Below are 55,911 nucleotides of genomic sequence, written 5' to 3'. Positions count from 1 at the left end.
GCCGAGCGCCGGCGGCTGGCGTACGTCTACGTCGACGAGCTGGCCGACACCGACCCGGCCCAGCAGGACCTGCTCGCGACGGTGGCCGGCGGCGGCAAGCCCCTGGTCGCGTTCGCCGACCCGGATTCGTCCACGTACGCCTTCCGGGGCGCCGACCCGGCGGGGGTGGCGACGTTCCCGCACCGCTTCCGCACCGCCTCGGGGGCGCCCGCGGCACAGGTGGTGCTCACCACGTCCTACCGGGCCGGTGCCCGGCTGCTCGCCGCGTCCGGCCGGCTGGCGCGGCGGCTGCGCGGCCCGGCTGCGCACCGCCGGCTGCACCCGCTGCCCGACGCGCCCCCCGGCGCGGTCGAGGTACGCACCTTCCGCTCGGCCACCAGCGAGGCCGCCTGGCTGGCGCACGCGCTGCGCGAGGCCCACCTGCTCGGCGGCGTGCCCTGGTCGGAGATGGCCGTGCTGGTGCGCTCCACCGGGCGGCAGCTGCCCTCGCTGCAACGTGCCCTGCACGCCGCCGGGGTGCCCACCGTCGTGCACGGCGAGGACCTGCCGCTGCACCTGCAACCGGCGGTCGCGCCGCTGCTGCTCCTGCTGCGCTGCGCCCTGGAGCCCGAGCGGCTCGACGAGGAGGCCGCCGTGGCGCTGCTGCACTCGCCGCTCGGCGGCGCCGATCCGCTGGCCGAGCGGCGGCTGCGGCAGGGGCTGCGCGCCCTGGCGCTGGCCGGCGGCGACCGCCGGCCCTCGGGCGAGCTGATCGTGGAGGCGCTGCGCGACCCGGCCGGGCTGGCCGGGATCGAGCGGCACTGGGCGGAGCCGGCGCAGACGGTGGCCGGTCTGCTGGCCGTGGCCCGGGAGTCCGCCGCGCGGCCCGGCGCCACGGCGGAGGACGTGCTCTGGGCGGTGTGGCGGGCCAGCGGGCTCGCCGAGCTGTGGTCCGCGGCGACCGGCCGCGGCCAGACGGTGACCGGCGAGGGCGATGTCGCGCGGCGCCGCCGCGCCGAGACGGCCGACCGCGACCTCGACGCCGTGATGGTCCTCTTCGACGCGGCGGCCCGGTTCACCGACCGGCTGCCCGGCGCGCGTACGGAGGTCTTCCTCGACCACGTCCTCGGCCAGGACCTGCCGGCCGACACCCTCGCCCCGACCGCCGACCGGGGGGAGGCGGTACGGCTGCTCACCGCGCACGCCGCGAAGGGGCTGGAGTGGGATCTCGTGGCGGTCGCCGGGGTGCAGGAGGGCGTCTGGCCCGACCTGCGCCTGCGCGGCAGCCTGCTCGGCTCGGAGCGCCTGGTCGACGTGCTCGCCGGCCGGACGGCCGGCGCGGGCGTGGTGGCGGCCCTGGTCGGGCAGACCTCGGCGCTGCTCGACGAGGAGCGCCGGCTGTTCCACGTCGCGGTCACCCGGGCCCGGCGACGGCTGCTGGTCAGCGCGGTGGCCTCCGCCGCGGTGGGCGGCGACGACCACGAGGAGCAGCCGAGCCGCTTCCTCTACGAGCTGGGCCCCACCGACCCGACGGATCCGATCGACCCGGCCGGCCCGCCGGATCCCACTGACCCGACAGACTCCACTGACCCGACGGATCCCAGCGACCCGGAGGAGCCGGATCGGCCGGGGGCGTTGCCGGTGAGCAGGCCGCCCCGGGCGCTGACCCTGCCGGCGCTGGTGGCGGAGCTGCGTACCGCCGTCAGCGACCCGGCCGTGTCCTACGCCCGGCGGCAGGCGGCGGCTGCCGAGCTGGCCCGGCTCGCCGCCGCCGGGGTGGCCGGCGCGCACCCGGACGACTGGTGGGGGCTGCGGCAGCTCTCCGACGACCGCCCGCTGGTCGACGAGGGGGCACCGGTCAGGGTCACCCCGTCGGCGATGGAGAGCGCGCTGCGGTGCAGCCTGCGCTGGCTGCTGGAGCGGCACGGCGGCAGCCCACCGGCCAGCGCCGCCCAGGGCGTCGGCAACCTGGTGCACGCCGCCGCGATGCTCGCCGAGGACGCCAGCGCCGACCGGGGGGCCCTGCTGGACTACGTCGCCGCCCGGTTCGACGTCATCGAGCTGGCCGCCCGCTGGATGGTCGGTCCGGAGCACAGCCGCGCCGAGGCGATGGTGGACAAGCTGCTCCGCTGGCTGGCCGCGAATCCGCGCCGGCTGCTCGCCATCGAGCACGAGTTCGCGGTGCGCCTCGACGATCCGCACCGGCCAATCGAGCTGGTCGGCCGGGTGGACCGGCTGGAGGTCGACGAGGACGGCCGGCTGGTCGTCATCGACCTGAAGACCGGCAAGTCCACCGCCGTCACGGCCAACGACCTCGCCGAGCACCCGCAGCTCGGCGCCTACCAGGCGGCGGTGGAGGCGGGGGCCTTCGCCGACTTCGGCGAGGAGTCCGGCGGCGCGGCCCTGGTGCAGCTCGGCACCGGCGCGAAGGACGCGAAGGAGCAGAGCCAGGCGCCCGCGGGGGAGGGCCCGGAGGCCGGCTGGGCGACCGCGCTGGTGCGACGCACCGCGGATACGATGGCCGCCGCCACCTTCGCCGCGGTCGCCAACTCCAAGTGCCGGGTCTGCCCGGTGCGTACGAGCTGCCCGGTGTCCGGGCAGGGCCGCCAGGTGGTCGAGCCGCCGACCACCCGTCGTCCGGAGACGTCTTGACGCAGCCCGCCCTGTTCAGCAGCGCGACCCCGACGCCCCGGGTCGCCGACGCCGGCCCCCGCTACACGCCGGTGGAGTTGGCGAAGCTGCTGCGGCTGCCCGCGCCGACCCGGGAACAGGCCGCGATCATCGCCGCGCCCGTCGAGCCGCTGCTGGTGGTCGCGGGCGCCGGGTCGGGCAAGACGGAGACGATGGCCGCCCGGGTGGTCTGGCTGGTCGCCAACTCGCACGTGCGGCCGGAGCAGGTGCTCGGGCTCACCTTCACCCGCAAGGCCGCCGGGGAGCTGGCGCACCGGGTGCGTACGCGGCTCGACCAGTTGGTGCGCCGGCTCGGGCGGCGGGGGCGCGACCCGCTCGACGACCCGCTGGCCGGGGAGCCGACCGTCTCCACCTACCACTCGTACGCCGGCCGGATCGTCACCGAGCACGGGCTGCGGGCGGGCTACGAGCCGTCCACCCGGCTGCTCACCGAGGCGTCCCGCTGGCAGCTGGTCGACCTGCTGGTGCGCAACTACGACGGCGACATGTCCGGGGTGGACCGGATGCCGAGCACGATCACCGACGCGGTGCTGGCGCTGGCCGGCGAGCTGGACGAGCACCTGGTCGACCCGGACGCGCTGGCCGCGTGGACGGGCCGGTTCTTCGCCGAGGTGCAGGTGCGCCCCGGCCGGGTCTACGCCGACGTGCGCAAGGCGCTGCAACTCCAGCAGATCCGGCTGAAGCTGCTCCCGCTGGTGCGCGCGTACGCCCGGCGCAAGGAGGACTTCGAGGCGATGGACTTCGCCGACCAGCTCGCGCGGGCGGCCCGGGTCGCCCGCGACCACCCGGGCGTCGGCGAGATCGAGCGGGACCGGTTCCGGGTGGTGCTGCTCGACGAGTACCAGGACACCAGCCACGCCCAGGTGGTGCTGCTCAACGCGCTCTTCGGCGGCGGGCACCCGGTGACGGCGGTCGGCGACCCCTGCCAGTCGATCTACGGCTGGCGCGGGGCGAGCGCCGGCACCCTGGACCGGTTCCCCACCGACTTCGCGCGGGCGGACGGGACGCCGGCCGAGGTGCTCAGCCTCACCACGAGCTGGCGTAACCGGCCGGAGATCCTCGGAGTCGCCAACGCCCTCGCCACCCCGCTGCGGGCCGCCGGCGCCCGGGTGCCCGAGCTGCACGCGGCGATGAGCGTCAAGGACCCGATTCCGCACCGTAGCGCCCGCGGCACCGCCGGCGGCACCGTCCACTGCGCCCTGCTGCGGACGTACGCCGACGAGGCCGACTGGATCGCCGACAGCGTGCTGCACGCGTGGCGCGGCGCGGCCGGGATGCCCGGCGTGCTGCCCGAGCACATCCCGGTGCCGCTGCGGCCCACGACCGCCGTGCTCGTGCGGCTGCGCAGCCAGATTCCGGCGATCGAGTCGGCGCTGCGCGAGCGCGGCCTGCCGGTCGAGGTGGTGGGCCTGGGCGGCCTGCTGGACACCCCCGAGGTGCGGGACGTGGTGTGCACGCTGCGGGTGCTGGCCGACCCGACGGACGGGGCCGCGCTGCTGCGGCTGCTGACCGGCGCGCGCTGGCGGATCGGGCCCCGTGACCTGGTGGCCCTGCACCGCCGGGCGAAGTCCATCGCGGCGGCCCGGCGCAGGCTCGCCGACGACGGCACCCCGGAGATCAGCCCGGACCTGCTCGACGAGGCGACCCTGGTGGAGGCGCTGGCCGATCTGGGCCCGGCGCAGGCGTACTCGGCGGAGGGCTACGCGCGGCTGCGGGCGTACGCCCGGGAGCTGGGCCTGCTGCGCTACCGGCTGGACCAGTCCCTGCCGGAGCTGATCGCGGACATCGAGCGGACGATCGGCCTGGACGTGGAGGTGGCGGTGCGGGCCGGCCGGGACGGGGCCGGGGACGCCGGCCTGGCCCGGGGCCACCTGGACGCGCTCGGCGACGTCGCCGCCCGGTTCAGCGGCGAGACGCCGGGCGCCACCCTGTCGGGGTTCCTGGCCTATCTGGCCGCCGCCGAGGACGAGGAGCGCGGCCTCACGCCGGGCGAGGTGGAGGTGGTCGAGGGCGCGGTGCAGATCCTCACCGCGCACGCCGCGAAGGGCCTGGAGTGGGACGTGGTCGCGGTGGCCGGGCTGAGCCGGGGCGTCTGGCCGGGGCCGGTGCGCAACTCCGACCACTGGCTCGGCGGGCTGGGCGTGCTGCCGTTCCCGTTGCGCGGCGACGCCGACGGGCTGCCGGAGCTGGGCCTCGACGAGGCCGAGGACCAGCGGGGGGTGGCCCGGGCGCTGGAGGACTTCACCGACGCCTGGCGGGCGCACGACGAGCGTGAGGAACGCCGGCTGGCGTACGTGGCGGTGACCCGCCCCCGGCGGCTGCTGCTCTGCTCCGGCTACTGGTGGGGGGAGGGCACCAAACGGCCGCGTGGCCCGTCGGTGCTGCTGCGGGAGGTGCACGACGCCTGCCTGGACGCCCGCGCCGGGCACCTGGTGGACGAGTGGGCGCCGGAGCCGCCGGGCGACGCGGTCAACCCGACGACCGAGGTGGTGCTGCGCGCCGAGTGGCCGGCCGACCCGCTGGGCGCCCGCCGGCCGGCGCTGGCCGAGGCGGCGGCCCTGGTCCGCCGCTTCCTCGCCGACGGCGACACGGCCGCCCGCCCACCGTCCGACGGGGACGCAGCCGCCCGCCCGCTTTCCGGCGGCGAGACCGCCGAACGGGTGGCGTCCGGCGGCGACGACACCGCCGGGGCGGGCGCGGAGCCGTCGGCCGACGACGCGGACGTGGCGCGGTGGCGGCGGGAGGCCGACCTGCTGCTCGCCGAGCGGGCCGAGCTGACCCGGCAGTCCGGCGCCGTCGAGGTGGCCCTGCCCGGCCAGCTGTCGGTGACCCAGTTGGTGGCGCTGCGCCGGGATCCGGCGGCGTTGGCCCGCGCGCTGCGCCGCCCGGTGCCCACCGAACCCAATCCGTACGCCCGCCGGGGCACCGCCTTCCACACCTGGCTGGAGCAGCGGTTCGGCGCCGACCGGCTGCTCGACCTGGACGAGCTGCCGGGTGCGGCGGACGCGGACGCGGCGCCTGACGAGGCGTTGGCCGAGCTCCAGGAGCGCTTCCTGGCCAGCGAGTGGGCCGAGCGGGTGCCGGTCGAGGTGGAGGTGCCCTTCGCCACAGTGATCGCCGGAGTGGTGGTCCGGGGGCGGATGGACGCCGTCTTCGCCCGGCCGGGCGGGCGGTTCGACGTGGTCGACTGGAAGACCGGCCGGCAGCCCGCAGGCGCAGCCGCCGAGGTGGCCGCCGTGCAGCTCGCGGTCTACCGGCTGGCCTGGGCGGAGCTGGCCGGCGTGCCGGTGGAGCGGGTCGGCGCGGCGTTCCACTACGTGCGGGACGGGGTAACGGTCCGCCCGGCGGACCTGCTCGACGCGGACGGGCTGACCGCGCTGATCGCCTCCGTACCGGAAATCCCGGCAGACGGTGGTGCCGGGACGAATCCGTGATAGGTTGGTCGCGTTGCAGTTATGGTTCCCAGAGACTCTGTGTGCGCCTGGAGGATTGTGGCCCAGGCGCTCTTTGTTGTGTCCGGAGTTCTCCGGGCGGGGCGACCAGAAGCGACAAGCGAGCCAGGCAGTTCCGCGTGGCGCGCTCCTCTTCGAGCCCGCAACAAGTGCGGGTTCGACGTTCCGTCAAGGAGACGAAACAAAAATGGCTATTGGCACCGTCAAGTGGTTCAACGCTGACAAGGGCTTCGGCTTCATCACCCCGGACGGCGGCGGCGCCGACGTCTTCGCCCACTTCTCGGCGATCCAGTCCTCCGGCTACCGGAGCCTGGACGAGAACCAGCGGGTCGAGTTCGAGGTGACCCAGGGCCAGAAGGGCCCGCAGGCGGAGAACATCCGCCCGCTCTGATCTTCGGATCGTCCAGTAACACCCATCGCGCCCTCCGGGCGCGGTGACGGGACCGGCCCGCCGCACCGTCGACCTGCGTGAGCAGGCGGCGAACGGCGGCGGGCCGGGGCCCGTACCCCTTTCGGTTCGTGCTTGTGAGTCACCCGCGGCCTGGTCCGCCGGTGACAGCGCCGCATCCGGCGCCCTCCCTCGACACGTGCCGCGTCGAGGAAGGCTTCCGCATGACCACTGTCGTACCCTCTTTCGCCCTCACCGGGCTGGCTCCGGCGCTGCTCGCCGAGTTGACCGCCCAGGGCATCACCGAGCCGTTCCCGATCCAGTCGGCGACCCTGCCGGACTCGCTCGCCGGCCGGGACGTCCTCGGCCGGGGCCGCACGGGCTCCGGCAAGACGCTCGCCTTCGGGCTTCCCCTGCTGTCCCGCACCGCCGGCCGCCGGGCCCGCCCGGGCCGACCGCTGGCCCTGGTGCTGGTGCCCACCCGCGAGCTGGCCCAGCAGGTCACCACCGCGCTCGACCCGTACGCCCGCGCCGTCGGGCTGCGCTGCGCCACAGTCGTCGGCGGGCTCTCCCTGCAACGCCAGGCGGACGCCCTGCGCGCCGGCGCCGAACTGGTCGTGGCCACCCCGGGCCGGCTGCACGACCTGATCAACCGCGGCGACGCCCGGCTGGACCAGGTCGGCATCACCGTGCTCGACGAGGCCGACCAGATGGCCGACATGGGCTTCCTGCCGCAGGTCACCAAGCTGCTGGAGCAGGTCGCCCCGAACGGGCAGCGGATGCTCTTCTCGGCCACCCTCGACGGCGGCGTGGACAAGCTGGTGCGCCGCTTCCTCAGCAACCCGGTCTCGCACTCGGTCGACCCGGGCACCGCCACGGTGACCGCGATGACCCACCACGTGCTGCACGTCGACGCGGTGGACAAGCCCACCGCGCTGACCTGGATCGCCGCCCGCGAGGGCCGCACCATCCTGTTCATGGGCACCAAGCACCGCGCCGACCGGCTCGCCCGCCAGTTGCTGGCCAAGGGGGTACGCGCGGCCGCGCTGCACGGCGGCAAGTCGCAGCCGCAGCGCACCCGGATCCTGGAGCAGTTCCGCACCGGGCAGGTGACGGCGTTGGTCGCCACCGACGTGGCGGCCCGGGGCATCCACGTCGACGGGCTCGACATGGTGGTCAACGTGGACCCGCCCACCGAGGCGAAGGACTACCTGCACCGTGGTGGGCGTACCGCCCGGGCGGGGGAGTCCGGCACGGTCGTCACCCTGGTCCTGCCGGAGCAGCGCCGGGACGTGTCCCGGCTGATGTCGACCGCCGGCATCCGTCCCGAGTCCGTCCAGGTGCGCCCCGGCGACGAGGCCCTGGCCCGGGTGACCGGCGCCCGGGAGCCGTCCGGCGTGCCGGTGACGATCGCGCCGCCCGCGCCGCAGGCCGCCTCCGCCGGGTCTGCCGGCGGCCGGTCGGCCGGCCGTGCCGGTGAGGGCGGCCGGGCTCCGCACCGCGCCTCGGGGCGGCCCCGCCGCTCGCGCCGCCCCCGCACCCCGCACGCCTCCTGACCAACCCTCCGCGTTCCGCTCTCCCATCGGCTCCGGGCACCCGTGCCCGGAGCCGATGGCTGAGTCTGGAATCAGCGAACGTTACGTCCGATCGGCGACTGTTTCCGCCGCCGGGGGTGGTGAAAGCTGGGGGCGGGGGAAGATCCGGGCGGGACCGCCCGGCATGGGAGGGGTGACCATGGCGGGCGACGCCGGCTCGGGCGCGGCGCGGGAACTGTTGCTGGTGCTCGCGGTGGCGCTGGCCGGGCTGCTGCTCGCCGTGGTCGCGGTGTTCACGCCGTGGCACGCCACCCCGGACGGGGCCGCGCCGGCCGCCCCAGTCGAGCTTCGCAGCCCGACGGAGCGGCCGGTGCCCACCGTCGGCTGACCGTCGCTTGGCCTGCCTGCCCGTCGCCGGACGAGGCGGTGCGCGGTCAGCGGGCGTGGGTCTCCCCGGCGCCGGCCGGGAGGTGTTCCGCCCCCAGCAGGTCGGCGAGGGTGGTGCGGTCGACCACCAGGGCGATCGCGCCGTGCACGGCCAGCCAGACGTCCCGCAGGCCGGTCGCCACACCCGCGTAGCCGGCCCGCTCGGCCGGCAGGCCGCGGACGGTCGTCAGGGAGCCGCCGATCGCGCGGAGCACGTCGCCGACGCTGATCTCCACCGCGGGGCGGGCCAGGGCGTACCCGCCCTCGGTGCCCCGGTGGCTCACCAGCAGGCCGGCCCGGCGCAGGTCGACCAGGATGCCCTGGAGAAAGCTCAGCGGGATGCCCTGGCTGTCGGCCAGCGTCCCCGCCTTGACCAGCCCGCCGCCGCCGACCGGAGCCGCGGCGGCGACGGCGAGCATGGCCCGGAGCGCGTAGTCACTGCGCGCGGAGACGTACACGTCACTGACCCGCCTGGTCCAACACGCCCCAGCGACGCCGGATCGCCTTGTCCGCCGCCCCGAACGCGGCGTCCACCGCCAGGCCCAGCACCAGGATCACGATCATCGTGGAGATCAGCCAGGGCGAGTCGGAGAGTTCCCGCGAGTAGGTCAGCTGCGCGCCCAGCGAGGTCTGCGAGATGCCGACCACGATCAGCTCGCCGGCCATCAGGCTGCGCCAGGAGAACGCCCAACCCTGCTTGAGACCGGCCACGATGGCCGGCAGCGCGGCGGGCGCGATGACGTACCGGTACAGGTTGAGCCCCCGGGCGCCGAGGTTGCGGCCGGCGCGTAGCAGCAGCGGCGGCACGTAGTCCACACCGGCGATCACGCCGTTGGCGATGGACGGTGCGGCGCCGAGCACCACCACGAAGAAGATGGCCTTCTCGCTCAGCTCGAACAGCAGGATCGCCAGCGGGAACCAGGCGATCGACGGCATCGTCTGCAACGCGGTGATCATCGAGCCGATCGCGGCCCGCAGGATCCGCGACCGGGCCACCGCGAGGCCGAGCAGCAGGCCGACGGCGACCGAGAAGACATAGCCGAGGGCCGCCCGGCGCAGGGTGGTGACCAGCCCCTCCCAGAGCTGGACGCCGCTGACCTGCCGGAGCAGCTCCTGACCCACGGCCACCGGGCCCGGCAACGAGTACTCGGGCTTCCAGCCGGTCCAGACGACGACCTGCCAGGCGCCGACGGCGAGGACGAGCGCGGCCAGCTTCGGCCAGGTCGCCGCCCAGAGCCGGCTGGCCCTCGTGCGGCTCTTCTCCCGACCGGCCAGCTCCAGGGCGTCCAGCCCGGAGATCTCCGAGTCGGTACGCGGGACGGCGGCGAGGGTGTCACCGGCCATGACGGCCCACCTCCGTACGCAGGCGGCCGGTGACCTCGGCGGCGATCGCGGCGACCTCGGGGGAGTCGATGCGGCGCGGCCGGGGCACGTCGACCGGGGTGGACCAGATGATCCGGCCGGGCCGGCTGGAGAGCAGGATGATCCGGTCGGCGAGCCGGGCCGCCTCGCGGACGTTGTGCGTCACGAAGAGCACGGTGAGCCGCCGCTCGGTCCAGATCCGTTCCAGCTCGTCGTGCAGGATGTCCCGGGTCATCGCGTCCAGCGCGCCGAACGGCTCGTCCATCAGCAGCACCGGCGTGTCCAGGGCGAGGGTGCGGGCCAACGCCACCCGCTGGCGCATGCCGCCGGACAGTTCGTGCGGGCGCTTGCGGCCGAAGTCGGCCAGGTGGACCGTGCCGAGCAGTTCGGCGACCCGGTCCCGCCGCGCCGCCCGGGGCAGCCCGCGCAGTTTCAGCGGCACCTCGACGTTGCCCTCGACGGTGAGCCAGGGGAAGAGGGCGGGCTCCTGGAACATCAGTCCCGGGTCGACGCCCTCGTCGAGGGTGATCCGCCCACCGCTGGGCCGGTCGAGGCCGGCGACCAGGTTGAGCAGGGTGCTCTTGCCGCAACCGGAGGCCCCGACCAGGCAGACGAACTCGCCGGGCGCGACGTCGAGGGAGACCCCGTCCAGGGCGACGACGGCGTTCGCCCCGCGCCCGTACACCTTGGTGACGCCGTGCAGCGCGACCGAGCCGGTCGCGCTGCGTGGCGTCGTCGTGGTCGACGTCATGGTTGGACGACCTCGGGCTTGCCCTGGCCCTTGAGTACCTCGTTGAGGTGGGTGAGGTCGTAGAGACCGTCGAGGCTGACCGGCTGGGTCAGGCCGACGGCGACGGCGTGGTCGAGCCCGGTCTTCAGCGACGTGGCGATCGGGTCGTTGGTGAACTCCAGCGTCGGCCAGGCCTGCTTGATCAGCTTGAGGTCGAGGGGCTTGCCGCTGATCTTTCCGATGTGGTCGGAGATGGCCTGGTGCGTCTCGTCGGGCTTGGTGTTGACGAACTCGTTGGCCGCCACCTGGCCCTCGACCAGCTTCTTGACCACGTCCGGGTGTTCCTTGAGGAACTTGGTGCTGACGATCAGGTTGGTGATCACGAACTTCCGGTCCGGCCAGAGGTCGCGCTCGTCGACGAGCACCTTGCCGCCCGCGTTGACCAGCCGGGACACGAACGGCTCGGGCACCCAGGCGCCATCGATGGCCCCGCTGTTGAAGGTCTCCACCGTCTGGGCGTTCTCCTGCGGGACGATCTTGACGTCGCCGCCGCCCTCCTTGGTCGTCGCGAGGCCCTTCTCCTTGAGCCAGTAGCGGATGGCCACGTCCTGGGTGTTGCCCAGCTGCGGGGTCGCGATCTTCTTGCCCCGGAGCTGCTCCACCGAGGTGATATCGGGCTTGACCACGAGCGCGACGCCGCCGGAGGCCGCGCCGGAGATGACCCGGACGGCCTCGCCCTTCGACTTCGAGAAGGCGTTCACGGTGGGGTTCGGGCCGATGTACGTGGCGTCGAGCGCGCCGGAGAAGATCGCCTCGATGGCGGCGGGGCCGGCGTTGAAGGTCTTCGTCTCCAGTTTGACGTCGCTGCCGAGCTTCTCGGCGAAGATGCCCTTCTCCACGCCGACCACCGCCGGGGCGTGGGTGATGTTGGGGAAGTAGCCGAGCCGCAGCGTCGTCGGGCCGGAGCCGCCGCCCGTGCCCTCGCTGTCGTCGCCGCAGGCGGCGGCGGTGCCCAGGGTCGCCACGCCGACGACGGCGAGGGTGGCCAGGGAGACCCACCGACGCATGGGGAGCCGTCTCATCGTCCATCCAATCCGCAGTATTCCTACTTAGTTGGTAGGAAGACTGGGGCAGGCGGTGAACTGGCGTCAAGGGCCAACCACATGCCGGGATCTGCGTCCCAGAAAAAGCGGCAATCTCTACTGATTGGGTGTGCTTTGCAGCCGGTGTTCGCGCCGTCGCCGCCGGCCGCCGGGGCGGCTGCGTACGACGCCCCGGGCGCCGGCCGGGGCGGCAGGCGAGAGGTCGCCGGTGGCGGGAGTGCCGACGCGCTAGGGTCGATCCCGTGGCGGCGCGGAGATCGAGAATTCCAGCGACGAAGTACCCGGTGGAGCGGTTCACGCTCGACAACGGCCTGCGGGTGGTCCTGACCCCCGACCGCAGCGCCCCGGTGATCGGGGTGGCGGTCGTCTACGACGTCGGCATCCGCTCCGAACCCGAGGGGCGCACCGGCTTCGCCCACCTCTTCGAGCACCTCATGTTCCAGGGCTCCGAGAACCTGGAGAAGCTGGCGCACTTCCGGCACGTGCAGGGGGCGGGCGGCACCTTCAACGGCTCCACCCACCTGGACTACACCGACTACTACGAGACCCTGCCGAGCAACGCCCTGGAGCGGGCGCTGTTCCTGGAGGCCGACCGGATGCGCGGCCCCCGGCTGACCGAGGAGAACCTGCGCAACCAGGTCGACGTGGTCAAGGAGGAGATCCGGGTCAACGTCCTCAACCGCCCGTACGGCGGCTTCCCCTGGTTGACCCTGCCACCGGTCATGTTCGACACCTTCCCGAACGCGCACGACGGCTACGGCTCCTTCGTCGACCTGGAGTCGGCCACCGTTCCCGACGCCGCCGACTTCTTCCGCCGCTACTACGCGAGCGGCAACGCGGTGCTGGCGGTCAGCGGCGACATCGACGTCGCCGAGGCGACCACGCTGATCGAGCGGCACTTCGGCGACGTGCCGGCGCGTCCCGCCCCGAAACGGCCCGACTTCGCCGAGCCCGACCTGACCGAGGAGCGGCGCACCTCGTACACCGACGAGTTGGCCCCGCTGCCGGCGGTGGCCGGCGCCTGGCGGGTGCCCGACCCGATCACCGACTTCGCCGCCTACCTGCCGTACGTCGTGCTGGCCGAGGTGCTCACCGACGGCGACGCGTCCCGGCTGGTCGAGCGGCTGGTCCAGCGGGACCGGGCGGTGACCAGCCTCGGCGGCTACGTCGGCTTCATGGGCGACCCGTTCGACGTGCGGGACCCGACGGCGCTGCTGCTCCAGGCGCACCTGCCACCCGGCGGGGACGTGGACAAGGTGCTGCGCACCATCGACGAGGAGCTGGACCGGCTGGCCACCGACGGCGTGGCCGAGGGGGAACTGGCCCGCACCCAGGCCCGGATGGCGACCCACCTGCTGCGCGACACCGACGCGGTGCTCGGCCGGGCGTTGCAGATGGCCGTGCTGGAGCAGCAGCGCGGCGAGCCCGGGCTGCTCAACGACCTGCCCCGGCTCGTCGGCGAGGTCACCGACGAGCAGGTCCGCGCCGCCGCGGCCGCCCTGCGGCCCGAGCGCCGCGCGTCCATCGAGGTCATCCCAGGAGGGGCCCGGTGAGCGCGAGGAGTGAGCCGGTCCTGCGAGCCCCGCAGTCGCGAACGAAGGTGGGTTCGGTGAGCGCGAGGAGTGAGCCGGTCCTGCGAGCCCCGCAGTCGCGAACGGAGATGACACAGTGAGTGTGACCGCACCGGCCGCGTCCCGGGCGCTGCCGCCGCTCGGCCCGAACCGCAGGCTCAAGCTGCCGAAGCAGGCCGAGCGCACGCTGGCCAACGGGCTGACCGTGATCGCCGTACGCCGGCCGGCGGTGCCGCTGGTGGAGGTGCGGCTGTGGATGCCGTTCGGCCGCACCCACCTCGCCCGGGGCGCCATGCTGGCGCAGACCCTGCTCTCCGGCACGGCGACGATGTCCAGCGTGCAGATCGCGGCCGAGTTGCAGAAGGTCGGCGGCGGGCTTTCCGCCGGGATCGACCCGGACCGGCTGATGCTCTCCGGCGCCGGGCTGGTCACCGGGCTGGACCGGATGCTGGAGATCCTCGCCGAGGTGCTGACCGACGCGGCCTACCCGAACGACGACGTCGCCACGGAGCGGGACCGGCTGGTGGACCGGATCCACGTGGCGCGCAGCCAGCCGGCGCACCTGGCCCGCACCGCCCTGCTCCGGCGGGTCTACGGCACCCACCCGTACGCGGTGCAGACCCCCGAACCGGAGGCGGTCCGGGCGGTCCGGCCGGGGGTGCTGCGGACCCTGCACGCCCAGCGGGTGCACCCCGCCGACGCCGTGCTGGTGCTGGTCGGCGACGTGCAGCCGGACCGGGCGCTGGACGCCGCCGAGAAGGCGCTGTCCGGGTGGACCGGCGCCGGGCACACCGCCGACCTGCCGCCCGCCCCGCCGCTGGAGCCCGGGCCGCTGCTGCTGGTCGACCGCCCGGGGGCGGTGCAGTCCTCGCTGCGGATCGCGCTGCCGGCGGTGCCCCGCACCCACCCGGACCACGCCGCGCTGCAACTCGCCAACCTGATCTTCGGCGGCTACTTCTCCTCCCGCTGGGTGGAGAACATCCGCGAGGACAAGGGCTACACGTACGGGGGGCACTCCCTCGTCGAGCACTCGGTGGCCGGGTCGGTGCTGGTCGCCGCCGTCGACGTGGCCACCGAGGTCACCGGGCCGGCGCTGCTGGAGACGACGTACGAACTCGGCCGGCTGGCCTCCCTCCCGCCCCGCGAGGACGAGCTGGAGCAGGCCCGCCAGTACGCCCTCGGCACCCTCCAGCTCGGCATGTCCACCCAGGCCGGGCTCGCCTCGCTGACCAGCGCGTACGCCGGCAGCGGGCTGCGCCTGGAGTTCCTGGCCGAACACGCCGCCCGGTTGGCGAAGGCGACCGTGGCCGACGTGGCCGAGGCGGCGGCCCGCTACCTCGCCCCGGCGCGGGCGGTCACCGTGGTGCTGGGCGACGCCGAACGGATCGGGCGGCAGGTGGCGGCGCTGGCCCCGGTCACCACCGAGCCGGCACGACCGTGAGCGGGGAGCCCGCGCCGCCGCTGGCCCGGTCCACCCTGGACCGGGCGGCCCACCGGCGCACCGACCCCGGGTGGCTGGCGCAGGCGTGGAGCCGGGCCCGGGTGCTGGTGCTCGACTCCGCCGACGGCGGCCGGGCGCTGGTGCGTACCGACACGTCGCCGCCGAAGCTGGTGCTTGTCGATCCGGCCGGGCTGCCCGGGCCGACGTCGCCGATGTTCCTCGGCGTGGAGCCGGACGGGGTGCCGGTCTTCGCCGTGGACGCCCCGCTGCCGGCGGTGTCCGGGGCCCGGGCGGCGCACCTGCGCGAGGTCGGGCACCTGCTCGGCGACCGCGACGCCGGGCTGTTCACCACCGCGCTGGCACTGGTCAACTGGCACCTGCGGCACCGCTACTCGTCGGCCACCGGGCACCCGACGGAGGTCGACGAGGCCGGCTGGTCCCGGGTCGACCCGGCCGGGGAGCGGATCTGGCCGCGTACCGATCCCGCCATGATCGTGCTGGTGCACGACGGCGTCCCGGGCCTCGACGGGCGGTGCCTGCTCGGCAACAACGCCACCTGGCCGCACACCGCCGGCGAACGCCGGTTCTCCTGCCTCGCCGGCTACGTCGAGCCGGGGGAGTCGGCCGAGGCCGCGGTGCTGCGCGAGGTCCGCGAGGAGGTCGGCGTCCCGGTCGACGACATCGCGTACGCGGGCAGCCAGGCGTGGCCGTTTCCCGGCTCCCTGATGCTCGGCTTCCTCGCCACGGCGGATCCGGAGCATCCGGTGCAGGTGGATCCGACGGAGATCGCGTTCGCCCGGTGGTTCTCCCGCAGGGAGATCGGCGCGGCCCTGGCGGGACGGCCGGTGGAGGTCGGCGGGGCCCGCCTGGTGCTGCCGCCGCCGTCGTCGATCGCGCTCTTCCTGATCCACCGCTGGCTAGACGGGCACTGCTGAGCCGGTCTCCGCCGCGCGCGAGCGCGCCGGTGGCCGGGGTCGTGCGGTCCCGGCCCGTGGCCGCCGTTGCCGCGACGGTCACGGACCGGGAACACGGGCCGCCGTGGTCGGCTGGGGCAAAGGAGCACGGCGGGGGAGCCGGTCCGACCACGACGGACGTCTGGGGTGCGGGTCAGCTGCCTCGGTCGTCGGGTGCGACCCGCCGTCCGCGGCCCGGCTCGTCGAGCGGGAGCACCTTGACCCGCTGCTTCCCGGAGCGGACCGCGCCGACCGTGGCGAGGGCACGGGCCAGCAGCAGCGCGGCGTCGCGCTCCTCGGCGTGCACGATCTGGCGGCGCGGCTCGGGCGCGGTGGTCTCGTCGCGGAGTCGGTCACCGCACGCCCAGGCGGCGGCGATGTCCACGTCGGCGGCGGCGCGGATGTCGGTGCGAACGATCAGGAACCGCATGCGGGTCTCCGGATGAATCGCGAGGGTGGGGAACGGGTGGAAGTTCCACGTCACTCTGCCGTCATGTTACGCCGCGCGGTCGTCTCATCAAGTGAAACGCGACGATTGGTCCGGAGGCTCATCCGATCAGCGGATGCCTGGTCGGCGGGGTGGTGCGGCGCAGACGCGACGGGGCCGCCGGCACGCTGCCGGCGGCCCCGCGACGGTCGACGGATCAGTTCAGATCGAACTGTCCGTTCTTCGCGCCGGCGATGAAGCCCAGCCAGCCCGCCCGGTTGAACAGCAGCACCGGACCGCCCTGGTCCTTGCTGTCCCGCAGGGCCACCGCGACCGGCCCGGTCCTCAGTGGTGCGACCTCGACGCAGTTCGAGGTCTGGCTGCGCGTGCTCTTACGCCACGGGGCGTCCGCGAGTTGGGCGAGTACGGACGGCGTGTTGCGGATCTCGTTCATCGTGCCACTCCTGAGGTGAACTGCTCCGATGGAACGAGTGGCGCCGCACGACCCGACGGTGGGCCCCCGTGATCACCGATCCGTCAGGCGCCCGGAATACCGGCGGCGTTGGGTCGGCGCCGTTGCCGGCCCGTACGCCACCGTGGACGCGGTCGCCGTGCCGGGCAGCCGCCCCGTCGCCTCGATCAGCCAGGAGAGGGTGTCCGATTCGGAGAGCGCCGCCGTGCATAGCCACTCGAACACCACTTTATAGCGATTTAGGGCGTTTACCTCGGTCGACATGACGTCGGTGAACCCCCCTTCGATGGCCAGCGTCTCCGGATCGAGCGGATCCGCGAACCGGTAGACCGAGAACGCGGTCGGCGGGAGGTACCAGTCGCCGATCTGGGTGTCGCGCGGCAGCACGTGCAGCGTGACGTTCGGCAGCATCGCCAGTTCGCAGAGCTGCACCAGCTGCGCGCGCAGCACCTCCGGCGGCCCGGTCCGGCCGCCGAGCGCCGCCTCCTCCAGCACCGCCGTGTAGCGGGGCGCGTCGGTCGAGCGGGTGAGCAGCGACTGCCGGGCCAGCCGGGCGCGCACCTCGGTGTCGATGTCCTCACCGGCCTCCGGGTCGCCGGCCTCCTCGTCGACCTGCCGGGCCGAGGCGATCCGCACCGACGCGTAGTCCGGCGTCTGGAGCAGGCCCGGCACCAGGACCGGGTTGTATTCCGAGATCTCCGCGCAGCCCGCCTCCAGCTCGGCGAAGCTGCGCTGCTGCTGGGTCATCACCGGGTAGTTGCGCAGCCAGCCGCAGATGTCGCCGGCCTCCTCGGTGATGCCGAGGAGTTCCCGGCGCAGCGCCTCGTCGGCGCCGTAGAGATCCAGCAGCACGCGGACGTCGTCCGGGTCTGGGCGGCTGCGGCCGTTCTCCAGCCGGGACAACTTGGACGCGGACGCCCAGCCGATGCGCTCGATGACCTGGTCTCCCGTGAGACCCGCGGCCTCGCGCAGCCGGCGCAGCTCGGTGCCCAACCTGCGGCGGCGCAGGATCGGGCTGGGTGAGGCAGGAGGCACGACGTCCTCTTTTCCCGTGGACCGCCGCAGACGCGACGGTAACTGTATGAAATTCGCCCCCCACGGTCAGTATGGACGGCGCGCCTCCCGCCGGAGGTCCCGGCGGGGGCGTGTCTCGCAGAAAAGAGGACCGTGGAAGGGCGCGGCGTCCGGTACGACGCCGTCGGCCCGACCGCGCCACCCCAGACCGCGCCACGCCGCGCACCACCCCTGCCGGAGGGACCCCATGCGCACCGTCCTGCGCCGCCCGGATTTCCGCCTGCTCTTCGGCGGCCTGCTCGCCAGCATGGCCGCCGAGTCGATCCTGTTGCTGGCCCTCGCCATCTGGGTGAAGGACCTGACCGGGTCGGACGGGCTGGCCGGCGCCACCATCTTCGCGGTCATCGCCCCGATGACCCTGGCCCCGCTGGTGGGGTGGATCGTCGACCGCTACCCCCGCCGCCCGTTCTTCGTGGCGGCGAACCTGGTGACGGCCGTGCTGCTCACCCCGCTCCTCGTGGTGCGGGACCGGACCGACGTGTGGATCATCTACGTGGTGGCGGCCCTCTACGGCCTGTCGTACATCACCCTCAGCGCGGTGCTCAGCGGCCTGATCCGCCAGCTCGTGCCGGTGGAACTGCTGGCCGAGGCCAACGGCGTGCTCCAGACCGTACGCCAGGGGCTGCGGCTGATCGGCCCGCTGGCCGGCGCCGGCCTCTACGCGGCCGTCGGCGGCTGGATGCTGGCCGTGATCGGGATGGTCGGCTTCCTCTCGGCGGCTGTCGTGGTGGGCCTGCTCCGCACGACTGAGACGCCGCCCACCGGGCCCGGGCTGCGCTGGCCGGCCGAGGTGAGCGCCGGGCTGCGCCACCTGGCCGGGGAGCCGGCGCTGCGCCGGGCGCTGCTCGGCTACGGGCTGGGATCGCTGGCGATGGGCTTCAGCGAGTCGTTGATCTTCGCGTACGTCGACCAGGGGTTGCGCCGGGACGCCGCGTTCGTCGGCGTGCTGGTCACCGTGCAGGGCATCGGCGGGCTGGTCGGCGGGCTGCTCTCCCCGGCCGTGGTGCGCCGCGCCGGCGAGGTGGGCACGCTCGCCGCCGGGGTGGCGTTCTTCGGGCCGGCCTCGCTGGCGCTGGTGTACCCGAACCTCTGGCTCGGCTTCGTCGCCGTACTGCTGGCCGGGGTGTCGCTGCCGCTGACGATGGTCGGGCTGCACACGCTGATCCAGCGGCGTACCCCGCAGGCGCTGCTCGGCCGGGTCGCCGCGGCCTCGGAGGCCGTGGTCAGCGGCCCGCAGGCGCTCTCGATCGGCGCGGGGGCGCTGCTCGTCGGGGTGCTGGACTACCGCGTCCTGTTCGCCCTGATCGGGGTGGCCACCCTGCTCGCCGGCGGCTACCTCTGGCACGGCCGCACGCTCAGCCCGCCGCCACCCGTCCGGATCCCCGCCCCCCGCCGGCCCGCCGAGGGGTCCACCGCCGGCGGCCCGGCCGCCACCGCGAGCCAGGAGGTGGTCGGCACGACCCCGCCGGGCCCGGCGCGCTGAGCCGCCGCGTCGTCAGGACCTCCCGTGGTACGCGACGAGCGGCCGCCCGGAGGGGCGGCCGCTCGTGGGTGGTGCTGCGTCCGGTCAGGCGTCGATCGTGGCCAGGTGCTGCTTGACCTGGGTGATCGAGGGGTTGGTCAGGGCGCTGCCGTCGGCGAAACGCAGCGTCGGGACGGTCTGGTTGCCGCCGTTGACGCTCATCACGAACTCCGCGGCCTTCGCGTCCTGCTCGATGTCGACCACCTCGTAGCCGATGCCCTCCCGGTCGAGCTGCGACTTCAGCCGGTGGCAGTAGCCGCACCAGGGGGTCGAGTACATCGTCAGCATGGTCAGATCCTCCAACGGTCCGCGTGGCGGCTTGCCGATCAAGCCCAGGCTAACCGCTGCAACGTCGGGCGGAGCTGAGACAATTCCTCGCTGTGGTGGTTCACTCAGCATCCGAACGCGTGCTCGCCGGGCTCGACCCCGAGCAGCGCTCGGCGGTGACCGCCCCCGCCGGCCCGGTCTGCATCCTGGCCGGCGCCGGCACCGGCAAGACCCGCGCGGTCACCTCCCGGATCGCCCACCGGGCGCTCTCCGGGGAGATCTCCGCCCGGCACGTGCTCGCGGTGACCTTCACGGCCCGCGCCGCCGCCGAGATGCGCGCCCGGCTCACCGCGCTCGGGGTGGGCGGCGTCCAGGCCCGCACCTTCCACGCGGCGGCGCTGCGCCAGGTGCGCTACTTCGCGCCCCGGCTGCTCCAGGGGCGGGCCATGCCCGAGCTGCTGGACAGCAAGGTCCGGCTGGTCACCCTCGCCGCGGCCAAGGCCGGCCTGCGCACCGACCGGGCGGCCGCCCGGGACCTCGCCGGCGAGATCGAGTGGGCGAAGTCGTCGCTGGTGGAACCGGGGGAGTACGTCGTCGCGGCGGCGAAGGCGATGCGGGACACCCCGCACGAGCCGGCCCGCGTCGCCGAGGTCTTCGCGGCGTACGAGCGGCTCAAGCGGTCCAACGGGGTGATCGACTTCGAGGACATGCTGCGCGCCGCGGTCTGGGGCATCGAGGAGCACCGGGACGTCGCCGAGCAGGTCCGCGCCCAGTACCGGCACTTCGTCGTCGACGAGTACCAGGACGTCAACCCCCTCCAGCAACGGCTGCTCCAGGCGTGGCTGGGCGGGCGGGACGACCTGACCGTGGTCGGCGACGCCAGCCAGACGATCTACTCGTTCACCGGGGCCACCTCGGCCTACCTCGTCGACTTCCCGCGCCGGTACCGGGGCGCGACGGTGGTCCGGCTGGTCCGCGACTACCGCTCCACCCCGCAGGTCGTCGGGCTGGCCAACGCGGTGATCTCCCAGGCGCGGGGCGCCGAGGCCCGGCTGCGCCTGGAGCTGGTCGGCCAGCGCCCGCCCGGCCCCGAACCGGAGCTGCGGATCTTCACCGACGAGCCGGCCGAGGCCAACGCGGTGGCCGCCCGCTGCCGCGCCCTGGTCGACGCCGGCACCCCGGCGAAGGAGATCGCCGTGCTGTTCCGAACCAACGCGCAGTCCGAGGCGTACGAGAAGGCGCTGACCGAGGCGCAGGTGCCGTACGTGGTGCAGGGGGCCGAGCGGTTCTTCGAGCGCGCCGAGGTGCGGCAGGCGATGGTCGCCCTGCGGGCCGCCACCCGGTCGATCCCCGGGGAGACCCCGCTGCCCGCCGCCGTGGTGGAGGCGCTCACCGCGGTCGGCTGGGCCCCCGACGCCGCCCCGGCCGGTGGCGCCGCCCGCGAGCGGTGGGAGGCGCTCGCCGCGCTGGTGCAACTCGCCGAGGAGTACGCGGCCACTCCGGAGGTGGTTCCGATCGGGCCCGCCGCCTCGGTCGAGCGCCCCGTCACCCTGGCCGACTTCAACGACGAGCTGGCCCGCCGGGCCGCCGCACAGCACGTGCCGACGGTCGACGGGGTGACCCTGGCCTCGCTGCACTCCGCCAAGGGCCTGGAGTGGGACGCGGTCTTCCTGGTCGGCCTCTCCGAGGGCACCCTGCCCACCACGTACGCCAAGACCGTCGAACAGGTCGAGGAGGAGCGCCGGCTGCTCTACGTCGGCGTCACCCGGGCGAGGGAGTGGCTCTGGCTGTCGTACGCCTCGGCCCGCTCCCCGGGCGGGCGGGCCCGGCGGCCCTCGCGGTTCCTGCCGCAGCTCGACCGCTCCGGCGGGGCGGAGCGGGCCGGGGCCGCTCCCGCGGCGCGGCGGCCGGAGCGCCGCCGGACCCAGATCGTCTCCTGCCGGATCTGCGGCGCCACCCTGCTCGCCGGGCCGGACCGCAAGCTCGGCCGCTGCCCCACCTGCCCCTCGGACATCGACGAGGAGCTGCACGAACGGCTGCACGAGTGGCGCCAGCGGGTGGCCGGCGGGCAGCGGGTACCGGCCTATGTGGTCTTCACCGACGCCACTCTGGTCGCGCTCGCGGAACGGCGCCCCGGCCGGGCGGAGGAACTGATCGCCATCGCCGGCATCGGGCCCCGGAAACTCGGCCTCTACGGGGAGGCGGTGCTGGCGCTGGTGGCGGGCGCGGCGGTCGACGACGTCTGCCCGGAGAAAACTTTCGAAATCTCGCCGTAAATTCGTTTGCCCTCGCCCCGTGGCGAGGAATAGCCTCATGACACACCTCGCGAGCGGCGCCATTCGGGCTGCTCACGAGGGGTAGAGACCGTATCGGCACGAGTGAACGTCAGAGGAGGTGGCCCCGATGGAGATCGTCTACATCAACGAGCGTTCGGCGGCGCTGCCCGCTGTCGTCGCTCCGCTGTCGGCTGTCCGGGTGGCCCTCGCCGCTGCGCGACCGTCGGTTTCCCAGGTGCACCGTGTCGAGGCTCAGGCCGAGCTGATCCTCGCCACCGCGCCAAACGGAAACCAGGGGACCAGTGGCTTCACGGGCAAGGGCGTCGATGCTGTCAAGCGTCACATGGGCGCCCGCGGAGTTCCACCTCGAGGTAGACCGGTCTGATCTTCAGACACCGGCTCACCTCGAGGCCGCGGAACCCGCTACCGGGATCCGCGGCCTCAGTTTTTTGCCCGCCAAGTACGTCGGAAATGCGATCCACGAGATCGAAGTGAGAGAGAGGTGACCGGGCGATGAGTCTGGCGTTGGCCCCACTCGACGTGAGCGTCGAGGTGGAGGCGAACCTGCCCTGCCGGAAGTTCGACCCCGACCTGTGGTTCTCCGACTCGCCCGCCGAGCTCGAGCTGGCCAAGTCGCTCTGCGGGGACTGCCCGCTGCGCGTCGAGTGCCTGGCCGGGGCGGTGGAGCGGGCCGAGCCCTGGGGCGTCTGGGGCGGCGAGATCTTCGAGCGTGGCGCGGTCGTCCCGCGCAAGCGGCCCCGTGGCCGTCCGCGCAAGGAGGACCTCGCCCGCGACGCGGCGCTCCGGGTCGAGGCCGAGGCACGACTGGCGGCCAGTGGGCTGTCCGAGTCGCGCACCACGGTCCGGCTGGCGGCCTGACATGCACCCGATCCAACCCACCCACGCCGGTGTCACGCCGGCGACGAGAGAGCTGACCACCATGCTGAACGTTCTTGACGGAGTCGCCGAGATGCAACTACTTCACGAAGCGTTGTCCCGGGCTCGAATGCGCCGGCCTCAGGCCGGTCGTACCACCACGAGCACTGAGGCAACCCTTTCCGCCCGTACCGTCGCCATGAACAGCCGCAACCGAGCGGCGCGCGACCTGGGCGTTCTCTAGTACCCCACCGAGAGTCGAGGGGCGGTGGCCGGATTCCGGCCACCGCCCCTCGTCGCGTTCCCCCGTCCCGTGCCGCCGCGCGCCGTGCCGTCTGCTGCGCGCCGTCTGCTTCGTGCCGCGCGTCACGTCCGGTCGCGCGGCCGTCGCTCAGCCGCCCGCCGAGGGCCGCCCGGCCGACGGGGCGAAGCCGGGCAGCCAGCGCTCCAGGATGCCCCGGTAGGGCGCCTTCGCCTCAAGCTGGCAGAGCACGCCGATCGAGCCGAGCGTCACCCGGTGGATGAGCAGGTACGACGGCGGCAGGTTGAGCTGCCGGCTCAACTGGTACGCGGGGGAGCGGGGGCTGGCCAGCCGGGTCGCCTCCGTGCGTAGCCAGGCCCGGGTGAACCGGAACTCGTCGGCGGCGATGGGCTCCAGCATCGGACGGAGGAAGTCGAGCACGGCCTCGGCGTCGATCGCCTCGGTGGAACCGATGAAGCCCTCCGAGCGCAGGCCCGCGACCACCTCGTCGGCATCGCCCCGCAGCGCCAGCGCGGCGATGCGGCCGATCGGCTCGGGCGTGCCCTCCGGCATCCGGGCCACCGCGCCGAAGTCGATCACGCCGAGCCGGCCGTCCGCCAGCAGCCGGAAGTTGCCCGGGTGCGGATCGGCGTGCAACAGCCCGGCCCGCTGCGGCGCGGACAGGTGCAGGATGGCCATCAGCCGGCCGGCCTCGTCGCGCTGCTCCTCCGTGCCCTCGCGGATGATCGCCGCCAGCGGGGTGCCCTCGACCCACTCGGTGACCAGGACCCGGGGCGACGCCGAGACCACCGCCGGGATGTGGATCTCCGGATCGTCCGCGTACGCGGCGGCGAAGGCGCGCTGCGACTCGGCCTCCAGCTCGTAGTCGAGTTCCTCGGTGATCCGTTCCCGCAGCTCCGCCAGGAGCGGCTTGACGTCCAGCCCGGGCTGGATCGCCCGGAACATCCCGCCGAGGCGGGAGAGCTGCTTGAGGTCGGCGAGCAGGGCGTCGCCGGCGCCCGGGTACTGGATCTTGACAGCCACGTCGCGGGTCTGCGGCGCGCCGGACGGCCCGTAGCCCGGCTCCCGCCACACCGCCCGGTGCACCTGGCCGATGCTGGCCGCGGCGGCGGGGGTGTCGTCGAACTCCACGAACCGGTCCCGCCAGTCCGGGCCGAGCTGCTCGGCGAGCACCTTGTGCACGCTGGCCGCCGGCAGCGGCGGCGCCGCCTCCTGGAGCTTGGTCAGCGCCTGCCGGTAGGGGGCGGCGATCTCCTCGGGCAGGGCGGCCTCGAAGACCGACAGCGCCTGCCCGAACTTCATCGCACCGCCCTTGAGCTGCCCCAAGACGCTGAAGAGCTGCTCGGCGGTGCGTTGCTGGATCTCCGCGGAGATCACGTCGGAGGCGAGCCCCGTGACGCGCTTACCCATGCCGAGGACGGTCCGACCGGCGAAGCCGAGCGGCAGAGCGGCGAGCTTGGCGGTCCGGGACACGGCCCGGCGCGGGATGTCGGTCACCCGGCCATTGTTACCGACTCCGGGGGCCCGCGGCTGCTCTGCCGCCGGGCTGGGTGCCCCTCCCCACCTACGCAGGCGTCACCGGCGCCGTCGCGAACATCCGCAGGAGGGGTGCGGCGGCCACATCCGGCGGCGGAACCGCCCCGCCCCGGTGATCTCCACCGCGCAGCCCAGGGTCTCCGGGGTGCCCCCGTCGAGCTGCGCCAGCGCCTCGGCCGCCGCGTACGCCCCGGCCGCCAGGAGGGTCGCGGTGGCACACGCCTGCTCACCCGCGCCCGTGGCGAGCTGGGCGGCCAGCGCCGGCCAGTCCGGGTCCCGGTCCGCCCGGTGCAGGTCGAGGCAGTTCAGGCAGGGGCCAGCGGGTGGGCGGACGAGCGGGCCGACCACGGGCACGCCCTCCCGGAGGGCGAGCAGCAGGTGCGGCTGGCGGCGCTGGGCGTGACCGGCGGCGAGCAGGGCGGCCGGCCGGTCCGTACCGAGCTGGACGACCAGGTCGACCCGGCCCCGCCGGAGCGGGCCCGTGCCCGTGCCGGGGGCGCCCCGCTCGACGGCGTCGCGTACCGCCCGGGCGAGCGGACGGCCGAGCGCGGCGGCCGGGATGCCCGTGCCGACCAGGTCCGCCGGCCGCACCGGGCCGGCCAGGTCCGGGTGCACGTGCCCCACCCCGGCCTGGGCCAGCGCCAGGGCGACCGGGGCGCCGAGGCGGCCGGTGCCGCTGACCACCACCCGGGCGGCCAGCCGCCGGCGCAGCACCTGGGCGGGCGTGCCGGGCAACCGCGCCGAGGCCAGGGCGAGCGCCTCCGCCTCGGCGGTGAGCCGGGCCCGCGGCGGGCCGGCCAGGTCCTTCGGCAGCAGGGTGTGCGCGGGTACGACCAGGCCCGCGGCCCGGAGCGCGTCGAGCAGGGCGCGGGCCTCGTCGGGGGCCACCTCGGCCGCGACGGCGTGCGCCAGGACCAGCCGTTCGCTACGGGTGCCGTCGAGCAGGTCGAGCAGGCGGGCGGCCCGGGGGTCGGCGATCTCCAGCAGCACGGCGCGGCCCGGCTCGACGCCGAGTTGGAGGGTGTGGCGGTCCCGCCAGAGTCGGGTGAGGCCCGGCAGCAGGACGGGACGGGGCAGCGTGGTGGCACGGCGCATGACACCGATCGTGACCGTGTCCGTGCTCACCGTCGATCGTTGTCCACAGGTGCGCGGTGCCCTGTCCAGGGCTGTCCACAGGAAGTCCCGGGATATCCACAACCCGCCGGTAACCATGTCGGCGAGCCGACAGAGCGCGATCGGGTGCGCCGGCGGACGAGGTGCGGTCATGCCGGAGGGGGCGGCCGACGGCCGCCCCCTCCGGTGCATCCGTACGGGTCAGACCTTCGCCTTGCCCAGGATGCGGTTCACTGTTGTGCCGCAGACCGGACACTTGCCCTTGGCCATGTTCATCCCGGTCTTCGAGACCTCGACGCGGCCCTCGAAATCCCGCTTCTCCTTGCACTTGACGCAGTAACCGTTGTAGGTCTGGGCCTGGTCGGCCACGGTGCCCTCCTCGTCTCGTCCGCCGGCCGATGCCGTCCCGGCGGGGGTTCCCGGCGGCGGGCCACTCGGGCACCGGCGCTGGGTCGTTCTCCCGCGGCCACGCTCGTGACCGCTGGTCCGCGGACCCTACCCAGGTGTGGGCGGTTCCATGTCAGCTGTGCTTCGTCACTGTGAGCAAGTCGACGTCGAGAGTGTGCATGGCGAATTACGTCGGATAAGTCAGTTTGGCGGGGACACGCCGACCGAACCCGCCCAGATGCCCCGTGCGGGGCACCCCGAGCTGCGCCCGCCACGGAGATCACCTAACGTGGGGGTGCGCCCCGCCGCACCCGGCGGAGGCCAGCGGCGCGACGCCTCCGCACCCGCGGACGGCCGCCACGAAGGGTGACGGCGACGAATCACCGTGGCCCGGCAAAAGATTTTTTGGGACTCCTGCCGACCAATCACCATTTTCCGGGCGGGTGTCGGGGTGTTGACCCTTGCGGACCCCTGGTCAGTACGCATTAGCTTTCCTTCGTGACAGGAATCCGAGGCTGCGCGGCCCGCTGATGGCAGGGGCGCGGAAGCCGGTCGTCGAAGTGCGGCGCAGCCAGCGTCGGCGACGCACGGTGTCCGCGTACCGCGACGGTGAACGGGTCGTCGTCCTCATCCCGGACCAGTTCTCCCGGGCCGAGGAGAGCGAGTGGGTCGACCGGATGCTCGCCCGGCTCGCCGCCCGGGAGGGGCGCCTCGCCCGGTCCGACGCCGAGCTGCTCGCCCGGGCCACCCGCCTGATCAAGCTCTACCTCGCCGAACACGGCGCGCAGGCCGTACCGACGAGCGTCCGCTGGGTCACCAACCAGAACGGCCGGTGGGGGTCCTGCACCCCGGACGACGGCACGATCCGCATCTCGCACCGCGTCCAGGGGCTGCCCGACTGGGTGATCGACTACGTGCTCCTGCACGAGCTCGCGCACCTCATCGTGCCCAGCCACAACGCGCGGTTCTGGGCGCTCGTCGCGCGCTACCCGAAGTCCGAGCGGGCACGCGGCTACCTGGAGGGCGTCGCGGCGGCCTCAGGCACCCCGCTGACCGACTGACGCCCTCAGCGCCGCCGCCGGCCACCCGCCGTCCCGACCTCCGCCAACGCCTGCTGCCCGCGCCGTCCGCGCCTGCTGCCCGCGCCTGCTGCCCGCGCCGTCCGCGCCGGCGCTGCCTGCGCTGTCCGCGCCGGCTTCGTCCGCGCTGCCGGACGGAGCCCGGCGAGATCTTGGTACGCGACGGCCCCTCCAGGGGCACGTTCCTGCCAAGATCTCGACGCGGCTCCGGCAGCCGGCTGCTCATGTCGGGGCTCGCCGAGCGGGCGGGCGCCGCCTCCGCTCGCCCGAGGGTCGTGGCTCCTGGCGCGTCCGGCTAGGGTCGTGGGGTGGCCCGACGTGTGGTGGTGGCGTTGCTCGGACCGGTGACCTGGGCGCCGCCCGGCACCGACCCGGTGGACTGGCGGGCCGCGCTCGCCGAGGACGTGGTCGACCTGCTCGCCACGCTCAACGAGGTGGAGACGGCCGTTGCCGTCACCCCGGCCGACCGGGAGTTGGCCGACGCGGTGGTCTGGCCGGACACGGCCGTGTACGAGGTCCCCGAGGCGACCCCGAACGCCGTCTTCGCCGCCCTCGCCGACACCGGTTACGACCAGGTGGCCGTGATCGCCGGCGACGCGCCCGACGTGCCGGGCCTGACCATCGGCAAGCTGCTGCGCCCACTCACCACCCGGCCGGTCGCGGTCGCCCCGGTCGAGGGCGGTGGGCCGGGGCTGCTCGGCGTGGCCACCCGGCTGCCCGTACCGGCGTGGTTGCCGGCGCTGGACCTGGACACCGCGCGGCCCGCGGCCGTGCGCGCGGCGGCGCCGCGACCCGGCGACCTGGCGGTGACCCCGGCCTGGCGGCGCCTGCGTGGGCCGGGCGACCTGGCGTCCCTCGATCCGGCCGTGGAGGGCTGGGAGACCACCCGCGCCCTGCTCTCCGGCACCGCGCAGCCCCGCTGAGCCGACCACGGGCCGGAAGCGACCCGCACCAACCCCTCCGGACCACGGCCGGGCCCCCGACCCCGCGACGCGACCCGACCGTGCGACGCGACCCGACCGTGCGACGCGACCCGACCGTGCGACGCGACCCGACCCGCGACGTGGCCCGACCGTGCGGCGCGGGCTGCCCAACCTCGCGACGTGGGCCGACCCCGCGACGTGGCCCGACCGTGCGGTGAGGGCCGCCCGAACCCCGGTGGGGCGGGCGGCCCTCGTCGTCGACGCGATCAGGGGCGGCTGGCGTCGCCGCCCTCGGGGTCGTCGTCCGGGCGCCGCTGGTCCGGCTCGCCCGGGGCCTTCTCCTCCGGGCCGCCCGGCGCGCTGAAGTCGAAGCTCTCCAACTCACCGAGGTCCCACTCGGACATCGCGAAGGCCACCGGGTCGGCGAAGTCGTCGTCGGAGGGGAGCAGGTCGGGGTGGCCCCACAGGGCGTCCCGGCCGGCGATGCCCCGGTGCTCGGTCAGTGCCGCCCAGAGCGCCGCCGCCTCGCGCAGCCGGCGCGGACGCAGCTCCAGGCCGACCAGCGCCGCGAAGGTCTGCTCGGCCGGGCCACCGGCGGCCCGGCGGCGGCGGAACGCCTCGCCGAGGCTCACCACGTTGGGCAGCCGGCCGCTCGCCGCGCTGTCGACCACGTGGCACACCCAGCCCTCGACCAGGGCCAGGGCGGTCTCGAGTCGGGCCAGCGACGCCTTCTGCGCCGGGCTGTCCTCCGGCGTGAAGATGCCCTCCAGCGCGATCGCCTGCATCGACTCCGGGTCGGTCGGGTCGACCCGGCCCATCGCCTCCTCGATCGCCTCCCGGTTGACCCGGATGCCGGCGGCGTACATCTCGACGGCGTTGAGCACGTGCCCGCGCAGCCACGGCACGTGCTGGAAGAGCCGCTGGTGGGCGGCCTCGCGCAGGGCGACGTAGAGGCGTACCTCGTCCTCGGGAAGCTCCAGGCCCTCGCCGTACGCCCGGATGTTGGCCGGGATCAGCGCGGCCGTGCCGGCCGGGCCGAGCGGCAGCCCGATGTCGCCGGCGGAGAGCACCTCCGCGGCGAGCGAGCCGAGCGCCTGGCCGAGCTGGCCGCCGAAGAGCGCGCCACCGAGGGTGGCGACCATCGACTGCATCGGGCCGAGCTGGGCGCGCGCCTCCGGCGGCACCAGGTCGCCCATCGCGCCGACCATCCGGCTGGCGACCGGGTCGCAGAGCTTGCGCCAGACGTCGAGCGTCTTGTAGATCCACTCGTTGCGGTTCCAGGCCAGCGAGGTCTGGATGCCCGAGGGTAGGGCGGAGGCGGGCTCCAGCCACAGGTCCGCGAGCCGCAACGCCTCCTCCACCGCGTTGCGCTCGAAGGGCGACACCGCCGGGTCGCCTGCGGCGGCGAGTTGGCTGGCGGCCACCTGCCGGGCCAGGTCCCAGTTGACCGGCCCGCTGCCCGACGCGGAGAGCAGGTGCTGCAACTGCGACATGAACTGCTGCATCTGCGCGGGATCGTTGGGGTCTGGTGGTTGCCCACCCGGGAGCGCGAAACCGAACGGAATATCAGGCACGACGTCTACGGTACGCGCGCCGCGCCCCAGGTAGCTGCCGCTGGCGTTGCGCTGAGGGCGAAGTCGCGATTCGCCCGCCGGAGGCCCCGATCCCGGTCGGTACGCTCTGCCGCATGAGACGTCGCGGCGTGACCGTCCTGCTCGGTGCTCTGCTCACCGCTCTGCTCAGCATCGGCGTGCTCGGCGCGCCCATCCCGTACGTGGTGCTCGGCCCGGGGCCGACCGTCAACACGCTCGGCAAGGAGAACGGCAAGGAGGTCATCCAGGTCACCGGCCGGGAGACGTCCACCTCCGCCGGCCAGCTCCGGCTGACCACGGTCGGGGTGCAGCCCTCGGTCAAGCTGCGCTCGGCGATCCAGGGCTGGTTCTCCGACGACGAGGCGGTGGTGCCCCGCGAGCTGGTGTACCCGCCGGGGGAGAGCCGCAAGCAGGTCGAGGAGCGCAACGCGGAGGACTTCCGGGTCTCGCAGACCAGCGCGGAGACCGCGGCGCTGCGGGAGCTGGGCTTCCCGGTGCAGGTGGTGGTGAAGACCGTCGCCGCCGACGGTCCGGCGGCCGGCGTACTCAAGCCCGGCGACGTGCTGACCTCGGTGGACGGGGAACCGGTCCCGTTGGCCACCCGCCTCACGGACCTGATCAGGGCGAAGCCGGCCGGGACCGCGCTGAGGATCGGCTACACCCGCGACGGCGCCGCCGCGACGGCGGCGGTCACCAGCCGGGAGCAGGACGGGCGACCCCGCATCGGGGTGGAGATCGAGCAGCAGCAGCCGCACCCGTTCACCCTGAGCATCGACCTGGAGGACATCGGCGGGCCGAGCGCCGGCCTGATGTTCGCCCTCGGCATCGTGGACAAGCTGACCCCGGAGGACCTGACCGGCGGGAAGGTCATCGCCGGCACCGGCACGATCGACGACGCCGGCCGGGTCGGGCCGATCGGCGGCATCGCGCAGAAGCTGGTGGGCGCGAAGGAGGCCGGCGCGGTGGCGTTCCTGGTGCCGGCGGCGAACTGCGCCGAGGCCGTACGCAACCCGCAGCCAGGGCTGCCGCTGCTGAAGGTCGGCTCGCTGGACGAGGCACTGACCGCGCTGGAGACGCTGCGCGCCGGCGGCCAGCCGACCCGCTGCTGACGACGAGCACGGGCGGCCAGGGTGTGCGGGGCGCCGACCGGCGGGTCGTACGGGCCGCCCGGCCATCGACGTACCTCGCGCCGGGCGCTCGCCGTGTGACCTTGGACCGACACGTTCAGGAACACCCCGTACTCTGGGTGCCTGGTCGGAGCCGATCATATCGAGCGTGCGGAGCCAACAGTGGTCATGCGTAGCAGCAGCCCCCTGCCGAGGATGAGCCGACGCGGTCGCGTCACGATCGGTGTCCTGGTCGGGGTGTTCGTGCTCTTCACCCTGCTCGGCTGGGGTGTCCAGGCGTGGACGGACTGGCTGTGGTTCGACGAGGTCCGCTACACCGGCGTCTTCACGGGGGTGCTGACGACCCGGCTGCTGCTCTTCTTCGCCGTCGGACTCGGCATGGCGCTGATAGTCGGCGGCAACCTCTGGCTGGCCCAGCGGCTGCGCCCCCGGATGCGCCCGCACTCGCCGGAGCAGGCCACCCTGGAGCGCTACCGGATGCTGCTGGGCCCCCGGCTCGGCCTGTGGATCACGCTGGTCGCCGCCGTGGTCGGCCTCTTCGCCGGGCTGTCGGCGCAGAGCCGGTGGAACCAGTGGCTGCTCTTCCGCAACGGCGGGGACTTCGGCGTGAAGGACCCGGAGTTCGGCATCGACGTCGGCTTCTACGTCTTCCAGCTGCCGTTCCTGCGCTATCTGCTCGGCGTGGGCTTCACCGCGGTGGTGCTCTCCGTGATCGGCGCGCTCGCCGTGCACTACGTCTTCGGCGGCGTCCGCCTCCAGGGCGTCGGCGACCGGATGACCAACGCCGCCCGGGCCCACCTGAGCACGCTCGTCGCGGTCTTCGTCCTGCTCAAGGCGCTCGCGTACGTGCTGGACCGGCGCGCGATGCTGCTGGAGTACGGCAGCGGCCCCGTCTACGGCGCCGGCTACGCCGACGTCAACGCGCTGCTGCCGGCCAAGGAGATCCTCGCCTACATCTCCATCGTCGTGGCGATCGCGATCATCGTCTTCTCCAACGCCTGGATGCGGAACCTGGTCTGGCCGGGCATCTCGCTCGCCCTGCTGGGCGTCTCCGCCGTCGCCATCGGCGGCGTCTACCCCTGGGCGGTGCAGACCTTCGAGGTCAAGCCCAGCGCGAAGGAGAAGGAGGCGCCGTACATCGAGCGGAGCATCAAGGCCACCCGCTCGGCGTTCGGCCTGGAGACGGCCACCACCACGCCGTACGCGGCGAGCAACCTGACCCCGCCGGCGAGCCTCGCCACGGACACCTCCGTGGTGCCGAACATCCGGCTGCTCGACCCGCAACTGGTCTCCGAGACGTACACCCAGCGCCAGCAGGTCCGGCAGTTCTACGACTTCGGCGAGAAGCTGGACGTCGACCGGTACGGGGTCAACGGCAAGGTGCAGGACTTCGTGGTGGGCCTGCGCGAGGTCAACTACCGGCAGTTGACCCCCCAGCAGAACACCTGGATCAACCGGCACACCGTCTACACCCACGGCTACGGGCTCGTGGCGGCGCCCGGCAACCGGGTGGTCTGCGGCGGCCAGCCCTTCTTCGTCTCCGGCTTCCTCGGCGACCCGCAGGAGCAGCAGAAGGAGCAGGGCCAGCAGACGAGCGAGCAGTGTGCCTCGCAGACCGAGCAGATCGCGGCCAAGCAGCCCCGCGTCTACTACGGCGAGCGGATGGACGCCAGCGACTACGCGATCGTGGGCCAGAGCGACCCGGCGCGGAAGGCGGAGTTCGACCGCCCGGTCGGCGAGGGCGGCGAGTCCTACACCTACACCGGTGAGGGCGGCGTCGAGATCGGCTCGTTCACCCGGCGGCTGCTCTACGCGATCAAGGAGCAGGAGTCGAACTTCCTGCTCTCCGACGCGGTCAACGACAACTCGAAGCTGCTCTACGTGCGTAACCCCCGCGACCGGGTGGAGAAGGTCGCCCCGTTCCTCACCCTCGACGGCGACCCGTACCCGGCGGTGGTGGACGGCCGGATCCAGTGGATCATCGACGGCTACACCACGGCGGCGACCTACCCGTACGCCGAGCGCGTCAACCTCCAGGAGCAGACGGCCGACGAGCTGACCGGGCGGGGCACCTTCCAGCTCGCCCGGGAGAACGTCAACTACATCCGCAACTCCGTGAAGGCCACCGTCGACGCGTACGACGGCACGGTCCGGCTCTACGAGTTCGACGAGACCGACCCGGTGCTCAAGGCGTGGAACAAGGCGTTCGGCGGCGACCTGGTGCTGCCGAAGTCGGAGATCCCGGCCGAGCTGGCCGAGCACTTCCGCTACCCGGCCGACCTGTTCAAGGTGCAGCGCAACCTGCTGACCCGCTTCCACGTGACCGATCCCGGCGCCTTCTACTCGGAGACGGACTTCTGGCAGGTGCCGAACGTGCCGGACGCCCCCGACACCGGCCAGAAGCAGCCGCCCTACTACCTCTACACGCAGTTCCCCGGCCAGGAGTCGGCGCGCTTCCAGCTCACCTCGGCGGTCACCCCGAACGGCCGGGAGAACCTCGCCGCGCTGATCTCCGGGTCGTACGTCGACGGGCAGCCGCGGCTGGAGGTGCTCGACCTGCCCGACCAGACCCGGGTCTCCGGCCCGGTGCAGGTGCACCAGTCGATGACCAACAACGCGAACATCCGGCAGCAGCTCAACCTGCTCCAGTCCCAGCAGGCTCAGGTGCAGTACGGCAACCTGCTCTCCCTGCCGTTCGGCGACGGCATGCTCTACATCGAGCCGGTCTACGTGAAGACCGCCGCGCAGAACGCGCCACCGCTGTTGCAGCGGGTGCTGATGTCGTACGGCGACGGCGGCTCCTACGTGGTGCTGGCCAACAACGTGGCCGACGGCATCAAGCAGCTCGTCGAGCAGGGCAAGCAGGCCGCCGCCCCGGGCGCCCCACCGCCGGCCGGCGGCAACCCGCCCCCGGCCGGAGGCACGCCGCCGGGTGGGACCGCACCTCCGCTGACCGGCGAGCTGGCCGAGGCGGCGAACCGCGTCCAGACCGCCATCGCGGAGGTCCGGGCCGCGCAGACCTCGGGCGACTTCGAGCGGTACGGGCGCGCGTTGAAGGCGCTGGACGAGGCGCTCACCGCCTTCCAGCGGGCCCAGCAGGCCGCCACCGCCCCGGCGTCCCCGACGCCCGGCGCCAGCGCTCCGGCGTCCCCGACGCCCAGCGCCCCGGCGTCCCCGGCACCGGGCGGCAGCGCCTCACCCACCCCGGGCGGCTGATCCGTACCGCCCTCGCAGCGCCCCCGGCAGACGGACCGATCCGGTCCCGGCACCGGGGGCGCTGTCGCGTCTGCGACCACCGGTCCGGCACGGCAACCCGCCGCCCCACGACGCCGTGGAGGAGGCGTACGCCCGGGCCTGGCGGTGCAGGCGCGGTCAAGTCGTGGTTGTCGTGGGGGTGTCCCCGGGGGTCGTTTTGCGGCGACGGGGGTCGGTGGGATACGGTATACGAACCGACGCGGGGTGGAGCAGCTCGGTAGCTCGCTGGGCTCATAACCCAGAGGTCGCAGGTTCAAATCCTGTCCCCGCTACCACGTCGGAATGGCCCCGGACCTCAGTCCGGGGCCATTCCGCATCTCCGGGCCACCCGCTGCCCGACGATCACGCGGCTCTGGCTCTGACCGCCGCCCGTTGGTTGGACCGGCGATCGTGCATTGCGTCAGGGCGAGCGGAGCGACTGACGCCACACGATCCGTCGGCCGACATCGGCGGGGGCGACAACACGGCGGCGAGAACCGCGACCGGTCGCGCAGGAACGCGAACAGCCACCACTGGCGACGGATACGCACGGCCGGACGACCGAACAGCCGGGCGTGCAGCGGCGTGATCAGGACGCCATGGACCTTGAACAGCCCGGATAACGTCCATGGCGTCCTGATCACCAGGCACGCGCGCGAGAGAAGGCGGCGCGCCGCGTCAGATGAGACAGCTTGGAACGGGCCGTAGCTCAGAGCGGACCGAGACGTGCCATCACGGCCGCTGTGGTCGCGGGCCCGCCTTCCGCGCCCCGCTGCCCGCCTTCCGCGCCCGCTGGCCGGCGGCGCGCGGCGTGGGTCGGGCTGGGGCGACGGGTGCCTCGTGCCGACCTCCGATGCCGGTTTGCGCTGGTCAAGGCAGGGTCTACCGCAGGATCGGGGGTCCGCTGATCATCGCCCGACGGGTGCGCTAGAGTTAACGAGCCGACGCGGGGTGGAGCAGCTCGGTAGCTCGCTGGGCTCATAACCCAGAGGTCGCAGGTTCAAATCCTGTCCCCGCTACCACGTCGAAGAGGTCCCGGAGATTGTCTCCGGGACCTCTTCGCATCTCGCCCCCGGCGTCGACGTGTCGCATCGGTCGACGACGCGCTTCGTTACCCCGGAGTGCAACGCACGCCGACGTGCGGGCGGCCGGCGGGAGTGGCGGGCCCGGGAAATCCCGACTCCGTGCTCCAGGTGCTCGCGGTGCAGGGCGCGGCCGTCCGACGGAACGGCGCCGGGCGTGCTTGGGCGCGACGCGTGTTCCTCGTTGACCGACGTGCCGAGGTTGCGATTGTCGGCGAAGATGTGGGCATGTCTTCTTTCGGTAAGTGGTGGGGCCGGTTGACCGCAGTTTTCGGTGCGGTCGTGTTGTCGGTGTTCGTGCCCGTCGCGGCCTGGGCGTCCACCGGCACGGGTGAGCTCGTGGTGGAGGCCGCCCGGCGGCGGCGCGGTGGCGGCTTCGGCTTCATCGGCCTGCTCTGCTGCCTGGTCGTGGTGGCCGGCGTCGTCTTCCTCCTGATGCGCATGATGCGCAACCGTCGCGGCGGCCCGCCGCGCTGAGGCGGCCCGCCGGCGCGCCGGTGTTCCGGCAGCGCGACGGTGCCCTGCCCTGCCTCGGCCCAGGCAGGACGTCCGACCCGGCATCCCCGCCGGGGGCGGCCTCGCGGTGACCGGTTCTATCCGGCCAGCGCCGCGTCCGCCTGGGCCATGAAGCGGGTCGTCGCCGCCCGGGGGCCGGTCCTGCCGCCGCGGATGCTCTCGGCGGCCTCCAGCAGCAGCGCCCGCACCCGGGGGTGGCCCTGCGGCGGAGGACTGGGCGCCGGTCCCAGCCGGGCGGCCAGTGCGGTGCCGAGGGCCGCCGCGCGCCGCTGCGCCGGCTCGGTGATGCTGCCCTCGACGTAGCTGCGTACGGCGAGGCTGGGGCTGAGCCCGCGCTCGTGACCGAGCACGCTCCCCGCCTCGCCGTTGCCGGTCAGGAAGTTGATCACGTCCGCGACCAGGTCGGGGTGCCGGCTGCCGCGGAAGGCCGCCCAGTACATCGACGCCCGGTGCCACTGCGCCTCCGGGGGACCCGGCATGGCGGCCAGGCCCAGCTCGGCGTCGGTGAGGCGCTGGAGCTCCGGCAGCTGGTGCGACCAGGCGAACGAGGCGGCCGTCGCGCCGGTGACCACGAGCTGCTGAGTGGGTTCGCCGCCGTCGGCCTGCTCCACGAGGGCGGCGCTCGGGGTCGCCCGGCTGGAGCGGGCGCGCCGCCACAGGTCGAACCATTCGATCAGCGCGTCGGCGTCGAAGCCGAGCTGTCGACCGCGGTAGAACTCACCGCCCTGCCCGCGCAGCCAGAGCCAGAGCGCCCGGTAGTCGCCGGACGGGTCCATCGTGCCGGCCACCCGGCCCTCGCTCGCCCGGGTGACCCGCCGCGCCCAGGCGACGTACTCCGGCCAGGACATTCCCGTGCTCGGCTCGGGCAGCCGCAGCCGGCGCAGCAGCGTGCGGTCGTAGACCACGGCGGCTGCGGTCTGTGCCGCGGCGACGCCGACCGTACGGCCGTCGACCTGCCCGTACCGGACCAGGCCCTGCGGCAGGGTGCGCAGGTCCAGGCGGTGGTCGGCGACGTACCCGCTGAGGTCCAGGACGATCTCGCGGCGGGCGTACTCGGTGAGCATGCTGTCGTCGAGCTGGATCAGGTCGGGCACGTTGCCGCCCGCGGCCTGGGTGGCCAGCCGGTCGTAGTAGCCGCCGGCGCCCTGCCAGGTGATCCGGAAACCGACGCGGGGATTGCGGTCGGTGTAGAGCCGCAGCACCCGCTCGGTGAGTTCGGCCCGCTTGGCCCCGCCGTACCAGAAGACCGACAGCTCGACCGGCCCGGTCTCCACCGGGGCCGCCCGGCCCTCGGTGCACCCGGTGAGCCCGCCGGTCGCGAGCACCGGCGCACCCAGCATCGCGGCGAGCACCCGACGCCGGCCCGGATCCGCTTCGGCGCGGGGCAGCGGGGATCGGGCAGCGGGCACGAGGAACTCCTGGCGGACCGGTGGGGCGGGCGGCCGGATCATTCACGCAGGCGCGCGCGAGGGTGTCAACGTACGTCCGGCCACACCACCACGACCCATGCGTACGCATCGATGCCCGCAGCCACCGGCGGAGGCCGTGGCCGGCCCGCATGGTGTACTAGGGCGTGTGGAACTTCTGCACTCGGGCAAGGTGAGGGATGTCTACGCCGACGGCGAGGACCTGATCCTGGTCGCCTCCGACCGCATCTCGATCTACGACGTGGTGCTGCCGACGCCGATCCCCGACAAGGGCAAGCTGCTCACCGCGCTCTCGCTGTGGTGGTTCGAGCAGCTCGCCGACCTGGTACCGAACCACGTCATCTCCGCCACCGACGTGCCGGCGGAGTTCGCCGGTCGGGCGATCCGCTGCCGGCGGCTGGAGATGGTCGCGGTGGAGTGCGTCGCCCGGGGCTACCTGACCGGCGGCGGCCTGAAGGAGTACCAGCGCACGGGCGCGGTCTCCGGCGTCGAGCTGCCGCGCGGGCTGGTCGAGGCGTCCATCCTGCCCGAGCCGATCTTCACCCCGTCGACCAAGGCGCCGGTGGGCGAGCACGACGAGCCGATCACCTTCGCCGAGGTGGTGGACAAGGTCGGCGCCGAGACCGCCGAGCGGCTGCGCCGGATCACGCTCGACGTCTACCGCCGGGGAGCCGAGCTGGCCGCCGACCGGGGCATCCTGGTCGCCGACACCAAGATCGAGCTGGGCTGGGCGCCGGACGGCACGCTGACCGTCGGCGACGAGCTGCTCACCTCCGACTCGTCCCGGTTCTGGCCGGCGGAGTCGTACCAGCCGGGCCGGGCGCAGTTCTCCTACGACAAGCAGTACGTGCGGGACTGGGCGGTCGAGAGCGGCTGGGACCGGCAGGGCCCGGCACCCGAGGTGCCGGCCGAGGTGGTCGAGGCGACCCGGGCGCGCTACGTCGACGTCTACGAGAAGCTCACCGGCAACCGCTGGGCCTGACTCCGGCCCCCTGCGGCGTCAGTCCACCCAGTCGAGGGTGCGCTGGACGGCCTTGCGCCAGTTGCGCAGCTCCCGCTCCCGGTGCGCCGGTTCCATCGTCGACTCCCACTGCGCGTCGGAGCGCCACTGGCCGCGCAGCGTCGCCAGGTCCGGCCAGAAGCCGACCGCCAGGCCGGCCGCGTACGCCGCGCCCAGGCAGGTGGTCTCGGTGATCCGGGACCGGACCACCGGCACGTCGAGCACGTCGGCGAGGAACTGCATCAGCAGCCCGTTGGCGGTCATCCCACCGTCGACCCGGAGCCGACGCAGCGCCACGTCGGAGTCGGCGTTCATCGCGTCGACCACCTCGCGGGTCTGCCAGGCGGATGCCTCCAGTGCCGCCCGGGCCAGGTGGCCCTTGGTGATGTAGCCGGTCAGCCCGGCGATCACGCCCCGCGCGTCGCTGCGCCAGTGCGGGGCGAACAGCCCGGAGAAGGCCGGCACGACGTAGCAGCCGCCGTTGTCGTCGACGGTGCGGGCCAGCTCCTCCACCTCGGGCGCGGTGGCGATCAGCCCGAGGTTGTCGCGGAGCCACTGCACCAGCGAGCCGGTGACCGCGATCGCCCCCTCCAGCGCGTACGCGGCGGGCTGGCCCTGGATGCGGTAGGCGACCGTGGTGAGCAGGCCGTGGGTGGAGGGCACCGGGCTGGCGCCGGTGTTGAGCAGCAGGAAGCTGCCGGTGCCGTAGGTGCACTTGGCCTCGCCCGGCTGGAAGCAGGTCTGCCCGAACAGGGCGGCCTGCTGGTCGCCGAGCGCACTGGCGACCGGCACCCCGGCCAGGACGCCGGTGGCCTCCCCGTAGACCTCGGCGGAGCTGCGGATCTCCGGCAGCATCGCGGCCGGCACCCCCATCGCGTCGAGCAGCTCCGGGTCCCAGTCGAGGGTGCTCAGGTCCATCAGCAGGGTGCGGCTGGCGTTTGTCACGTCGGTGACGTGCCGGCCGGTGAGCTTCCAGATCAGCCAGCTGTCCATCGTGCCGAAGAGCACCTCGCCGGCCTCGGCGCGCCCGCGCAGCCCGTCGACGTGATCCAGCAGCCAGCGCAGCTTCGGCCCGGCGAAGTAGGTGGCCAGCGGCAGGCCGGTGCGGGAGCGGAACCGCTCCTCGCCGTACGCCTGGTCGAGCTCACGCAGCAGCGGCGCGGTGCGGGTGTCCTGCCAGACGACGGCGTTGGCCACCGGCCGCCCGGTGGCCCGGTCCCAGACGAGCGTGGTCTCCCGCTGGTTGGTGATGCCCACGGCGGCGAGCCCGGCGGCGTCGGTGCCGGCGGCGTGCAGCGCCTCCCGGACCACCCGCTGGACGTTGTCCCAGATCTCCTCGGCGTCGTGCTCCACCCAGCCCGGCCGGGGGAAGATCTGCCGGTGCTCCCGCTGGGCGACGGAGACGATCTCCCCGGCCCGGTCGAAGACGATGCACCGCGAGGAGGTGGTGCCCTGGTCGATGGCGGCGACGTACTGGGGGGTCACGGCAGCACCGTACCCGGCCCGACCGATCTTCGCCGGCCGGCGGCCGGCCCCGGCGGGGAACGGGTCCCGCGCACGTCCGTACGATGTGCGGACGTGCGTGACATCGCCGTCTTCAGTGGTACCGCCCACCCCGAACTCGCCGCCGAGATCTGCGCCCACCTCGACGTGCCGCTGCACCCGGTGCGGGTCTCCCGGTTCGCCAACGACTGCCTGGAAGTGCAGTTGCAGGCCAACTGCCGGGAGCGGGACGTCTTCCTGATCCAGCCGTTGGTGCCGCCCGTGCAGGAGAACCTGGTCGAGCTGCTGCTCATGATCGACGCGGCACGGGGCGCCTCGGCCGGCCGGATCACCGTGGTGCTGCCGCACTACGCGTACGCGCGCTCCGACAAGAAGGACGCGCCGCGTATCTCGATCGGCGGGCGGCTCGTCGCCGACCTGCTCACCTCGGCGGGCGCGGACCGGGTGCTGACGATGACCCTGCACTCGCCCCAGGTGCACGGCTTCTTCAGCGTGCCGGTCGACCACCTGCACGCGCTGCGCGAGCTGGCCGACCACTTCACCCGCTACGACCTGAGCAACACGGTGGTGGTCTCGCCGGACCTCGGCAACGCCAAGGAAGCGGCGGCGTTCGCCCGGCGGCTCGGCACCCCGGTGGCCGCCGGGGCGAAGCAGCGGTTCAGCGACGACCGGGTCAAGATCAGTTCGGTGATCGGCGACGTGACCGACCGGGACGTGATCGTGCTGGACGACGAGATCGCCAAGGGCAGCACGGTGATCGAGCTGATGGAGCACCTGCGCGAGCTGAGGGTCCGCTCGATCCGACTGGCCTGCACCCACGGCCTCTTCTCCAGCGGCGCGTTGCAGCGGCTGAGTGAGCAGGAGGGCGTGCTGGAGATCGTCTGCACCAACACGGTGCCGATCCCCGCCGACAAGCGGGTGCCGAAGCTGGAGATCCTGTCCGTGGCGCCGGCCCTGGCCGAGGCGATGCGCCGGATCCACAACGGCGAATCGGTGAGCGCCCTCTTCGCCTGACCCGCCCGGGACGCAGGCCCCGCCGGGGTCAGTCGCGGCGGTGGCGGCCGGTGTGCTGGGGGGCCGCGACGGCGGTGCTGATGCGGACCGTCGTGCCGCGCGTGCCGGTCTCCACGTCCATGCTGTCGCTCAGCTCCCGGGCCAGCCAGAGGCCCCACCCGCCGGCGGTGTCGGCGGCGGGGCGGCTCCGGTCGCCCAGCCGCTGCGTGCTGATTCCCTGCCCGTGGTCGGAGACCTCGCAGAACAGCTGGTCCGACTGCCGCCACAGCCGCAGCCAGCCCTGGCCGCCGCCGTGCCGGACCGCGTTGGTGATCAACTCGTTGACCGCCAGCACGAAGTCGTCAAGCCGCTGCCCGCCGAGGCCGGCCGCGTGCGCGCAGGAGGTGACCGAGTGGCGCAGCTCGGTCACCTGGGCCTGGTCGAAGGCCTCGGCGATGAGAAGGGAAGGTTCGATGGGCACAACCGTACGCTGTGCTCCGGGTTCCGCATTCGTCATGGCCCCGTCCCGACAGCGGATCGTGGATGTTTCGCGGCATTTCCACCGTACGTCAGGGTTCCTCCGGGCGCACCCGACGGCCCACGGGACCGTCCTGACGGCTGTGGCATCGTGACGGGCGTGTCGACGCCGCCCGGTGGTTTCGAGGTCCCGCTCTGGCGGGCCATCGCGGTGTTCCGGGTGGCCTCCCTGGCGTACGTCTGTGTGGTGGCGCTCCGGGACGCCGACCGGTACGCCCATCCGTTCGCGGCCGGCGGCCTGGTCCTGCTGATGGCGGCCTGGACCGGCGTGACCGCCGTCGGCTACGCCCACCCGGCCCGCCGAGGCTGGCCGCTGCTCCTGGCGGACCTCGGGGTCGTCGTCGGCATCATGCTGGCCACCCCGTGGGTGATCGGACGGACGGCGCTCGCCGCCGGCGTGCCCAGCCTCACCGTGGCCTGGCTGGCCGGACCGGTGCTGGCCTGGGCGGTCTCCGGCGGCCGGCGCCGGGGCACGGTCGCCGCGCTGGCGCTCGGCGCGGTGGACCTCGCCACCCGCGAACGGATCGGCCAGTCGTCGCTCACCGGGACGATCCTGCTGCTGCTCGCCGGCGTGGTGGTCGGACACGTCGCCCGGCTGGCGGTGACCGCCGAGGAGCGGCTGCACCGGGCGGTGGAGCTGGAGGCCGCCACCCGGGAGCGGGAGCGGCTGGCCCGGGACATCCACGACGGCGTGCTCCAGGTGCTGGCGCTGGTGCAGCGGCGCGGCGCCCACCTGGACGGCGAGGCAGGGGAGCTGGCCCGGCTCGCCGGGGAACAGGAGGCCGCGCTGCGCGCCCTGATCGGCGGCGCCACGCCGGTCGCGCCCACCGCCCACGGCGGGCCGGTGGACCTGCGGGGGCTGCTCGGCCGGTACGCCTCGGCGACGGTCTCGCTGTCCGCGCCGGCCACCCCGGTGCCCCTGCCCGGGCGGGTCGCCCACGAACTGGCCGCCGCGACCGCCGCCGCCCTCGACAACGTGGCCCGGCACACCGACGGGCGGGCCTGGGTGCTCGTCGAGGACGAGGGGGCGACGGTGACCGTGTCGATCCGCGACGAGGGGCCGGGGTTTCCGGACGGCCGGCTGGAGGAGGCCGCCGCCGAGGGCCGGCTCGGCGTCGCCCGGTCGATCCGGGGCCGCCTCGCCGACCTCGGCGGCACGGTGCGGATCACCTCCGCGCCGGGCGCCGGCACCGAGCTGGAACTGACCGTTCCGAGGGAGGGACAACCGTGACAGGCGTACGGGTGATGGTGGTCGACGACCACCCGATGTGGCGGGAGGGGGTGGCCCGGGACCTCACCGAGGCCGGCCACGTCGTCGTCGCCGCCAGCGGGGAGGGGCGGCAGGCGCTGCGGGTGGCCGCCGCCGCCCGGCCGGACGTGGTGATCCTCGACCTGCAACTGCCGGACGTCTCGGGGGTGGAGGTGGTCCGCGGGCTGCGCGCCGTGCTGCCGGAGGTGCGGGTGCTGATGCTCTCGGCCAGCGGCGAGCAGCAGAGCGTGCTCGACGCGGTGAAGGCGGGCGCCACCGGCTACCTGGTCAAGTCGGCCGCCCCGGCGGAGTTCCTGGAGGCGGTGCGCCGCACGGCGGCGGGGGAGCCGGTCTTCACGCCCGGCCTGGCCGGCCTGGTCCTCGGCGAGTACCGCCGGCTCGCGGCCGACCCGGACGGCGCCGGACAGGCCGCCGGCCGCGACGCCCGGGGTGCCGGCCCGGCGCCCCGGCTCACCGACCGGGAGACCGAGGTGCTGCGCCTGGTCGCCAAGGGGCTGTCCTACAAGCAGATCGCCGAGCGGCTCGGGCTGGCCCACCGCACGGTGCAGAACCACGTGCAGAACACGCTCGGCAAGCTCCAACTGCACAACCGGGTCGAGCTGACCCGGTACGCGATCGAACGGGGCCTCGACGACTGAGGGCCGCCGGGGAACCGCCCCCGAAGGGTTCCCCGACGGCCCCGGCCGGTTCAGACCGAGTGCGGCGGACGCGTCTCGTGGATGGCCAGCTCCTCGGCGCTCGCGCCGCCGCCGGCCGAGCCGGCGTCGTACGCCACCGAGTCGGTCTCCTGGTCGGTGTGCGCCCCCTCGTCCGGTTCGACGAGCCGGCCGACCTGGCCGTCGCTGACACTGCCCAGCTTGCCGTGGTCGTAGAGGGACACCGGCGAGTCCGGGTCGGAGGTGGGGCCGGGATCCATGACGTCCGCGTCGAGCTGGGCCTGCGCCGCGGCCTCCTCGCTGTCGGCCTCGGCGGCGATGTCCGGGTCGACGGGGCCGGCGAGCGGGTCGTCGGCCGGGCGCTCGTGCTGCTCCCGGTCGAGCTTGTAGTCCAGCGACTCGCCGTCGAGCTGCTCCTCGGCGGTGTTCCCGTACCGGTCCACCGCCACCGGCGTCCGGTCGCCCGGCAGCTGGGCGGGCTCCGGACCGTCCGCCTCGCGCCCGGTCAGGACGTCGTCGTTGGCGGTCGAGTCGTCGTCGGCGGTGTCGGGCAGGCCCTCCGCCTCGGGGTCGGACACGGGGGTCGGGTACTCGTCGTCGCGCATGGCTGATCACTACCCACTGCCCTCCCGGCATAACCGGTGCCGCCCGTGGCCATCCGGGCGGAAGGGGCACGTCGGGGGACGCCGGGGCAGGAATCGGGGCGGCGGTCAGCCGAGGTGGGCGGTGGTCTCGTCGTCGGCGTGCAGCACGCACCAGACGACCTTGCCGTCCGGCACCCGGCTGCTGCCCCAGCTGCGGGTGACGGTGTCGATCAGCAGCAGGCCGCGCCCGCCCGCGCTGTCCAGCGGCGCCTGCCCGGTGAACGCCGGCTGGCGCGGCGAGTGGTCGCGTACCGCCAGGTGCAGCGCGCTGCCCCGGGGTGCCAGGCGGACCGTCATCGGCGTGTGCGCGTGGGCGACCACGTTGTTGACCATCTCGGTGACCGCGATGCCGGCCGGCTCGATCAGCTCGGGCAGGCCCCAGCGCCCGCAGCCCTCCGTCACGAGCTGCCGGGCCTCCCGGGCCGCCCCGACGGCGGGGGGAAGGTCGGTCTCGACCACCGCGGCCAGCGGCGCGGCGGCCAGCCCGGCCAGCGCCCCGGCCAGGGTCGGCCAGGCCGGCACCCCCTGGACGGTGCCGGTCGGATCGCAGAGCAGCAGGTCGGCGGCGGGCCAGTCGCGTACCTCCCGGCACACCTCGGCGAAGACGTCCCGGGCGGCCGGGTCGGCCACCCGCAGGGCGGTGAGGTCGGCGAGGACCGGGCCGGGCCGGCAACAGAACTGGGCGAGCAGGCCGTCGCGCACCACGTCGACGCCGGAGCGGTCGAGCGTCCCGGTCAGCCGGAGCACGCCGGAGGCCTCGTCCGCCTCCACCCGGCAGCCCGCGTCGGTGGACATGATCGGCTCCGTCCCGCCCTGCGGGCCGGGCAGCGCACCGTGCACCGTCCGCCCGGACCGCGCACCCGACCGCTCGGCCCCCGGCATCAGCGCCTCGTTCCCGCGCGGCGGGTCATCGCGGCCACCGTTCCGACGGCCGTCCCCGCCGCGGCCAGCCCGAAGGCGGCGGTCATCCGCACCAGGTGCCGCCGCCGGCCGTGCCAGCCGCCCTCGCGCCGCGCCGCCGCGTCGGCGTGGAAGACGTTGCCGGTGCTCTCCGGCCGTGGGGCGGGCCCGAACTGGGTGCGGTGCGCGTACCAGCCGAGGACCCGCTCGGCGAACGCCGGGGCGAGCCGCCACTGGAGGCCGATCAGCCGGGCCGCGCCGCCGGCGTACGCCTCGCGCCTCGGGCGGCGCAGCAGCCGGACGATCGTCTCGGCCACCACCTCCGGCGGGTAGACCGGGGGCGGCGGCACCAGCTCCCGGCCGCTGTGGTTGGCGGCGTGCCGGAAGAACGGGGTGTCGATGGTGGCCGGCAGCACCGTGCAGATGGAGATGTTGCCCCGCCCGGTGACCCGCATCTCCTGGCGGACCGTGTCGGCCAGCCCGCGGATGCCGTGCTTCGTGGCGTTGTACGCCGACTGGTAAGGCATCGCCACCTCGGCCAGCACGGAGGCGTTGTTGACCAGCACCCCGCCACCCGCCGCGCTCAGGTGGGGCAGGGCGGCCCTGGTGCCGTACGCGGCGCCCAGCAGGTTGACCTCCAGCACCCGGCGGAACTCCGCCACGGGGATCTCGTCGAAGAGCCCGACCGCGCCGACCGCGGCGTTGTTGATCCAGCCGTCGATCCGGCCGAACTCGGCGACCGCGCGGGCGGCGAGCCGCTCGACGGCCGCCGGGTCGGTCACGTCGGTCGGCACCGCCAGCGCCCGCCCGCCCAGCTCCCGGCACCGCACGGCGACCTCCTCCAGCGCCGCTTCGCTGCGGGCGGCCAGCACCACGGCGGTGCCCCGCCGGGCGAGGGCGTACGCGGTGGCCGTGCCGATGCCGCTGGAGGCGCCGGTGAGCACGACGGTGGCGTCGGCGAGGCTGCGGGTGAGAGGCATTCCTCGCCCGTACCCCCGTCGGCGGGGGTCATGCGGCCGGCGCCGCTCGGATGCTCGCGGCCCCGGATCGGGTTGTCGCCCGCCCCGCAACAGTTGCCGTCGCGCAAGCACCCGCCGGGCTCTTCCCGATCTGCCAGGTTTCGGCTCCCGGGGGTTCGGTTAATGGGACCCTCTGACCGAGGACCACCGCTTGAGAAGATCGCATGGAGGTGACCCATGCGCGTCGGCCTCGTCTGCGCGCACGCCGGCCCGTCCAGGGGCACCGACGGCCTGACCGTCGGCACCCACCAGCACATCGCCCGGGTCGCCGCCGAACTCGCCGCGCGGGGCCACGACGTCCGGGTGTACGAACGCCGCGACGACCCGGCACTGCCGGAGACGGCGACGGTCGACGGCTACCGGGTGGAGCGGGTGCCGATCGGCCCGGCCGCCCCGCTGCCCACCGCCGAGTTGGTGCCGCACGTGTCCGCGTTCGGCGCCTGGCTGGCCGAGAGGTGGACGGGCGACTGGCGTCCCGACGTCGTGCACGGGCACTACTGGGTCGGCGGGCTGGCCGCCGCGCACGCGGTCCGCGAGACGGACGTCCCGGTGGTGCAGACGTTCCACTCCCTCGGCGTCGAGCAGCTGCGCCACCTCGGCCGGCAGTACGACGGGCCGGGGGAGCGGATCCCGCTGGAGCGGGCGCTGACCCGGGCGGTGGACATCGCGGTCGCCCAGTGCAACGACGAGGTCGACGAGCTGACCCGGATGGGGCTGCAACGCGCCTCCGTGGCGATGGTGCCGGCCGGCGTCGACACCGCGCAGTTCCACCCCGACGGCGAGGCCGCGCCCCGCGACCAGCGGGCCCGGATCCTCTCCGTCGGCGGGCTCTCGGCCGGACACGGCCAGGAGGACCTGATCCGGGCCATGCGACTGGTCGGCGACGCCGAGCTGGTGATCGCCGGCGGCCCGCCCGTCGAGCAGCTCGCCAACCACGCCGAGGCCCGGCGGCTGCGCGAGCTGGCCGAGCGCAGCGGGGTGGCCGACCAGGTGAAGCTGGTGGGCGCGGTGCCGCACGAGCAGATGGCCACCTGGTACCGCTCGGCGGACGTGGTCGCCTGCACCCCGCACTACTCGTCCGCCGGCCGGGTGTCGCTGGAGGCGATGGCCTGCGGGGTGCCGGTGGTCGGCTACTCCATGGGCGGGATCGCCGACGCCGTGGTCGACGAGGTCACCGGCCGGTTGGTGCCGCCGGGCGACGTCCGCGCGCTGGGCGTGACGCTGCGCCGGCTGCTCGCCGACAACGCCGGGCGGTTCGCGTACGGGCACGCCGCCGTCGACCGGGTGCGGTGCAGCTACACCTGGGAGCGGACGGCGGGCGCGCTGGAGCGCCTCTACGAGCGGGTGGTGAGCCGCCGCAAGCCGGTCGAGGCGGCCTGACCGGGGCCGGCGGTCGGCGCGGACCGACCCGGGCCGGCCGCTCCCGGCCCCGGCTCAGAGCGGGCGACCGGGCGCTCCGACGCCCACCATGCGCCGGTCCCGTTCCCCGGCGACCGCGTGGTGGTGCTGGGGTTCGGCGTACCGGGTGAGGCCGATGACCGCCGCGAGGGTGACCAGGAACCCGACCGCGGCGAGCCACTCCCGCCCGGGCCAGATCTTGTCGTTGAGCAGGAGCAGGCCGACGATCGCGGCGGGCACCGCCCCGGCGGCGTCCATCGCCGCCACGGCGGCCGTGGTCGAGCCGCGTTGCATGGCCAGGCCGAGCAGGAGCTGGCCGACGACCGAGTGGACGATCAGCAGGTAGAGCAGCGGATCCTGGACGAACGCCTCCGGCGTCGGGGCGGAGGCGAGGGGCCGGGCGGCCACCGCGGCGGCGGAGAACGCCAGCCCGGCCAGCGCGCCGAGCGCCACCGAGCCGGGCGCCCCGTGCAGGCGTACGGCGAAGAAACCGATCACGGCGATCACGCCGAGCGCCACCGCCAGGGCGATCAGGCCGGCGGTGCCGAGCGGCTTGGCCGGCGCGGGCTCGGCGGAGAGCACCAGCGCGGTGATGCCGGCGAACAGCAGCACCAGCAGGGCCACCTCGGCGGCCGGCAGCCGCCACTTCAGCACCAGCACGCCGAGCAGGGCGGTGACCCCGAGCCCGGCGGCGACGCTGGACTGGACGAGGAACAGCGGCAGGTCCCGGCGGGCGAGCAGGGCCAGCACGAACCCGGCGACCTGGCAGCCGAGCCCGACCAGGTAGGTGCGGTGCCCCGCCAGCCGCAGCAGCAGCCCCGGGTCGAAGGAGTGGTGCACGGTGGTGCGCGCGGCGGCCACCGACTGGAGCAGGTTGGCGACGCCGTACGCGACGATCATGGCCGCGAGGAAGCACCAACCGGAGGAAACCACTTGGCGAGGATAGAGGCTGCCGGGGGTCAGTGCTCGGTTGGCCGACCCAGCCGGGCGAGGATGTCGGCGTGCAGCGCGCCGTTGCTGGCCACGGCGCTGCTCTCGGTGCCGGCGTCGCCGGAAGGGGCGGGCCGGCCGGCCAGGTCGGTGAACGTCCCGCCCGCCTCGGTGACGATCGGCACCAGCGCGGCGACGTCCCACAGCGACAGCTCCGGCTCCACCATCACGTCCAGCGCGCCCTCGGCCAGCAGCATGTAGCCGTAGAAGTCGCCGTACGCCCGGCTGCGCCAGGTGTCCCGCATCAGCTGGAGCATCGCGTCCAGCCGTCCGGCGGACTCCCACCCCGTCAGCGACGAGTAGCAGAAGCTCGCGTCCGCGAGGTCCCGTACCGCGGAGACCCGGATCGGCGTGCCGCCGGCGGCGTCCGGCCCCGCGTACGCGCCCTCGCCGAGCGCGCCCCACCAGCGGCGGCCGAGCGCCGGCGCGGAGACCAGCCCGGCGACCGGGCGGTCGGACTCCAGCAGCGCGATCAGGGTGGCCCACACGGGCACGCCCCGGATGAAGTTCTTCGTCCCGTCGATCGGGTCGACCACCCACCGGCGACCGTCCGGGCCGCTGGCGGGTTCCTCGCCGTACTCCTCGCCCAGCAGGCCGTCGCCCGGCCGGTGCACGGCCAGCAGCGCCCGGATCTCCCGCTCCACCGCGGTGTCCGCGTCGGAGACCGGGGTCAGGTCGGGTTTCGCCTCGACCCGCAGGTCGAGCGCGCGGAACCGGGCCGTGGAGACGGCGTCGGCGGCGTCGGCGAGCAGGTGGGCGAGGGCGAGGTCGTCGGCGTACCCGGGCATGCCTAGACGGTAGCGGCGACCGGCTCAGGACCCCGCGAGCGGGTCGCCCGGGTTCCGCTGATCGGGTTCGCGCGCGTCGCCCTCGCCCGACCGGGAGGCCAGCAGCCGGCGGTACGAGGCCAGCCGCCGCGCGTCGGCCTTGCCGGCGGCGACCCAGGCGTCCAGCCCGCAGGCGGTCTCGTCCGGCGTGTGCGGGCAGTTGGCGGGGCAGTCGACCGTCCCCTCGACCAGGTCGGGGAAGCCGTGCAGCAGGCTGTCGGCGGAGACGTGCGCGAGCCCGAAGCTGCGTACCCCCGGGGTGTCGACGATCCAGCCGGCCGGGGCGTCCTCGCCGTGCGCCGGGTCCCGGGGCAGTCGCAGCGCCACCGCGCTCGTGGAGGTGTGCCGGCCCCGGCCGATCGCGCTGACCGTGCCGACCGCCCGGGCGGCGTCCGGCACGAGGCGGTTGACCAGCGTCGACTTGCCCACCCCGGAGTGCCCGACCATGACCGAGACCCGCCCGGCGAGCAGGTCGCGCAGCGCGTCGAGGTCGGAGTCCGGGCGGATCAGCACGTACGGCAGCTCCAGCTCGGCGTAGTAGTCGAGCACCGCCTCGGGGCCGGCCAGGTCGGCCTTGGTGAGGCAGAGCAGCGGCTCGATCCCGGCGTCGTACGCGGCCACCAGGCACCGGTCGATGAAGCCGGTGCGCGGCGGCGGGTCGGCCAGCGCGCTGACGATGACCAACTGGTCGGCGTTGGCGACGACCACCCGTTCCAGCCGTCCCTCGGCGGTGGTCTCGTCGTCGTCGGCGGTGCGCCGCAGCACCGACGTCCGTTCGGCGATCCGGACGATCCGGGCCAGCGCCCCGGCCGCGCCGGAGGTGTCCCCGACCAGGCCGACGCGGTCGCCGACCACCACCGACTTGCGCCCCAGCTCCCGGGCCCGCATCGCGGTGACCAGGGGCGCGTCCGGCCCGGCGTCGGGCGGCACGCACGTGTAGCGGCCCCGGTCGACGGCGATCACGAAGCCGTCCACCGCGTCGGAGTGCCGGGGTCGGGTGCGGGTACGCGGGCGCGACGACCTGCCGGGCCGCACCCGGACGTCGTCCTCGTCGTACTCCCGTCGTCTGGTCGCCAGGACCCGCCCCCCGTCGTGTCAGCTCTTGCCGGTCACCAACGCCGACCATAGTGCCGGAAACTCGGGCATGGTCTTCGAGGTGCACGCCACGTCGCTCAGCTCGATGCCGGGGACGGCCAGGCCGGCCACGGCGGCGGCGTGCGCCATCCGGTGGTCGTGGTAGGTCTCGAACACCCCGCCGTGCAGCGGCCGGGGCCGGATCTCGAGCCCGTCGGGGGACTCGGTGATGTCGGCGCCGAGGGCGGTGAACTCCCGTGCCAGCGCGGTCAGCCGGTCGGTCTCGTGGCCGCGGATGTGGCCGACGCCGGTGAACACCGACGGCGAGTCGGCGAGCATGGCCAGCGCGGTGAGCGCCGGGGTCAGCTCGCTGACGTCGGAGAGGTCGGCTTCGAGGCCGTGCACCGCACCGGTGCCCCGGACCGTCAGCCCGTCGGTGGAGAGGGTCACCTCGCCGCCCATCCGCTGGAGCAGCGAGCGGAGCTGCTCGACGGGCTGGGCGCTGCTGCGCGGCCAGCCCTGGAGGGTCACCTCGCCGCCGGTGACCAGGGCGGCGGCGAAGAACGGCACGGCGCCCGAGAGGTCCGGCTCGATCTGCCAGCCGCGCCCCGTCAGCGGGCCCGGCTCGACCACCCACACGTCGGGGGTGCCGTCGTCGACCGCCGCGCCGGCGGCCCGGAGCATCTGCACCGTCATCCGCAGGTGCGGCGCGGAGGGCACCGGCGGGCCCACGTGCCGGACCACCACGCCCCGGTCGAAGCGCGGCGCGGCCAGCAGCAGCCCGGACACCAGCTGGCTGGAGGCGGAGGCGTCGATCACCACCTCGCCGCCGGCCACCCGCCCGGCGCCGAGCACGGTCAGCGGCAGGCTGCCGGTGGCGGGGGCGTCCACGCGGGCGCCGAGGGAGCGCAGCGCCCCGATCAGCGGGCCGAGGGGCCGGGTGCGGGCCTGCGGGTCGCCGTCGAAGGTGATCCGCCCGTCGGCCAGGCCCGCCACGGGCGGGACGAAGCGCATCACGGTGCCGGCCAGGCCGACGTCGACGTGTGCGGGGCCGACCAGCGGGTGGGGGCGGACCAGCCAGCGTTCCTCGTCGCTGATCGACATGTGCGCGCCCATCGCGCGCAGTCCGGCGGCCATCAGCTCGGTGTCCCGCGCGCGCAGCGGCCCGGCCAGGGTCGACGGTCCGCCGGCCAGCGCGCTCAGCACCAGGGCGCGTGCAGTCATCGACTTGGACCCGGGCAGGCGCAGCGTCGCCGCGACCGGATCGGAGGCGGTCGGAGCGGTCCACGGCTGCGGCGGCCGGGTCGCGATCAGGTTCCCCACGGTTACATTCTGCCGCGTCCGACGGCGGGTGGCGCCGGCCGGCACGCGTCCTCCCGGTCAGCGGGACAGCCGGGCGGCGCGCGGCGGGTTAGCGTGTGCGGCATGTGCGGTAGGTACGCGACGACCCGGAGCGCGGGCGACCTGAGCGCGCTGTTCGAGTCCCAGGACGAGACCGGCGGCGGGGTCGGCCCCGACCACAACGTCGCGCCCACCGACCCGGTGCCGCTGGTGCGGATGAGCCCGGAGGGCCACCGCGCGCTGTCGGTCGGCCGCTGGGGTCTGGTCCCGTCCTGGTCGAGGTCGCCCGCGGGCGCCGCCCGCATGATCAACGCCCGCGCCGAGACGGTCGCCACCAGCCGGGCGTACGCCGGGGCCTTCGCCCGCCGCCGCTGCCTCGTCCCGGCCGACGGCTGGTACGAGTGGGTCCGCGCGGCCGACGGGCGCAAGCAGCCCTACTACATGACCCCGTCGGACGGCTCGGTGCTCGCCTTCGCCGGCATCTGGTCGGTCTGGGACGGCTCCGGCGGCCCGCTGCTGACGTTCAGCGTGCTCACCACCGCCGCGCTGGGCGAGTTGGCCGAGGTGCACGACCGGATGCCGCTGCTGCTGCCCCGCGACCGCTGGGGGGCGTGGCTGTCGACCGACGAGCCGGCGGGCCTGCTCGCGCCGCCCGCGCCCCACTGGCTCGCGGCGCTGGAGATCCGCCCGGTGGGCACGGCGGTGGGCGACGTGCGTAACGACGGGCCGCAGTTGACCGAGAGGGTGCCGCTCGCCCGGGACGCCGCGCCAGAGGAAATGACGCTCTTCTGACAGTCCGACACATTGTCGGGCGTGATTTGCCAGAGTTGCGGGCGAAACGTCGCCCCGACGTTCACCCATATTCGCCGTGAAGTCTTGTCCCGGTGTCCGGAAGTGCGATACAACACAGCGCCGGTAGTGGGCGCGACTCGCACGGGGCGGACGACGCACACCGATCTTGCCGGTCCCACGGGGGAGGTGGGTGGATGACACGGGCACGTATGCCCCGGCCGCACGAGGTGGCCACCGCACGACGGGATCCGCGGCTGTTGCGGGCGTTGCGGGAGCGGCGACAGGACGAGGCGTGGCGCACCAGGGGAACCTGCCAGAACGTCGACCCGGAAACGTTCTTTCCGGCGCCGAACGAGCCGGCCGACGCCGCCGTCGCGCTCTGCCGCAGCTGTGACGTGCAGGGATCCTGCCTGGCCTGGGCGCTGGACGTGGGTGACTGCCACGGCGTCTGGGGCGGCACCACACCGCGCGAACGGCGGGCGATGCTGGTCGCCTGGCGCGAGGAGGTGCAACCGGATCCGGACGCCGCCCGCGAGGCGGGTCCGCCGGTCCGGGACCGGCTGCTCACCCTGGTGCCGCTGAGCTGACCGTCGACTGAACCGGTCGTAGCCGGCCCGCCACCTCGGCGGGCCGGCTGCCCGTCGTGCCCCGGACACCGCAGAATGGGCCGATGCCCGAGGACGACGACGTACCCACCCCGCGCGGGCCCGCCCGGGTCGACACCGACCTGCCGGCGGGTGCGCCGAGCGCCCTGCTGGTGCTCGGGCACGGCGCGGGCGGCGACGTCGACGCTCCCGACCTGCGTGCGCTCCGGGACGCGGCGGTCGACGCCGGGCTGGTGGTGGCCCGGGTGACCCAGCCGTACCGCGTCGCCGGACGGCGTGCGCCGGCACCGGCGGGACACCTCGACGAGGCGTGGACCGCCGTGCTCGCCGTGCTGCGGCAGCGGCATCCCGGCGTACCGCTGCTGGTGGGCGGCCGGTCCAGCGGCGCGCGGGTGGCGTGCCGCACCGCGCCCGCGGTGGGCGCCGCCGGGGTCGTCGCGCTCGCGTTCCCGCTGCATCCGCCCGGCCGCCCGGAGCGGTCGCGGGCGGCGGAGTTGGCGACCGGCCTGCCGACCCTCGTGGTCAACGGCGACCGTGACCCGTTCGGGGTGCCGGAGCCGGGGCCGGGGATGCACGTGGTGACCCGGCCGGGGGAGCGGCACGACCTGCGGGGGGACCCGGCCGGCACGGCCGCCGTGGTGCGCGACTGGCTGCGCGGGCGGGGCTGGGCGCGAGGCTGACCGCCGCCCCCGCTGCCCCCGCCGCCCACGCGACCGGGACCGGCGCCTCCCGTGACCGGGGTGCGGGCGTGCTCCGCGGCGGACGCCCGGCGCTCCGGCGGGCCGTGTCCGCCTGCCGCGGCGGGTCGTTGCATCGGATGGCGCCGGACGCCCGGTTCGGGCGGGCGGCGTCGGTCCTCCCAGGCCCTTCCTGGTCCCAGCGTCGGCCTCCGCCGGCGCCGGGACCAGGAACGGGGGAGGTGAGCGGAATGCCCCGCCCCGTCGGGGGCGTTGCACCCCCCGGGACGACATTTCTGGCGAGGGGGGAGACCGGTGCCGACCGAGACGCGGGTCCGGGAACGGGACGAGCGGGGAGCGCGCCAGTTGCGACGGCTGCTGGGCGGCCCGGACTGGCCCGCGGTGGTGCCGCCGGTCGGCCCGGCCGTGGTGAGCACGCACACGGTGAGCACGAGCACACCCGCCGGAAGTGAATCTGCGGGCACGTCCGTACGCGTATCCTCGGCGGGAAAGCATCCGACGCGAGGGGATGTGCGGTTGACCACCGAGAAGACGGACGAGCGCAGGGCCCGCTTCGAGCGGGACGCGATGCCCTTCGTCGATCAGCTCTACGCTGCCGGGCTGCGGATGACCCGCAACCCGGCGGATGCCGAGGACCTGGTCCAGGAGACCTACCTGAAGGCGTACGCCGCCTTCCACCAGTTCGAGCAGGGCACGAACCTGAAGGCCTGGCTCTACCGGATCCTGACCAACACCTACATCAACTCCTACCGCAAGCGGCAGCGCCAGCCCATCCAGGCGCCGACCGACGAGATCACCGACTGGCAGCTCGCCGAGGCCGAGTCGCACACCTCCAGCGGGCTGCGCTCGGCCGAGACCGAGGCGCTGGACCGGCTGCCGGACAGCGACGTCAAGGAGGCCCTCCAGCAGTTGCCGGAGGAGTTCCGCCTGGCCGTCTACCTCACCGATGTCGAGGGCTTCTCCTACAAGGAGGTCGCCGACATCATGGGCACGCCGATCGGCACGGTCATGTCGCGTCTGCACCGGGGCCGGCGTAATCTGCGCAAGCTGCTCGAACAGTACGCCGCAGAGCGGGGCTTCAGCGCCGCGGCGTCGAAGAAGGGCTCGACCGCTTCCGCCGGCCGGGAGGTCTGACATGAGCTGTGGAGATCCGCACGAGACGGATTGCCGCGAGGTCATCGCGGAGGTCTACCTCTACCTGGATCTGGAGTGCGCGGAGGAGCGGCGCACGCTGATCCGGCACCACCTCGACGAGTGCGGCCCGTGCCTGCGCGAGTACGGCATCGAGCAGGAGGTGCGGGCGCTGGTGGCCCGCTGCTGCGGCAACGAGACCGCGCCCGACCAGCTGCGGGAGCGGCTGCGGCTGCGCCTCACCGAGCTGGTCGTCTTCGAGGGCACCGAGTCGAAGGAGCTTGCCGACTGAGGTCGGGCCGGGTGCGGCAGCCGACCGAGGTCGGTGCCCCCGGGGACAGCAACGCCGGTGGCCCGGGTCGTGACGACCCGGGCCACCGGCGTCTGCGCCGACTGGTCGACGCCGGGCCGTGGGGCCCGGCCGCCGGTCAGGAGTTGGGGCGCTTGCCGTGGTTCGCGCCGCTCTTCTTGCGGGCCTTCTTCTTGCGGGCCTTCTTCGCCATGGTGACCTCCTCGTGATGGTCGGATCCCGCCTGCGCACGATCTCGGCGCCGGTGCACGCACCGGTCCTCCCGGCGCCGGGTCCGACCCGCTGATGCTAGTGCGGCCGGCACCCGCCGTCGTCCGCCGGGGCAGCCGACGCCGCGCCACGCCGCACGACCCGCCGGGGGACCGCCCCTGAGTCGATCATCGGCCCGGCCCGCGCCGCTCCACGCCCGCCGGAGGTCGCCCGCATGATTGGATACGTCGGCAGGCAACCGCGAGAGGGAGGGCCCGAAGATGGCCGAGGAGATCCGCGCCGAGATGGTGGCGAACGTCTGGAAGGTCGTCGCGTCGGCCGGGGACACCGTGTCCGAGGGGGACACCCTGGTGATCCTGGAGTCGATGAAGATGGAGATCCCGGTCGTCGCCGAGTCCGACGGTGTCGTCAAGCAGCTCGCGGTCAACGAGGGCGACGTCGTGCAGGACGGTGACCTGATCGCGGTGATCGATTGACCGGCCTCTCGGTGCGCCGGGCCGGGCCGGCCGACTTCGCGGCGGTGGCCCGGCTGACGGTGGCCGCGTACGAGGCGGACGGCCAGCTGAAGAACGAGCACGGCTACGCCGCCGTACTCGCCGACGTGGCGTCCCGGGCCACCGACGGCGAGGTGCTCGTCGCCGTCGACGAGGCCACCGGCGAGCTGCTCGGCTCGGTGACCCTCGTCCTGCCCGGCAGCCGCTACGCCGAGCTTTCCCGGGCGGGTGAGGCGGAGTTCCGGATGCTGGCGGTGGACCCGGCCGCGCAGGGGCGGGGCGTCGGCGCGGCGCTGGTCGAGGCCTGCGTGTCGCGGGCGAGCGAGCTGGGCTGTTCCGCCGTCGTCATCTGCGTCCGCGACGGCTTCGCCGCCTCCGCCCAGCGGCTCTACCGGCGGCGTGGCTTCGTACGGGTGCCCGAGCTGGACTGGGCGCCCGTGGACGGGGTGCGCCTGCTCGGCCTCCGGCTGGAGCTGACCGGCGCGTGAGCCGCCGGCGGCGACGGCTCACCGGCGCCTGAGCAGCCCCCAGAGGCGGCGCAGGCGGGAACGCGGCCGGGTGATCGGGGCGGTAGCCGTCAGCGCGGTGGCCAGGGCCGCCGTCTCCGGATCCAGGGCCGGGCTGGCCAGGGCCAGGTGCGCCAGCGACGGTGCGATCGGCGCCGGGCGGGTCCGGGCGACCGCTGCCACGTCGGCC

General features: G+C 74.4%; 52 protein-coding genes, 2 tRNA genes and 1 pseudogene (2 of these 55 cut by a window edge). 31 read left to right on the top strand and 24 right to left on the bottom strand.

From position 1 onward, the window contains the following. The 5 genes from AC0OO9_RS09830 to AC0OO9_RS09810 form a co-directional block, all read left to right on the top strand. Nucleotides 1-2,631: the 3' portion of an ATP-dependent helicase gene (locus AC0OO9_RS09830; protein ID WP_484517027.1), read on the top strand. The gene continues 849 nt to the left of window position 1, outside the view; the window shows 2,631 of its 3,480 coding nt (coding positions 850-3,480); the start codon falls outside the window, past its left edge; its stop codon occupies nt 2,629-2,631. Next, the gene (locus AC0OO9_RS09825; protein WP_484517026.1) at nt 2,628-6,104 is read left to right on the top strand and encodes an ATP-dependent helicase; all 3,477 of its coding nucleotides are present in this window, start codon (nt 2,628-2,630) and stop codon (nt 6,102-6,104) included. The genes AC0OO9_RS09830 and AC0OO9_RS09825 overlap by 4 nt, the downstream gene beginning before the upstream one ends. A 205-nt stretch (nt 6,105-6,309) precedes the next feature. Beyond that, entirely contained in the window at nt 6,310-6,513 is a 204-nt protein-coding gene (gene cspE, locus AC0OO9_RS09820) for a transcription antiterminator/RNA stability regulator CspE (RefSeq protein WP_007464836.1), read from the top strand. A gap of 221 nt (nt 6,514-6,734) precedes the next feature. Beyond that, a complete protein-coding gene (locus AC0OO9_RS09815; RefSeq protein ID WP_421454469.1) occupies nt 6,735-8,066 on the top strand; it encodes a DEAD/DEAH box helicase in 1,332 nt (443 codons plus the stop codon). 178 nt (nt 8,067-8,244) lie between these two features. After that, nucleotides 8,245-8,433, top strand: coding sequence for a hypothetical protein (locus AC0OO9_RS09810; RefSeq protein ID WP_132231061.1), 189 nt, complete (start codon nt 8,245-8,247; stop codon nt 8,431-8,433). A 46-nt stretch (nt 8,434-8,479) separates the two neighbouring features. Here AC0OO9_RS09810 and AC0OO9_RS09805 read toward each other — a convergent pair whose 3' ends face one another. Genes AC0OO9_RS09805 through AC0OO9_RS09790 form a run of 4 tightly spaced genes read right to left on the bottom strand, consistent with a single transcriptional unit; the run spans nt 8,480 to nt 11,645 of the window. Next, on the bottom strand, nt 8,480-8,929 hold the full coding sequence (locus AC0OO9_RS09805) for an RrF2 family transcriptional regulator (RefSeq protein ID WP_484517025.1): 450 nt from the start codon (nt 8,927-8,929) through the stop codon (nt 8,480-8,482). 1 nt (nt 8,930) lies between these two features. Continuing rightward, the gene (locus tag AC0OO9_RS09800; RefSeq protein WP_421454463.1) at nt 8,931-9,815 is read right to left on the bottom strand and encodes an ABC transporter permease; all 885 of its coding nucleotides are present in this window, start codon (nt 9,813-9,815) and stop codon (nt 8,931-8,933) included. Next, on the bottom strand, nt 9,805-10,584 hold the full coding sequence (locus AC0OO9_RS09795) for an ABC transporter ATP-binding protein (RefSeq protein WP_357580839.1): 780 nt from the start codon (nt 10,582-10,584) through the stop codon (nt 9,805-9,807). The genes AC0OO9_RS09800 and AC0OO9_RS09795 overlap by 11 nt, the downstream gene beginning before the upstream one ends. Then, entirely contained in the window at nt 10,581-11,645 is a 1,065-nt protein-coding gene (locus tag AC0OO9_RS09790) for an ABC transporter substrate-binding protein (protein WP_484517024.1), read from the bottom strand. Before AC0OO9_RS09790 ends, AC0OO9_RS09795 begins: the two co-directional genes overlap by 4 nt. Before the next feature lie 263 nt (nt 11,646-11,908). Here AC0OO9_RS09790 and AC0OO9_RS09785 point away from each other — a divergent pair, with 263 nt between their 5' ends. The 3 genes from AC0OO9_RS09785 (at nt 11,909) to nudC (ending at nt 15,613) form a co-directional block, all read left to right on the top strand. Continuing rightward, on the top strand, nt 11,909-13,219 hold the full coding sequence (locus AC0OO9_RS09785) for a M16 family metallopeptidase (protein WP_484517023.1): 1,311 nt from the start codon (nt 11,909-11,911) through the stop codon (nt 13,217-13,219). A 115-nt stretch (nt 13,220-13,334) separates the two neighbouring features. Next, nucleotides 13,335-14,678 carry a M16 family metallopeptidase gene (locus AC0OO9_RS09780; protein ID WP_484517022.1) on the top strand — a complete coding sequence of 448 codons (1,344 nt, stop codon included), beginning with the start codon at nt 13,335-13,337 and terminating at the stop codon, nt 14,676-14,678. Further along, a complete protein-coding gene (nudC, locus tag AC0OO9_RS09775) occupies nt 14,675-15,613 on the top strand; it encodes an NAD(+) diphosphatase (protein ID WP_484517021.1) in 939 nt (312 codons plus the stop codon). Before AC0OO9_RS09780 ends, nudC begins: the two co-directional genes overlap by 4 nt. 172 nt (nt 15,614-15,785) lie before the next feature. Here the strand turns inward: nudC and AC0OO9_RS09770 are convergent, their stop codons facing one another. The 3 genes from AC0OO9_RS09770 to AC0OO9_RS09760 form a co-directional block, all read right to left on the bottom strand. Continuing rightward, complete coding sequence (locus tag AC0OO9_RS09770; RefSeq protein WP_484517906.1) at nt 15,786-16,061, bottom strand: hypothetical protein; 276 nt, start codon at nt 16,059-16,061, stop codon at nt 15,786-15,788. Nucleotides 16,062-16,275: 214 nt separating this feature from the next. After that, nucleotides 16,276-16,512 carry a DUF397 domain-containing protein gene (locus tag AC0OO9_RS09765; protein ID WP_132231069.1) on the bottom strand — a complete coding sequence of 79 codons (237 nt, stop codon included), beginning with the start codon at nt 16,510-16,512 and terminating at the stop codon, nt 16,276-16,278. Between the two features lie 72 nt (nt 16,513-16,584). Next, on the bottom strand, nt 16,585-17,565 hold the full coding sequence (locus tag AC0OO9_RS09760) for a helix-turn-helix domain-containing protein (protein ID WP_484517020.1): 981 nt from the start codon (nt 17,563-17,565) through the stop codon (nt 16,585-16,587). Nucleotides 17,566-17,791: 226 nt separating this feature from the next. Between AC0OO9_RS09760 and AC0OO9_RS09755 the strand changes: the two genes are divergently transcribed. Further along, the gene (locus AC0OO9_RS09755) at nt 17,792-19,087 is read left to right on the top strand and encodes an MFS transporter (protein ID WP_484517019.1); all 1,296 of its coding nucleotides are present in this window, start codon (nt 17,792-17,794) and stop codon (nt 19,085-19,087) included. Nucleotides 19,088-19,171: 84 nt separating this feature from the next. On the opposite strand, the gene AC0OO9_RS09750 is transcribed toward AC0OO9_RS09755, so the two are convergent. Continuing rightward, on the bottom strand, nt 19,172-19,414 hold the full coding sequence (locus AC0OO9_RS09750) for a mycoredoxin (protein WP_311413010.1): 243 nt from the start codon (nt 19,412-19,414) through the stop codon (nt 19,172-19,174). Between the two features lie 92 nt (nt 19,415-19,506). Between AC0OO9_RS09750 and AC0OO9_RS09745 the strand changes: the two genes are divergently transcribed. The 3 genes from AC0OO9_RS09745 (at nt 19,507) to AC0OO9_RS09735 (ending at nt 22,548) form a co-directional block, all read left to right on the top strand. Beyond that, on the top strand, nt 19,507-21,669 hold the full coding sequence (locus AC0OO9_RS09745; protein WP_484517018.1) for an ATP-dependent DNA helicase UvrD2: 2,163 nt from the start codon (nt 19,507-19,509) through the stop codon (nt 21,667-21,669). Nucleotides 21,670-21,796: 127 nt separating this feature from the next. Then, nucleotides 21,797-22,054, top strand: coding sequence for a hypothetical protein (locus AC0OO9_RS09740; RefSeq protein WP_484517017.1), 258 nt, complete (start codon nt 21,797-21,799; stop codon nt 22,052-22,054). Between the two features lie 128 nt (nt 22,055-22,182). Further along, complete coding sequence (locus AC0OO9_RS09735; RefSeq protein WP_088998544.1) at nt 22,183-22,548, top strand: WhiB family transcriptional regulator; 366 nt, start codon at nt 22,183-22,185, stop codon at nt 22,546-22,548. A gap of 388 nt (nt 22,549-22,936) precedes the next feature. Here AC0OO9_RS09735 and AC0OO9_RS09730 read toward each other — a convergent pair whose 3' ends face one another. The 3 genes from AC0OO9_RS09730 to AC0OO9_RS09720 form a co-directional block, all read right to left on the bottom strand. Continuing rightward, on the bottom strand, nt 22,937-24,304 hold the full coding sequence (locus AC0OO9_RS09730; RefSeq protein WP_484517016.1) for an ABC1 kinase family protein: 1,368 nt from the start codon (nt 24,302-24,304) through the stop codon (nt 22,937-22,939). 78 nt (nt 24,305-24,382) lie between these two features. Then, nucleotides 24,383-25,438: a TOMM precursor leader peptide-binding protein gene (locus AC0OO9_RS09725; RefSeq protein WP_484517905.1), complete on the bottom strand. Its 1,056-nt coding sequence runs from the start codon at nt 25,436-25,438 to the stop codon at nt 24,383-24,385. A gap of 219 nt (nt 25,439-25,657) precedes the next feature. After that, entirely contained in the window at nt 25,658-25,825 is a 168-nt protein-coding gene (locus AC0OO9_RS09720; protein ID WP_012014940.1) for a DUF5679 domain-containing protein, read from the bottom strand. Between the two features lie 548 nt (nt 25,826-26,373). Here AC0OO9_RS09720 and AC0OO9_RS09715 point away from each other — a divergent pair. Both AC0OO9_RS09715 and AC0OO9_RS09710 read left to right on the top strand, forming a co-directional pair. Further along, a complete protein-coding gene (locus tag AC0OO9_RS09715) occupies nt 26,374-26,904 on the top strand; it encodes a M48 metallopeptidase family protein (RefSeq protein WP_132231076.1) in 531 nt (176 codons plus the stop codon). 326 nt (nt 26,905-27,230) lie between these two features. Then, on the top strand, nt 27,231-27,845 hold the full coding sequence (locus tag AC0OO9_RS09710; protein WP_484517015.1) for a hypothetical protein: 615 nt from the start codon (nt 27,231-27,233) through the stop codon (nt 27,843-27,845). A gap of 266 nt (nt 27,846-28,111) precedes the next feature. On the opposite strand, the gene AC0OO9_RS09705 is transcribed toward AC0OO9_RS09710, so the two are convergent. Then, nucleotides 28,112-29,350, bottom strand: coding sequence for a zinc-dependent metalloprotease (locus tag AC0OO9_RS09705; protein WP_484517014.1), 1,239 nt, complete (start codon nt 29,348-29,350; stop codon nt 28,112-28,114). A gap of 182 nt (nt 29,351-29,532) precedes the next feature. Between AC0OO9_RS09705 and AC0OO9_RS09700 the strand changes: the two genes are divergently transcribed. From AC0OO9_RS09700 to AC0OO9_RS09680, 5 genes are all read left to right on the top strand, one after another. Then, entirely contained in the window at nt 29,533-30,546 is a 1,014-nt protein-coding gene (locus AC0OO9_RS09700; protein WP_393168140.1) for a YlbL family protein, read from the top strand. Between the two features lie 186 nt (nt 30,547-30,732). After that, a complete protein-coding gene (locus tag AC0OO9_RS09695) occupies nt 30,733-33,780 on the top strand; it encodes a UPF0182 family membrane protein (RefSeq protein WP_484517013.1) in 3,048 nt (1,015 codons plus the stop codon). A gap of 237 nt (nt 33,781-34,017) precedes the next feature. Further along, nucleotides 34,018-34,094 (top strand) — tRNA-Met (locus AC0OO9_RS09690). A 649-nt stretch (nt 34,095-34,743) separates the two neighbouring features. Next, nucleotides 34,744-34,820: transfer RNA gene (locus AC0OO9_RS09685), tRNA-Met, on the top strand. Nucleotides 34,821-35,108: 288 nt separating this feature from the next. Next, nucleotides 35,109-35,357: a hypothetical protein gene (locus AC0OO9_RS09680; protein ID WP_421458500.1), complete on the top strand. Its 249-nt coding sequence runs from the start codon at nt 35,109-35,111 to the stop codon at nt 35,355-35,357. A 116-nt stretch (nt 35,358-35,473) separates the two neighbouring features. Here AC0OO9_RS09680 and AC0OO9_RS09675 read toward each other — a convergent pair whose 3' ends face one another. Then, on the bottom strand, nt 35,474-36,805 hold the full coding sequence (locus AC0OO9_RS09675; protein WP_484517012.1) for an ABC transporter substrate-binding protein: 1,332 nt from the start codon (nt 36,803-36,805) through the stop codon (nt 35,474-35,476). A 166-nt stretch (nt 36,806-36,971) separates the two neighbouring features. Here AC0OO9_RS09675 and AC0OO9_RS09670 point away from each other — a divergent pair, with 166 nt between their 5' ends. Beyond that, nucleotides 36,972-37,805 (top strand): phosphoribosylaminoimidazolesuccinocarboxamide synthase, encoded by an 834-nt coding sequence (locus AC0OO9_RS09670; RefSeq protein ID WP_421454421.1) that lies wholly within the window; start codon nt 36,972-36,974, stop codon nt 37,803-37,805. Nucleotides 37,806-37,823: 18 nt separating this feature from the next. Here the strand turns inward: AC0OO9_RS09670 and glpK are convergent, their stop codons facing one another. Next, the gene (gene glpK, locus AC0OO9_RS09665; RefSeq protein ID WP_484517011.1) at nt 37,824-39,308 is read right to left on the bottom strand and encodes a glycerol kinase GlpK; all 1,485 of its coding nucleotides are present in this window, start codon (nt 39,306-39,308) and stop codon (nt 37,824-37,826) included. A 93-nt stretch (nt 39,309-39,401) separates the two neighbouring features. On the opposite strand from glpK, the gene AC0OO9_RS09660 reads away from it, so the two are divergent. Then, nucleotides 39,402-40,340 (top strand): ribose-phosphate diphosphokinase, encoded by a 939-nt coding sequence (locus AC0OO9_RS09660; RefSeq protein WP_484517010.1) that lies wholly within the window; start codon nt 39,402-39,404, stop codon nt 40,338-40,340. Nucleotides 40,341-40,368: 28 nt separating this feature from the next. On the opposite strand, the gene AC0OO9_RS09655 is transcribed toward AC0OO9_RS09660, so the two are convergent. Further along, nucleotides 40,369-40,836, bottom strand: coding sequence for an ATP-binding protein (locus AC0OO9_RS09655; protein ID WP_421454413.1), 468 nt, complete (start codon nt 40,834-40,836; stop codon nt 40,369-40,371). Between the two features lie 120 nt (nt 40,837-40,956). Between AC0OO9_RS09655 and macS the strand changes: the two genes are divergently transcribed. Together macS and AC0OO9_RS09645 are read left to right on the top strand one after the other, a co-directional pair. Beyond that, nucleotides 40,957-42,087: a MacS family sensor histidine kinase gene (macS, locus tag AC0OO9_RS09650; RefSeq protein WP_484517009.1), complete on the top strand. Its 1,131-nt coding sequence runs from the start codon at nt 40,957-40,959 to the stop codon at nt 42,085-42,087. Between the two features lie 14 nt (nt 42,088-42,101). Further along, nucleotides 42,102-42,764 carry a response regulator gene (locus AC0OO9_RS09645; protein ID WP_484517904.1) on the top strand — a complete coding sequence of 221 codons (663 nt, stop codon included), beginning with the start codon at nt 42,102-42,104 and terminating at the stop codon, nt 42,762-42,764. Between the two features lie 50 nt (nt 42,765-42,814). On the opposite strand, the gene AC0OO9_RS09640 is transcribed toward AC0OO9_RS09645, so the two are convergent. The 3 genes from AC0OO9_RS09640 to AC0OO9_RS09630 form a co-directional block, all read right to left on the bottom strand. Next, nucleotides 42,815-43,387: a DUF5709 domain-containing protein gene (locus AC0OO9_RS09640; RefSeq protein WP_421454407.1), complete on the bottom strand. Its 573-nt coding sequence runs from the start codon at nt 43,385-43,387 to the stop codon at nt 42,815-42,817. A gap of 105 nt (nt 43,388-43,492) precedes the next feature. Continuing rightward, a complete protein-coding gene (locus AC0OO9_RS09635; RefSeq protein ID WP_484517008.1) occupies nt 43,493-44,221 on the bottom strand; it encodes an ATP-binding protein in 729 nt (242 codons plus the stop codon). 86 nt (nt 44,222-44,307) lie between these two features. Then, entirely contained in the window at nt 44,308-45,306 is a 999-nt protein-coding gene (locus AC0OO9_RS09630) for an SDR family oxidoreductase (protein ID WP_484517007.1), read from the bottom strand. A gap of 216 nt (nt 45,307-45,522) precedes the next feature. On the opposite strand from AC0OO9_RS09630, the gene AC0OO9_RS09625 reads away from it, so the two are divergent. Continuing rightward, entirely contained in the window at nt 45,523-46,725 is a 1,203-nt protein-coding gene (locus AC0OO9_RS09625) for a glycosyltransferase (protein ID WP_484517006.1), read from the top strand. On the opposite strand, the pseudogene AC0OO9_RS09620 reads toward AC0OO9_RS09625, so the two are convergent. From AC0OO9_RS09620 to aroA, 4 genes and pseudogenes are all read right to left on the bottom strand, one after another. Next, nucleotides 46,680-47,676 (bottom strand): annotated as a pseudogene (locus AC0OO9_RS09620) (hypothetical protein). The gene AC0OO9_RS09625 and the pseudogene AC0OO9_RS09620 sit on opposite strands and share 46 nt — an antisense overlap. 26 nt (nt 47,677-47,702) lie before the next feature. Further along, nucleotides 47,703-48,521 (bottom strand): histidinol-phosphatase, encoded by an 819-nt coding sequence (gene hisN / locus AC0OO9_RS09615; RefSeq protein ID WP_484517005.1) that lies wholly within the window; start codon nt 48,519-48,521, stop codon nt 47,703-47,705. Nucleotides 48,522-48,545: 24 nt separating this feature from the next. Next, the gene (gene rsgA, locus AC0OO9_RS09610; protein ID WP_484517903.1) at nt 48,546-49,490 is read right to left on the bottom strand and encodes a ribosome small subunit-dependent GTPase A; all 945 of its coding nucleotides are present in this window, start codon (nt 49,488-49,490) and stop codon (nt 48,546-48,548) included. 165 nt (nt 49,491-49,655) lie between these two features. Beyond that, nucleotides 49,656-50,957, bottom strand: a complete 1,302-nt coding sequence (gene aroA, locus AC0OO9_RS09605; RefSeq protein ID WP_484517004.1) for a 3-phosphoshikimate 1-carboxyvinyltransferase — start codon at nt 50,955-50,957, stop codon at nt 49,656-49,658. A gap of 102 nt (nt 50,958-51,059) precedes the next feature. Between aroA and AC0OO9_RS09600 the strand changes: the two genes are divergently transcribed. The 5 genes from AC0OO9_RS09600 to rsrA all read left to right on the top strand — a co-directional run bounded on the left by AC0OO9_RS09600 (nt 51,060) and on the right by rsrA (nt 54,493). Beyond that, on the top strand, nt 51,060-51,767 hold the full coding sequence (locus AC0OO9_RS09600; protein ID WP_484517003.1) for an SOS response-associated peptidase: 708 nt from the start codon (nt 51,060-51,062) through the stop codon (nt 51,765-51,767). Nucleotides 51,768-51,961: 194 nt separating this feature from the next. Continuing rightward, nucleotides 51,962-52,354 (top strand): WhiB family transcriptional regulator, encoded by a 393-nt coding sequence (locus AC0OO9_RS09595; RefSeq protein WP_132231096.1) that lies wholly within the window; start codon nt 51,962-51,964, stop codon nt 52,352-52,354. 83 nt (nt 52,355-52,437) lie between these two features. Continuing rightward, nucleotides 52,438-53,052 carry an alpha/beta hydrolase family protein gene (locus AC0OO9_RS09590; protein ID WP_484517002.1) on the top strand — a complete coding sequence of 205 codons (615 nt, stop codon included), beginning with the start codon at nt 52,438-52,440 and terminating at the stop codon, nt 53,050-53,052. A 312-nt stretch (nt 53,053-53,364) separates the two neighbouring features. Further along, on the top strand, nt 53,365-54,204 hold the full coding sequence (locus AC0OO9_RS09585) for a sigma-70 family RNA polymerase sigma factor (protein WP_484517001.1): 840 nt from the start codon (nt 53,365-53,367) through the stop codon (nt 54,202-54,204). 1 nt (nt 54,205) lies between these two features. Further along, nucleotides 54,206-54,493, top strand: coding sequence for a mycothiol system anti-sigma-R factor (gene rsrA, locus AC0OO9_RS09580; protein ID WP_132231099.1), 288 nt, complete (start codon nt 54,206-54,208; stop codon nt 54,491-54,493). 136 nt (nt 54,494-54,629) lie between these two features. Here rsrA and AC0OO9_RS09575 read toward each other — a convergent pair whose 3' ends face one another. After that, nucleotides 54,630-54,704, bottom strand: coding sequence for a 50S ribosomal protein bL37 (locus AC0OO9_RS09575; RefSeq protein WP_369700219.1), 75 nt, complete (start codon nt 54,702-54,704; stop codon nt 54,630-54,632). A 277-nt stretch (nt 54,705-54,981) separates the two neighbouring features. Here AC0OO9_RS09575 and AC0OO9_RS09570 point away from each other — a divergent pair, with 277 nt between their 5' ends. After that, nucleotides 54,982-55,197 carry a biotin/lipoyl-binding carrier protein gene (locus AC0OO9_RS09570; protein WP_088973021.1) on the top strand — a complete coding sequence of 72 codons (216 nt, stop codon included), beginning with the start codon at nt 54,982-54,984 and terminating at the stop codon, nt 55,195-55,197. Beyond that, complete coding sequence (locus tag AC0OO9_RS09565) at nt 55,194-55,703, top strand: GNAT family N-acetyltransferase (protein WP_484517000.1); 510 nt, start codon at nt 55,194-55,196, stop codon at nt 55,701-55,703. Before AC0OO9_RS09570 ends, AC0OO9_RS09565 begins: the two co-directional genes overlap by 4 nt. A gap of 18 nt (nt 55,704-55,721) precedes the next feature. On the opposite strand, the gene AC0OO9_RS09560 is transcribed toward AC0OO9_RS09565, so the two are convergent. Then, nucleotides 55,722-55,911, bottom strand: partial view of a tetratricopeptide repeat protein gene (locus AC0OO9_RS09560; protein WP_484517902.1) — the 3' end only. The gene runs 1,562 nt beyond the window's last position; only the last 190 of its 1,752 coding nucleotides appear in the window; the start codon falls outside the window, past its right edge; the stop codon is at nt 55,722-55,724.

Source organism: Micromonospora sp. USAFONa4 (genome assembly GCF_057197825.1).
This window is presented reverse-complemented; position numbering and strand designations above follow the sequence as displayed.

Excerpts from the sequence above, each read along its gene's own strand:
- AC0OO9_RS09655 (WP_421454413.1), bottom strand. The coding sequence starts at position 40,836 with ATGACGAATGCGGAACCCGGAGCACAGCGTACGGTTGTGCCCATCGAA.
- AC0OO9_RS09815 (WP_421454469.1), top strand. The coding sequence starts at position 6,735 with ATGACCACTGTCGTACCCTCTTTCGCCCTCACCGGGCTGGCTCCGGCG.
- AC0OO9_RS09795 (WP_357580839.1), bottom strand. The coding sequence starts at position 10,584 with ATGACGTCGACCACGACGACGCCACGCAGCGCGACCGGCTCGGTCGCG.
- AC0OO9_RS09635 (WP_484517008.1), bottom strand. The coding sequence starts at position 44,221 with ATGTCCACCGACGCGGGCTGCCGGGTGGAGGCGGACGAGGCCTCCGGC.
- AC0OO9_RS09725 (WP_484517905.1), bottom strand. The coding sequence starts at position 25,438 with ATGCGCCGTGCCACCACGCTGCCCCGTCCCGTCCTGCTGCCGGGCCTC.
- AC0OO9_RS09715 (WP_132231076.1), top strand. The coding sequence starts at position 26,374 with ATGGCAGGGGCGCGGAAGCCGGTCGTCGAAGTGCGGCGCAGCCAGCGT.
- AC0OO9_RS09630 (WP_484517007.1), bottom strand. The coding sequence starts at position 45,306 with ATGCCTCTCACCCGCAGCCTCGCCGACGCCACCGTCGTGCTCACCGGC.
- cspE (WP_007464836.1), top strand. The coding sequence starts at position 6,310 with ATGGCTATTGGCACCGTCAAGTGGTTCAACGCTGACAAGGGCTTCGGC.
- AC0OO9_RS09765 (WP_132231069.1), bottom strand. The coding sequence starts at position 16,512 with ATGAACGAGATCCGCAACACGCCGTCCGTACTCGCCCAACTCGCGGAC.
- AC0OO9_RS09770 (WP_484517906.1), bottom strand. The coding sequence starts at position 16,061 with ATGCGGTTCCTGATCGTTCGCACCGACATCCGCGCCGCCGCCGACGTG.
- AC0OO9_RS09680 (WP_421458500.1), top strand. The coding sequence starts at position 35,109 with ATGTCTTCTTTCGGTAAGTGGTGGGGCCGGTTGACCGCAGTTTTCGGT.
- AC0OO9_RS09800 (WP_421454463.1), bottom strand. The coding sequence starts at position 9,815 with ATGGCCGGTGACACCCTCGCCGCCGTCCCGCGTACCGACTCGGAGATC.
- hisN (WP_484517005.1), bottom strand. The coding sequence starts at position 48,521 with ATGCCCGGGTACGCCGACGACCTCGCCCTCGCCCACCTGCTCGCCGAC.
- AC0OO9_RS09570 (WP_088973021.1), top strand. The coding sequence starts at position 54,982 with ATGGCCGAGGAGATCCGCGCCGAGATGGTGGCGAACGTCTGGAAGGTC.
- AC0OO9_RS09590 (WP_484517002.1), top strand. The coding sequence starts at position 52,438 with ATGCCCGAGGACGACGACGTACCCACCCCGCGCGGGCCCGCCCGGGTC.
- AC0OO9_RS09640 (WP_421454407.1), bottom strand. The coding sequence starts at position 43,387 with ATGCGCGACGACGAGTACCCGACCCCCGTGTCCGACCCCGAGGCGGAG.
- AC0OO9_RS09750 (WP_311413010.1), bottom strand. The coding sequence starts at position 19,414 with ATGCTGACGATGTACTCGACCCCCTGGTGCGGCTACTGCCACCGGCTG.
- AC0OO9_RS09790 (WP_484517024.1), bottom strand. The coding sequence starts at position 11,645 with ATGAGACGGCTCCCCATGCGTCGGTGGGTCTCCCTGGCCACCCTCGCC.
- AC0OO9_RS09645 (WP_484517904.1), top strand. The coding sequence starts at position 42,102 with ATGGTGGTCGACGACCACCCGATGTGGCGGGAGGGGGTGGCCCGGGAC.
- AC0OO9_RS09740 (WP_484517017.1), top strand. The coding sequence starts at position 21,797 with ATGGAGATCGTCTACATCAACGAGCGTTCGGCGGCGCTGCCCGCTGTC.
- AC0OO9_RS09810 (WP_132231061.1), top strand. The coding sequence starts at position 8,245 with ATGGCGGGCGACGCCGGCTCGGGCGCGGCGCGGGAACTGTTGCTGGTG.
- AC0OO9_RS09695 (WP_484517013.1), top strand. The coding sequence starts at position 30,733 with ATGCGTAGCAGCAGCCCCCTGCCGAGGATGAGCCGACGCGGTCGCGTC.
- AC0OO9_RS09600 (WP_484517003.1), top strand. The coding sequence starts at position 51,060 with ATGTGCGGTAGGTACGCGACGACCCGGAGCGCGGGCGACCTGAGCGCG.
- AC0OO9_RS09595 (WP_132231096.1), top strand. The coding sequence starts at position 51,962 with ATGACACGGGCACGTATGCCCCGGCCGCACGAGGTGGCCACCGCACGA.
- AC0OO9_RS09700 (WP_393168140.1), top strand. The coding sequence starts at position 29,533 with ATGAGACGTCGCGGCGTGACCGTCCTGCTCGGTGCTCTGCTCACCGCT.
- AC0OO9_RS09755 (WP_484517019.1), top strand. The coding sequence starts at position 17,792 with ATGCGCACCGTCCTGCGCCGCCCGGATTTCCGCCTGCTCTTCGGCGGC.
- AC0OO9_RS09735 (WP_088998544.1), top strand. The coding sequence starts at position 22,183 with ATGAGTCTGGCGTTGGCCCCACTCGACGTGAGCGTCGAGGTGGAGGCG.
- AC0OO9_RS09705 (WP_484517014.1), bottom strand. The coding sequence starts at position 29,350 with ATGCAGCAGTTCATGTCGCAGTTGCAGCACCTGCTCTCCGCGTCGGGC.
- AC0OO9_RS09625 (WP_484517006.1), top strand. The coding sequence starts at position 45,523 with ATGCGCGTCGGCCTCGTCTGCGCGCACGCCGGCCCGTCCAGGGGCACC.
- rsrA (WP_132231099.1), top strand. The coding sequence starts at position 54,206 with ATGAGCTGTGGAGATCCGCACGAGACGGATTGCCGCGAGGTCATCGCG.